General features: G+C 58.9%; 45 protein-coding genes and 1 tRNA gene. 27 read left to right on the forward strand and 19 right to left on the reverse strand.

What is annotated here, in order from left to right; all coding sequences use genetic code 11:
* Positions 1-248: 248 nt before the first annotated feature.
* Together AB9K37_RS02350 and AB9K37_RS02355 are read right to left on the reverse strand one after the other, a co-directional pair.
* Entirely contained in the window at positions 249-1,760 is a 1,512-nt protein-coding gene (locus tag AB9K37_RS02350; RefSeq protein ID WP_369835369.1) for a relaxase/mobilization nuclease domain-containing protein, read from the reverse strand.
* A gap of 1,081 nt (positions 1,761-2,841) precedes the next feature.
* Positions 2,842-2,931, reverse strand: a tRNA-Ser gene (locus tag AB9K37_RS02355).
* A 155-nt stretch (positions 2,932-3,086) separates the two neighbouring features.
* On the opposite strand from AB9K37_RS02355, the gene AB9K37_RS02360 reads away from it, so the two are divergent.
* From AB9K37_RS02360 to AB9K37_RS02390, 7 genes are all read left to right on the forward strand, one after another.
* Complete coding sequence (locus AB9K37_RS02360) at positions 3,087-3,911, forward strand: DUF2059 domain-containing protein (RefSeq protein ID WP_369835370.1); 825 nt, start codon at positions 3,087-3,089, stop codon at positions 3,909-3,911.
* Between the two features lie 163 nt (positions 3,912-4,074).
* Positions 4,075-4,680, forward strand: a complete 606-nt coding sequence (locus AB9K37_RS02365; RefSeq protein WP_369835371.1) for a 50S ribosomal protein L21 — start codon at positions 4,075-4,077, stop codon at positions 4,678-4,680.
* Positions 4,681-4,702: 22 nt separating this feature from the next.
* Positions 4,703-4,972: a 50S ribosomal protein L27 gene (rpmA, locus tag AB9K37_RS02370; protein ID WP_072706753.1), complete on the forward strand. Its 270-nt coding sequence runs from the start codon at positions 4,703-4,705 to the stop codon at positions 4,970-4,972.
* Between the two features lie 150 nt (positions 4,973-5,122).
* Positions 5,123-5,662: a GNAT family N-acetyltransferase gene (locus tag AB9K37_RS02375; protein ID WP_369835372.1), complete on the forward strand. Its 540-nt coding sequence runs from the start codon at positions 5,123-5,125 to the stop codon at positions 5,660-5,662.
* 53 nt (positions 5,663-5,715) lie between these two features.
* On the forward strand, positions 5,716-6,768 hold the full coding sequence (obgE, locus tag AB9K37_RS02380; protein WP_369835373.1) for a GTPase ObgE: 1,053 nt from the start codon (positions 5,716-5,718) through the stop codon (positions 6,766-6,768).
* Complete coding sequence (gene proB, locus AB9K37_RS02385) at positions 6,756-7,862, forward strand: glutamate 5-kinase (RefSeq protein WP_369835374.1); 1,107 nt, start codon at positions 6,756-6,758, stop codon at positions 7,860-7,862. Before obgE ends, proB begins: the two co-directional genes overlap by 13 nt.
* A gap of 12 nt (positions 7,863-7,874) precedes the next feature.
* Complete coding sequence (locus AB9K37_RS02390) at positions 7,875-9,140, forward strand: glutamate-5-semialdehyde dehydrogenase (RefSeq protein ID WP_369835375.1); 1,266 nt, start codon at positions 7,875-7,877, stop codon at positions 9,138-9,140.
* A gap of 38 nt (positions 9,141-9,178) precedes the next feature.
* Here AB9K37_RS02390 and AB9K37_RS02395 read toward each other — a convergent pair whose 3' ends face one another.
* The gene (locus AB9K37_RS02395) at positions 9,179-9,778 is read right to left on the reverse strand and encodes a histidine phosphotransferase family protein (RefSeq protein WP_369835376.1); all 600 of its coding nucleotides are present in this window, start codon (positions 9,776-9,778) and stop codon (positions 9,179-9,181) included.
* 26 nt (positions 9,779-9,804) lie between these two features.
* Here AB9K37_RS02395 and AB9K37_RS02400 point away from each other — a divergent pair, with 26 nt between their 5' ends.
* The 3 genes from AB9K37_RS02400 (at position 9,805) to AB9K37_RS02410 (ending at position 11,694) form a co-directional block, all read left to right on the forward strand.
* A complete protein-coding gene (locus AB9K37_RS02400) occupies positions 9,805-9,990 on the forward strand; it encodes a DUF3553 domain-containing protein (protein WP_072706747.1) in 186 nt (61 codons plus the stop codon).
* 121 nt (positions 9,991-10,111) lie between these two features.
* Positions 10,112-10,885, forward strand: coding sequence for a GNAT family N-acetyltransferase (locus AB9K37_RS02405; protein WP_369835377.1), 774 nt, complete (start codon positions 10,112-10,114; stop codon positions 10,883-10,885).
* On the forward strand, positions 10,882-11,694 hold the full coding sequence (locus AB9K37_RS02410) for a lysophospholipid acyltransferase family protein (protein WP_369835378.1): 813 nt from the start codon (positions 10,882-10,884) through the stop codon (positions 11,692-11,694). The genes AB9K37_RS02405 and AB9K37_RS02410 overlap by 4 nt, the downstream gene beginning before the upstream one ends.
* A 1-nt stretch (position 11,695) precedes the next feature.
* On the opposite strand, the gene AB9K37_RS02415 is transcribed toward AB9K37_RS02410, so the two are convergent.
* Positions 11,696-12,316 carry a thiamine phosphate synthase gene (locus AB9K37_RS02415; RefSeq protein WP_369835379.1) on the reverse strand — a complete coding sequence of 207 codons (621 nt, stop codon included), beginning with the start codon at positions 12,314-12,316 and terminating at the stop codon, positions 11,696-11,698.
* A gap of 129 nt (positions 12,317-12,445) precedes the next feature.
* On the opposite strand from AB9K37_RS02415, the gene AB9K37_RS02420 reads away from it, so the two are divergent.
* Positions 12,446-13,189, forward strand: a complete 744-nt coding sequence (locus AB9K37_RS02420) for an RNA methyltransferase (RefSeq protein ID WP_369835380.1) — start codon at positions 12,446-12,448, stop codon at positions 13,187-13,189.
* A 92-nt stretch (positions 13,190-13,281) separates the two neighbouring features.
* Here AB9K37_RS02420 and AB9K37_RS02425 read toward each other — a convergent pair whose 3' ends face one another.
* The 5 genes from AB9K37_RS02425 to AB9K37_RS02445 form a co-directional block, all read right to left on the reverse strand.
* The gene (locus AB9K37_RS02425) at positions 13,282-14,121 is read right to left on the reverse strand and encodes an inositol monophosphatase (protein WP_369835381.1); all 840 of its coding nucleotides are present in this window, start codon (positions 14,119-14,121) and stop codon (positions 13,282-13,284) included.
* 187 nt (positions 14,122-14,308) lie between these two features.
* Positions 14,309-16,639: a Tex family protein gene (locus AB9K37_RS02430; protein ID WP_369835382.1), complete on the reverse strand. Its 2,331-nt coding sequence runs from the start codon at positions 16,637-16,639 to the stop codon at positions 14,309-14,311.
* 182 nt (positions 16,640-16,821) lie between these two features.
* Positions 16,822-17,799 (reverse strand): glucokinase, encoded by a 978-nt coding sequence (locus AB9K37_RS02435; RefSeq protein ID WP_369835383.1) that lies wholly within the window; start codon positions 17,797-17,799, stop codon positions 16,822-16,824.
* Positions 17,800-17,818: 19 nt separating this feature from the next.
* Positions 17,819-19,144, reverse strand: coding sequence for a GH1 family beta-glucosidase (locus tag AB9K37_RS02440; RefSeq protein ID WP_369835384.1), 1,326 nt, complete (start codon positions 19,142-19,144; stop codon positions 17,819-17,821).
* Between the two features lie 6 nt (positions 19,145-19,150).
* The gene (locus AB9K37_RS02445; RefSeq protein ID WP_369835407.1) at positions 19,151-20,179 is read right to left on the reverse strand and encodes a LacI family DNA-binding transcriptional regulator; all 1,029 of its coding nucleotides are present in this window, start codon (positions 20,177-20,179) and stop codon (positions 19,151-19,153) included.
* 258 nt (positions 20,180-20,437) lie between these two features.
* On the opposite strand from AB9K37_RS02445, the gene AB9K37_RS02450 reads away from it, so the two are divergent.
* The 5 genes from AB9K37_RS02450 to AB9K37_RS02470 all read left to right on the forward strand — a co-directional run bounded on the left by AB9K37_RS02450 (position 20,438) and on the right by AB9K37_RS02470 (position 26,808).
* On the forward strand, positions 20,438-21,790 hold the full coding sequence (locus AB9K37_RS02450; protein ID WP_369835385.1) for an ABC transporter substrate-binding protein: 1,353 nt from the start codon (positions 20,438-20,440) through the stop codon (positions 21,788-21,790).
* Between the two features lie 93 nt (positions 21,791-21,883).
* Entirely contained in the window at positions 21,884-22,864 is a 981-nt protein-coding gene (locus AB9K37_RS02455) for a carbohydrate ABC transporter permease (RefSeq protein WP_369835386.1), read from the forward strand.
* 10 nt (positions 22,865-22,874) lie between these two features.
* A complete protein-coding gene (locus AB9K37_RS02460) occupies positions 22,875-24,005 on the forward strand; it encodes a carbohydrate ABC transporter permease (RefSeq protein ID WP_369835387.1) in 1,131 nt (376 codons plus the stop codon).
* Between the two features lie 45 nt (positions 24,006-24,050).
* Positions 24,051-25,691, forward strand: a complete 1,641-nt coding sequence (locus tag AB9K37_RS02465) for an alpha-amylase family glycosyl hydrolase (RefSeq protein ID WP_369835388.1) — start codon at positions 24,051-24,053, stop codon at positions 25,689-25,691.
* 22 nt (positions 25,692-25,713) lie between these two features.
* Complete coding sequence (locus tag AB9K37_RS02470) at positions 25,714-26,808, forward strand: ABC transporter ATP-binding protein (protein ID WP_369835389.1); 1,095 nt, start codon at positions 25,714-25,716, stop codon at positions 26,806-26,808.
* Between the two features lie 72 nt (positions 26,809-26,880).
* On the opposite strand, the gene AB9K37_RS02475 is transcribed toward AB9K37_RS02470, so the two are convergent.
* Genes AB9K37_RS02475 through AB9K37_RS02485 form a run of 3 tightly spaced genes read right to left on the reverse strand, consistent with a single transcriptional unit; the run spans position 26,881 to position 29,111 of the window.
* Entirely contained in the window at positions 26,881-27,846 is a 966-nt protein-coding gene (locus AB9K37_RS02475; RefSeq protein WP_369835390.1) for a methyltetrahydrofolate cobalamin methyltransferase, read from the reverse strand.
* 9 nt (positions 27,847-27,855) lie between these two features.
* On the reverse strand, positions 27,856-28,785 hold the full coding sequence (locus AB9K37_RS02480) for a methylenetetrahydrofolate reductase (RefSeq protein WP_369835408.1): 930 nt from the start codon (positions 28,783-28,785) through the stop codon (positions 27,856-27,858).
* 29 nt (positions 28,786-28,814) lie between these two features.
* Positions 28,815-29,111 carry a virulence factor gene (locus AB9K37_RS02485; protein WP_072706733.1) on the reverse strand — a complete coding sequence of 99 codons (297 nt, stop codon included), beginning with the start codon at positions 29,109-29,111 and terminating at the stop codon, positions 28,815-28,817.
* A gap of 282 nt (positions 29,112-29,393) precedes the next feature.
* On the opposite strand from AB9K37_RS02485, the gene AB9K37_RS02490 reads away from it, so the two are divergent.
* Genes AB9K37_RS02490 through AB9K37_RS02500 form a run of 3 tightly spaced genes read left to right on the forward strand, consistent with a single transcriptional unit; the run spans position 29,394 to position 31,811 of the window.
* Positions 29,394-30,509, forward strand: coding sequence for a Ppx/GppA phosphatase family protein (locus AB9K37_RS02490; protein WP_293709115.1), 1,116 nt, complete (start codon positions 29,394-29,396; stop codon positions 30,507-30,509).
* Positions 30,509-31,255: an RlmE family RNA methyltransferase gene (locus tag AB9K37_RS02495; protein ID WP_369835391.1), complete on the forward strand. Its 747-nt coding sequence runs from the start codon at positions 30,509-30,511 to the stop codon at positions 31,253-31,255. Before AB9K37_RS02490 ends, AB9K37_RS02495 begins: the two co-directional genes overlap by 1 nt.
* Positions 31,242-31,811, forward strand: a complete 570-nt coding sequence (locus AB9K37_RS02500; RefSeq protein WP_369835392.1) for a pyridoxamine 5'-phosphate oxidase family protein — start codon at positions 31,242-31,244, stop codon at positions 31,809-31,811. The genes AB9K37_RS02495 and AB9K37_RS02500 overlap by 14 nt, the downstream gene beginning before the upstream one ends.
* 4 nt (positions 31,812-31,815) lie before the next feature.
* On the opposite strand, the gene AB9K37_RS02505 is transcribed toward AB9K37_RS02500, so the two are convergent.
* From AB9K37_RS02505 to AB9K37_RS02515, 3 genes are all read right to left on the reverse strand, one after another.
* A complete protein-coding gene (locus tag AB9K37_RS02505) occupies positions 31,816-32,037 on the reverse strand; it encodes a hypothetical protein (protein WP_369835393.1) in 222 nt (73 codons plus the stop codon).
* The gene (locus AB9K37_RS02510; RefSeq protein WP_369835394.1) at positions 32,038-32,601 is read right to left on the reverse strand and encodes an RNA polymerase sigma factor; all 564 of its coding nucleotides are present in this window, start codon (positions 32,599-32,601) and stop codon (positions 32,038-32,040) included. It abuts the gene before it with no gap.
* Between the two features lie 112 nt (positions 32,602-32,713).
* The gene (locus AB9K37_RS02515; protein ID WP_369835395.1) at positions 32,714-34,333 is read right to left on the reverse strand and encodes a GMC family oxidoreductase; all 1,620 of its coding nucleotides are present in this window, start codon (positions 34,331-34,333) and stop codon (positions 32,714-32,716) included.
* A gap of 111 nt (positions 34,334-34,444) precedes the next feature.
* Between AB9K37_RS02515 and AB9K37_RS02520 the strand changes: the two genes are divergently transcribed.
* Positions 34,445-35,338, forward strand: coding sequence for a LysR family transcriptional regulator (locus tag AB9K37_RS02520; protein ID WP_369835396.1), 894 nt, complete (start codon positions 34,445-34,447; stop codon positions 35,336-35,338).
* Between the two features lie 57 nt (positions 35,339-35,395).
* Here AB9K37_RS02520 and AB9K37_RS02525 read toward each other — a convergent pair whose 3' ends face one another.
* Positions 35,396-37,189 carry a beta strand repeat-containing protein gene (locus AB9K37_RS02525; RefSeq protein ID WP_369835397.1) on the reverse strand — a complete coding sequence of 598 codons (1,794 nt, stop codon included), beginning with the start codon at positions 37,187-37,189 and terminating at the stop codon, positions 35,396-35,398.
* Between the two features lie 397 nt (positions 37,190-37,586).
* Here AB9K37_RS02525 and AB9K37_RS02530 point away from each other — a divergent pair, with 397 nt between their 5' ends.
* From AB9K37_RS02530 to AB9K37_RS02550, 5 genes are all read left to right on the forward strand, one after another.
* Positions 37,587-38,042, forward strand: coding sequence for a curli assembly protein CsgF (locus AB9K37_RS02530; RefSeq protein ID WP_369835398.1), 456 nt, complete (start codon positions 37,587-37,589; stop codon positions 38,040-38,042).
* Positions 38,043-38,053: 11 nt separating this feature from the next.
* On the forward strand, positions 38,054-39,082 hold the full coding sequence (locus AB9K37_RS02535; RefSeq protein ID WP_369835399.1) for a CsgG/HfaB family protein: 1,029 nt from the start codon (positions 38,054-38,056) through the stop codon (positions 39,080-39,082).
* A gap of 132 nt (positions 39,083-39,214) precedes the next feature.
* A complete protein-coding gene (locus AB9K37_RS02540; RefSeq protein ID WP_369835401.1) occupies positions 39,215-39,556 on the forward strand; it encodes a hypothetical protein in 342 nt (113 codons plus the stop codon).
* 33 nt (positions 39,557-39,589) lie between these two features.
* On the forward strand, positions 39,590-40,330 hold the full coding sequence (locus AB9K37_RS02545) for a hypothetical protein (protein ID WP_369835402.1): 741 nt from the start codon (positions 39,590-39,592) through the stop codon (positions 40,328-40,330).
* Positions 40,327-41,082 carry an SH3 domain-containing protein gene (locus tag AB9K37_RS02550; protein ID WP_369835403.1) on the forward strand — a complete coding sequence of 252 codons (756 nt, stop codon included), beginning with the start codon at positions 40,327-40,329 and terminating at the stop codon, positions 41,080-41,082. The genes AB9K37_RS02545 and AB9K37_RS02550 overlap by 4 nt, the downstream gene beginning before the upstream one ends.
* Here AB9K37_RS02550 and nadC read toward each other — a convergent pair.
* Genes nadC through nadA form a run of 3 tightly spaced genes read right to left on the reverse strand, consistent with a single transcriptional unit; the run spans position 41,065 to position 44,524 of the window.
* A complete protein-coding gene (gene nadC, locus AB9K37_RS02555; RefSeq protein WP_369835404.1) occupies positions 41,065-41,910 on the reverse strand; it encodes a carboxylating nicotinate-nucleotide diphosphorylase in 846 nt (281 codons plus the stop codon). The two genes, AB9K37_RS02550 and nadC, sit on opposite strands and share 18 nt — an antisense overlap.
* Before the next feature lie 3 nt (positions 41,911-41,913).
* Positions 41,914-43,473 (reverse strand): L-aspartate oxidase, encoded by a 1,560-nt coding sequence (locus AB9K37_RS02560; RefSeq protein ID WP_369835405.1) that lies wholly within the window; start codon positions 43,471-43,473, stop codon positions 41,914-41,916.
* A gap of 7 nt (positions 43,474-43,480) precedes the next feature.
* Complete coding sequence (gene nadA, locus AB9K37_RS02565) at positions 43,481-44,524, reverse strand: quinolinate synthase NadA (protein WP_369835409.1); 1,044 nt, start codon at positions 44,522-44,524, stop codon at positions 43,481-43,483.
* A 249-nt stretch (positions 44,525-44,773) separates the two neighbouring features.
* Between nadA and AB9K37_RS02570 the strand changes: the two genes are divergently transcribed.
* Together AB9K37_RS02570 and AB9K37_RS02575 are read left to right on the forward strand one after the other, a co-directional pair.
* The gene (locus tag AB9K37_RS02570) at positions 44,774-45,142 is read left to right on the forward strand and encodes a WGR domain-containing protein (protein ID WP_369835410.1); all 369 of its coding nucleotides are present in this window, start codon (positions 44,774-44,776) and stop codon (positions 45,140-45,142) included.
* A gap of 188 nt (positions 45,143-45,330) precedes the next feature.
* A complete protein-coding gene (locus AB9K37_RS02575; protein WP_369835406.1) occupies positions 45,331-47,529 on the forward strand; it encodes an NADP-dependent isocitrate dehydrogenase in 2,199 nt (732 codons plus the stop codon).
* Positions 47,530-48,180 lie beyond the last annotated feature (651 nt).

Genomic DNA, 48,180 nt, shown 5'->3' on the forward strand with positions numbered 1-48,180 from the left:
ATGTTGGTTTTGGTCATCGGGGTCTCCGTGTGGTTCGTGGTTGAAGCGGTCAAACTCCACCTCGACCATACACCTCGATGGCCACCCGGGATTACACCGTTGGCGGTGCGGAAATTACACCACGTGCTCGGACACTAACTCGCGGGGAAAGCGATGGTGTTTGAACGGCGGCTTGCGGGGCATCAGAAACCTCAAAAGCCCAAACTTGGCCAAGTCCCTCGATTAATGCAACAGTCCCCAGTTTATCTCTACTTACTTAAGCCTTTCTTCTTGCCCAAGAGCGCCCTTAGTTCTGACAGGTCAGGGCGCTCCCAAACGTATTTCGACTTTTCCTTCTTTGCTTCGGATCGCTGATGTACCTCGGGGAACTCAGTCATTGGCTGCCAAGGTTTTTCTGACTGCAAGAAGAGGGACGCGTTCTCTGCGGCGTCTTTGCTGCCCAAAAACGCCGGCTGTCTGTTCTGCATTTTTGATGGGTTCTCAAGCGTCAGTGGCTCCGCTTCATTGAGGTTTTTGCGGGCGGATTTTGCGTCGACTTTCCTGTCGATCTTCTTGCTGGCGTTGTCTTCGATTTTGTCGGAAGGCCTGTGACCGCCGACATCACTGTGTTTAAGCGGTGCTTCAAGGACCCGATTAGTCCAATCTGAACCTTGGGAGGCAGCAGCTTTTCGATTTGACGTTGGCGCGTAATCGCTCGGCGCTCTGCTTCTGCCTGGCGTTTGTAGATAATTTTCAAACCTGCTCTCTGCTGCCGCAACTCCTTCTGTATCTCCGTGTTTGACATTCTGATCTGCCTGTTCTCTTCGATCAAGGCTTCGATGGCAATGATCAGCGGCTGTTGGTCTGCCTGGATATGGGTGTAGAGTGCCCCAAGCCCTTTCTGCAGATCTTGGTTCGCTTGTGTGTTCTCGGTCAGGGCGGTCAATAGTGGGACTTGCGAAGCTTCTGCCCCTTGCTGCGCTAAGCGCCCGAAAGTCTCTTTCTTTGACATATGAAAATCCTCTTTGCTCTAAATGTCTGATGGAAAAACAGCGCCCCAAACTTGAGGCTGAAAAAACGCGGCCCTCGAGGCCGAATGAAAATCCCAATAGGGTATCGCCCGTGCCATCTAAATGAGGGCGTACATCCACCCCGCATCCCTCAAGCACCGCCACGAAATCTGTGGCTGTGATGGGCTTGCTGGTCAGGGTCGCCAATTGGCTTTGGAGATGGCCTTTTGCGGAAAGAACGCCTCTCTGCGCCATCTCCAGCTCTGCCTGCGTCGGAGCCGCCACGTGATGTGCGGCATTGTTCGGCTGGAGCAAATGAGACGGTTCGGTTGGCATCAGTCCGAACTGTATTTCTATGCGCCGGATCAGGGTCTCACTACGGCGGAAGTCATGGCTGTCGCAAACCACGCAGCCATCCAGATTGATCCGACTGGCTGCGATGTGAATGTGATCGCCATGGCAGACAATCGTATAAGCCTCGAACCCCATGCCCTGTGCCCAGAGGTCACCAATTCTAGCAAAGGTGTCATCACTGATGGCTGCGTCCTCAGGTGCGAGGGCGATCGATCCATGCAGCACGTTCTTCTTCAGATTTGGTCTCAGCCTGCGTAGGGAGGCAAACTGCTCATTGATCATCTCAGGATCAAACCCGAGTGTGCCACCGACAATCTCTGCGCGGGGACGAGGGGTGCCAAGATTATCGAGCGGGCCAAGCAGGTAATCCATCAGGCCGGAGGCCTTGCTGCCTTTGCTGATCTTACCGATGGCCATGACGACCTCCGATCAACAGGGTGCGGATTTCTGCCACCTCACGCATTAAGGTCTGAAGTACAGATCGCAATGCCTCGTCTGATCCAGACTGCTTGCCTCTCAATATCCGATTGAGATTTGCTGTCGTCTCAGCGTGCTGAAGCCAGATCATCCGATTGACTTCGGGGATGCACTTGGGGGCTGCTGATCCCAGCAATCGGTGCCGAACGAATGTTGAGATGCAAGCATTCGCGGCTAGATTGCGGAGCTTTTCGTATTCAGCCTCGGTCAGTTTGACCGAGATTTGCTTGCTTCGTTTGTTTGTCTTAGGTGGATGCCCACCTGCCTGAATTTTCCTCATATTTTTGTCCACGATATGCAGAGCAAACCCTGCCGCGCACAGGAGGCACAGAAAGGAAGCTCGCATACCTAAATTTAGGAAAAGCCAGTTAAAGTTTGGTTAAATTCAGATTGTATTATTTATTATCAATGCTTTATATGATTTCCGTGGGGTTGCCATGGCATCTTAGTCACTTTGTCTGCTTTAGCTTTAGGGAACGACCACCTGCAAATCCAAGCCTAAGATCCAACGCCCGCGAGTTTTGGTATGACAAAAACATGGCTTGCTGGCTGGCTGGCTGGAGCCAAATGGGACCCATGCGCAAATAGCGATGCGGGTGATCAGCCAGAGACTTCGCGGCACAGCCTTTAGGAGCCTCAGACGCAGATTTTCTCCTGACTGCGGTCTCAATAACTTAGCAGAGATACTATCTAAGCCAAACCAGTACATTCGACAGCGATAGGCTAAACGCCGCGATGACCAAGCCAAGCAGTTATCATAGCCCCTATGGCCTCACACGTCTTTAGCCGAAATTGGGGTATGGCTCGGTCTCTGTTGAGCGGGATGCCTCGAGATCAATCAGCGTGGAGCTGATGGAGTCGCTGAAGAACAAAAAAATTCAGCGGCAGTTCCACAGTTTTTTGTCTCACGAGTGCTCTTGAGGAGTCACAAAAGCTTAAGAAAACTGTGGGGCTCAGCGTGGGTCTGAGTTTCCAGGGTAGGTCTTAAAATCTTGATTTGTATCGCATTTCCAAAAGGAAATGGCGGAGAGACAGGGATTCGAACCCTGGGTGGGCTTGCACCCACAACGGTTTTCGAGACCGCCCCGTTCGACCACTCCGGCACCTCTCCGCGGGGGTCTGTGGAGGCGGTGTCTAATGTTATCCTCTGGGGGCTGCAACCCCTTTTCGCACGATTTTTTGACTTTGTTTCAGGCCCCCTGATTTCGAGTTCTCTTGGCAGAGAGGGCAGAGCGCCCTATCCCATAGGGAAAGATCGGAGGCTTCATGCGCCAATTTGTTACCACGGCCCTTTTGGGGCTGGCTTTTGCCGTTCCTGTGCAGGCCGCAAGCGAAGATGATGTGGCACGGTTGTTCGATGCCATGCGCGTTTCGGACGTGATCGAGATTATGCGCGAAGAGGGGCTTGGCTACTCTGAAACCTTGGCCGAAGAAATGTTGCCCAATGGCGCGACGCAAACCTGGCAGGACAGCGTGAGCCGCATCTACAACACCGAGGCGATGGAAGCAGGGCTGACAGCCGAGTTTTCTGAGGCCGTAAAAGATGAGGATCTGGACAGCGTCATCGCGTTCTTCGAATCCGAGCTGGGGCGCCGGATCGTTGATCTGGAGATTTCGGCGCGCGAGGCGCTGCTTGATCCCGCGGTCGAAGAAGCCAGCCACGACAACTTTGAACAGCACTTGCAAGACGCCGATCCGCGGCTTGATTTGGTGACGGCCTATATAGAGGCGAATGACTTGGTCGATGCGAATGTGGTCGGCGCGCTGAACTCGAACTTTGCCTTCCTACGCGGTCTGGCCGAGGCAGGCCAGAATGGGGCCGCCATGACCGAAAGCGAAATGCTGGCCTCTGTTTGGTCTCAGGAAGAAGACGTCCGCTCTGAAACTCGGATGTGGCTCTACTCTTATCTCCTGATGGCGTACGCGCCCTTGGAGGATGACGAACTGGAAGCTTATATAGAGATGTCCGAGTCGGATGCGGGCAGGGCGATGAACAGAGGGCTGTTCGAGGGCTTTGATCCGATGTTCACGGGAATTTCAGCGGCTCTGGGGGCAGAGATCGCGGAAATCGGCTCGGGAGAAGAGCTATAACGCTTGACTCATATACCTATCCCGAACATAAGCGCGGCTCGGGCCGTATCTTTGCGGCCAGAGTTGATTCAATATAGCCCTTACGGGCTCGCAGTTTTAGGTGGCTTCGGCCGGAAACCCCGCATGGGTCCGAAAGACGCGACAAACGGAAAAGGAAACGGCAATGTTTGCTGTCCTCAAAACCGGTGGCAAGCAGTACAAAGTCCAGTCGGGCGATGTACTCCGCATCGAAAAGCTTGCAGCTGACGCAGGTGAAACTGTTCAGTTCAACGACGTTCTGATGGTTGGCGGTGACAACACTGTCATCGGCGCACCCTTTGTTGATGGTGCTGCTGTTCAGGCCGAAGTTCTGGACCTGATCAAAGACGAAAAGAAAATCACTTTCGTCAAGCGTCGCCGTAAGCACAGCTCGCAGCGTACCCGTGGCCACCGTCAGCAACTGACCGTTGTCCGCATCACCGACATCCTGACCGCAGGCGCAGACGCGACCGGCGTAAAGGCTGCTCTGGGTGCACGCAGCGTCGCAGCTCCTGCAACCGCTTCGGCAGCTTCTGCTGCAGCAGCACCCGCTGGCGCAGACGACCTGAAGAAACTGTCGGGCGTTGGCCCCGCTCTCGAGAAGAAGCTTCTCGAAGCTGGTATCACCACTTTCGCACAAATCGCAGCATGGACCGAAGCGGACATTGCTGAGATGGACGAGAAACTGTCGTTCAAAGGCCGTATCCAGCGTGAAGGCTGGGTCGAGCAGGCCAAAGAACTGGCAAACTAAGCCGAAGTAAGGAGACCAACCCATGGCACACAAAAAAGCTGGCGGTTCATCCCGTAACGGTCGCGACAGTGCTGGTCGCCGTCTTGGCGTCAAACTGTTTGGCGGTCAGGCCGCAATCCCTGGCAACATCATCGTGCGTCAGCGCGGCAACAAATGGTGGCCGGGCGACAACGTCGGTCAGGGCAAAGATCACACCCTGTTTGCGACCGCAGAAGGCAAAGTGACCTTCACCAAAGGCCTCAAGGGCCGCACCTTTGTTTCGGTTGTTCCTGTAGCCGAGGCTGCAGAATAAACCGAACCCGAAGGGTGCAAGATTTCAGGGGATCGGTACTGCCGGTCCCCTAATTTTTTGCGATTTTTTACCGTTTACAAGTAGTTGGACAGTTGTGCGGGGAGGGTACAGCCCCATCTACTAATCATCCGAGTTGCCGGAGGAGGGCACATGGTGGAAGAGGTATTGGAAGCGCCGCAAGTGATTGATGCGGGAAGTTTTGTTTTGCGGCCACTGCGCAAGTCGGACGAGGGCATGATCTCGTTTTATGCGGGGGATAAACGGGTTGCGCGGATGACGCGCTCGGTTCCGCATCCGCTGCCGCCCGGTGCGGTCGAGCAATACGTGAAGCGCGCGATGGAGCCAGAGACCGGGGAAGTCATCTGGGCCATGGACGCCACACAAAACGGCGGTCCCGAGGTCATGGGGGTCATCAGCCTTCTGCCGATGGATCGCAATCAGGCACAGGTCGGCTACTGGGTCGGACCGAGCCACTGGAACACAGGTGTCGCATCCGCAGCTGTACGCGCGCTGGTCGAAGCGAACCCGATGAAGAACGCGACGTTCTTTGCCGAGGTGTTCCAAGAAAATCTGGCATCCGCGCGGGTGTTGACCAATTGCGGCTTCGAATACCTCGGAGACGCGGAAACGTTTTCGGTCGCACGCAATTCGCGGGTACCGACTTGGACATATACACGCCGGCTGGATTGATCCCGTCGGTCGCTCGCTGTAACAGGCGTGCAAACTGCCAGAATGGGTGACGCATGAAATTCCTAGACCTTGCCAGAATCGAAATCCGTTCGGGGAACGGCGGGTCGGGGTGCGTCAGCTTCCGGCGGGAAAAGTTCATCGAATACGGCGGCCCCAACGGCGGGGACGGCGGCTGTGGTGGCGACGTCATTGTTGAGGTCGTCGATGGCCTGAACACCCTGATCGACTTCCGCTACCAGCAGCACTTCTTTGCGGGCAACGGACAGCCGGGCAAGGGTCAGCAGCGCACCGGTGCGGACGGCAAGGATATTGTCCTGCGCGTTCCTTCGGGCACCGAAATTCTGGACGAAGACGAAGAGACCGTTCTGTTCGACCTGACCGAAGTGGGCGACCGCATCGTGCTGGCCAAAGGCGGCAACGGGGGCTGGGGCAACCTGCGCTTCAAATCCGCAACCAATCAGGCGCCCCGCCACGCGAACCCCGGACAAGAGGGCATCACCCGCACCGTCTGGCTGCGTCTGAAGCTGATCGCGGACGCGGGCCTGCTAGGCCTGCCCAACGCGGGCAAATCGACTTTCCTGTCGGCCTGTTCGAACGCGCGTCCCAAGATCGCGGACTACCCGTTCACCACGCTGCACCCGAACCTTGGCGTCGTTGGTATCGACAACGCCGAATTCGTCATGGCGGACATTCCCGGTCTGATCGAAGGTGCGTCCGAAGGGCGGGGGATCGGCGACCGCTTCCTTGGTCACGTCGAACGCTGCGCAGTTCTGCTGCACCTCGTGGATGGGACCTCGGATGATGTGGCGCACGACTACAACGTCATCATTGGCGAGCTCGAGGCCTATGGCGGCGCACTGGCAGAAAAGCCTCGCGTCACCGCGTTGAACAAGATCGACGCGCTTGACGATGAAGAGCGTGAAGAAAAGCGTGCCGCGCTGGAAGAGGCTGTGGGTGGCCCCGTTATGATGCTGTCCAGCGTCAGCCGCGAAGGTCTGCCCGAAGTGCTTCGCGCAGTCCGTGCCCAGATCGAGGACGACCGCCTGCGCATCAAGAAAGAAGAAGCCAAAGAGGACGAGCAGGAGAACGGAACATGGCAACCCTAAGCGCTACAAAGCGCGTTGTCATCAAGATCGGCTCGGCCCTTCTGGTCGATAAGAAAACCGGTGAATTGCGCGCTGACTGGCTGGTCGGCCTCGCCGAAGATGTAAAGATGCTCCGCGATCGTGGGGCAGATGTGATCCTTGTGTCTTCTGGGTCTATTGCGCTGGGGCGCGGTGTGTTGGGGCTGCCCTACACCGAACTGCCGCTTGAACAATCGCAGGCCGCCGCGGCTGTGGGTCAAATCCGCCTCGCGCGCGCCTATGAGGAGGTGTTGGCCCCGCATGGCATCAAAACCGGTCAGGTGCTGGTCACGCTCGAGGATAGCGCGGACCGCCGCCGCTATCTGAACAGCCGCGCGACTTTGGCGACTCTGATCGGCTTTGGCGTGGTCCCGATCGTGAATGAAAACGACACCGTCGCCACCGACGAAATCCGCTATGGTGATAACGACCGCATGGCCGCACAGATCGCTGTGACGGTTGGCGCGGATCAGTTGATCCTGCTGTCCGATGTGGACGGGTTCTATTCCGCCAATCCGCAGGTCGATCCCAGTGCCAAACGCTACGACACCATTTCCGAGATCACACCAGAGATTGAGGCGATGGCGGGGGATGCAGGGTCTGGCCTGTCCAAAGGCGGCATGAAGACCAAGGTGATGGCGGCGAAAACTGCAACTGCGGCGGGTTGTGCCATGGCAATCACCGAAGGGTCTGTGACCCGCCCGCTGGCTGCCTTGGAAAACGGCGCGAATTGCACGTGGTTTCTGGCGCAAACCGACCCCAAAGCCGCGCGCAAGGGTTGGATTTCGGCGATGAAGCCGCAGGGCGTTCTGATGCTGGACGCCGGCGCTGCGGACGCGCTGAAACGCGGCAAGAGCTTGCTGCCCGCAGGGGTCACCAGCGTGATCGGCAGCTTTGGGCGCGGTGATCCGGTCGAGTTGCGCAGCCCCGAGGGGCACGCGCTCGGCATGGGGCTGTCCCGTTACACAGCGGACGAGGCGCGGGTGATCCGCGGCCACCGCAGTGATGATATCGAGGCGCTTTTGGGCTATCCTGGACGCGCTGCATTGATCCATAGAGATGACATGGCAATTTAAGGAGCTAAGGCGATGAAGGACGTGGAAGACATTTCCTCGATGATGGCGGAACTGGGCCAGCGCGCACGCGCAGCCGCAAAGGTTCTGTCGACCGCCCCAGCCGAGGCCAAAACCCGCGCGCTGAACGCCGCAGCCGACGCGCTTTGGGCCTCCCGCGCCGAGGTGATTGCCGCTAACGCCAATGATATGGAATTCGGCCGGAACAAGGGGCTGACGGACGCCATGATGGACCGTCTGATGCTGGACGATGCCCGCATTCAAGGGATCTGCGATGGCCTCCGCTCGGTCGCGGGGCAAGATGATCCCGTTGGCGCGGTGCTGGCGGAATGGGATCGACCCACAGGCCTGCACATCCAACGCGTTCGCACCCCTTTGGGAGTGATCGGCGTGATTTACGAAAGCCGTCCGAATGTGACCGCTGACGCAGGGGCTCTGTGTCTGAAGGCTGGCAATGCTGTGATCCTGCGTGGCGGGTCCGAGAGTTTTCATTCGTCGCGCGCAATTCACGCCGCGCTGGCCGCTGGTCTGCGCGAAGCGGGTCTGCCCGAGGACGCGGTTCAACTGGTCCCGACCCGTGACCGTGCGGCGGTCAGCGAAATGCTGACCATGACCGACTACATCGACGTGATTGTGCCCCGTGGCGGCAAAGGTCTGGTTGGCCTTGTGCAGCGCGAGGCCCGTGTGCCGGTCTTCGCTCACCTCGAAGGGATCGTGCACGTTTACGTGGACGCCGCTGCCGATGCGGACAAAGCGATGAATGTCGTGATGAACGCCAAAACGCGCCGGACAGGTATCTGCGGAGCGGCAGAGTGTCTGCTGATCCACCGTGATCAACTGGCGGGCATCGGGGGCGAAATCGTCAAAGCCCTGATTGCCGCTGGTGTCGAAGTGCGCGGTGACGCGGCCATTCAAGGCATCGAGGGTGTTGTGCCCGCGACTGACGCGGATTGGGGCACAGAGTTCCTAGATAGCATTATCGCGGCGCGTGTTGTCGACGATCTGGACGACGCGATCCAGTACATCTCGGATCATCACTCGCAGCACACGGACTGCATTATCACCGAAGATGACGGCGCGGCGGCAGAGTTCTTTGCCCGCCTCGACAGCGCGATCCTGATGCGCAATGCCTCGACCCAGTTTGCTGATGGCGGTGAATTCGGGATGGGCGCGGAGATCGGCATCGCCACCGGCAAAATGCACGCCCGTGGGCCGGTTGGGGCCGAGCAGCTGACCAGCTTCAAGTATCTGGTTGTAGGCGACGGCACCGTCCGGAGCTAAGACAAAAGAAAACCGGCTCTAGGGCCGGTTTTTTTGTTTTAAAAGCTCAGTTCAATGTGATCTTCGCTGTTGTTGCAGATGATCCGGCGGCTGCATTCCTGTAGGACATAGGGGATCAGGGCATAATGGACGCTGCTTGGCGTCAACTCCTCCGGCTCGGCTCCGGAGCATATGCCATCCCAGAGGGCCTGATCCCTGATGTTGATACGGCCATCCGCCTCAAGCCGCCAAAACATGCCGTTATGTGTGATCCGAACGTTGCCGCCATAGGGTAGGGCGTCCTCAATGCACTGGATCAGAAGAAAGGCTAGTTTGACCTCGGGGCGGGACATGGGCACTTTGACAGCCCAATCAACTTTGAGACGGGCGCCTTTGAAGACACCAGCCAGAATTCGGCGCACCTCGCTGTCATTCAGGGCTTGGTCATCAGAGGCCAATCCGTAAGCCACACGATAGAATTGAACGCGGAAATTCGCAGCTTCGATGCTGTCGGAAATCAAGGCAAGCTCCGGCTGCGTGCCCATCGGCCCCATCGCCAAGAGCTCAACGCCGTTGCACACCGCGCCGATCGGTGAAATGAGATCATGACAAAGGCGCGAACCCAAAAGGTCTGCTATCCGCTTCGGGCTGTGCCGCATAATGCTTCTCCAATTGCGAGGAAATGATGACCGATCTGAACGCCTTTCTCGAACCCGGAGCGATTGTCCGGCACCCGCAGCAACCCGATTGGGGACTGGGGCAGGTGCAGTCGAATATTCAAGGCCGCGTGACCGTGAATTTTCGCGAGCAAGGCAAAGTTGTCATCGACTCCTCCCGTGTTGCCCTTTTACCCGTATACGACGAATCTTAATTGATCATTACCAGTTTCAAGAACCTATACGTTTGAACCACTTAGCAGGTGGCGTTTGCATCACAGTGCCAGAGCGCCTACATCTGCGCTTGGAACAAACCCAGTGTGACAAGGCAGCGTGATGGCCGTTTCTACTCCTGAGTTTTCGGTGCGACTTGCAGCAGGCCCGGATGATTTGCGCGCCGCGCAGCGCCTGCGGTACGAGGTCTTTGTCGCCGAACTTGGTGCGGATGGTGCCCACGTGGATCACGATGCGCGTTTGGAAAAAGACGAGTTTGATCCCTATTTCGACCATCTTTTGCTAGAGGATATGTCTCGAGCCGAAGGGGACCGTGTGGTTGCTGTCTACAGACTGCTTCGGGATGATCAGATGCCGTCAATTGCGCGGTTTTATTCAGAGACTGAGTACGACTTGAGCGTTCTAAAGCAGAGTGGCCGCAAGCTGATGGAGTTGGGCCGCTCTTGTCTGCATCCAGACTACCGAGGCGGCGCCGCGATGCTGGTGATGTGGAACGGGCTGGCGGAATACGTCGCGGACTACGGAATCGAGGTGATGTTTGGAACCGCCAGTTTTCATGGGACGGACGTCGCTGCGCTTGCGCCGTCACTCTCTCTTTTGCATGAACGTCATCTGGCTCCGCCGGAGTTGCGTGTGCGGGCTGTGGCTGATCACTTTCAGCCTATGGACCTGATCCCTTATGATCAGATTGATCGCAAACCGGCGATGCTCGGCGTGCCTGCTCTGATCAAAGCCTACCTGCGTCTTGGGGGCTATGTCGGTGATGGAGCCTATGTCGATCACGCGTTCAACACCACGGATATCTGTTTGGTGATGGATGCACATCGTCTGAGTGCTACGCAGAAATCCATTTACTCCAAAGGCTTGAAGGCATGAGTTCAACTTGGGATAGCGGCGAGCGTCCAGACTTTCCACGCATTGACGCGATGGGTTGGTGCCATGTTCTGCTGCGGGGCATTCCGCTGGGGTTGCTCTGTGCCGTGGGTCTGATCCTGACACTTTTGCTGCGCCTGATCGAAGCACCGCTCTTTGGCCAAAGGCGCCCCGTAACGCCCTATATCACCCGTGCCGTGTGCACTTTGGCCTTTCCGTCCATGGGCATCCGCTTTCGCAGGATTGGCACACCGGAACACGGCAAACTCGCGGTCGTAGCGAACCATGCCAGCTGGCTCGATATCTTTGCCCTGAATGCGCGCCAGACGATCTACTTTGTGTCCAAGGCCGAGGTGGCCGGATGGGCTGGCATTGGCTGGCTGGCCCGCGCAACGGGCACGGTGTTCATAAAACGGGATCGCAAAGAAGCGCGCGCGCAGACCGAATTGTTTGAGCAGCGACTGAGCCACGGTCACCAATTGCTGTTCTTTCCCGAGGGGACCTCGACCGATAGCCTTCGCGTGTTACCTTTTAAGTCTACCCTTTTCGCGGCGTTTTTTCAGCCCGGTTTCCGAGAGGATCTGCGCATCCAGCCGGTCACGGTGCGCTACACCGCGCCCACAGGGCAGGACCCTCGGTTCTATGGGTGGTGGGGCGATATGGAGTTTGGCGAGCATCTACTCAAGGTGCTGTCCGCACGGCGTCAGGGGGAGGTCGAAGTGACCTATCACCCCTCTGTCGCGGTGGCCGATTTCGCCCACCGCAAGGATCTGACCAAGGCGCTCGAAGACACGGTCCGCAGCGCCCTGTAACTTAGCTCATAGCCGCGACGAGCGTTTTGAGCTGCGCGGCAGGATCTTCGCTGCCCCAGATTTCGGAGCCGATGCCAAAAAAGTCAGTTACAGGCGTCAGGGTGCGGATCAAGTCTTCGGTCAATGCGCCTTCGGCGACGACGGGCAGTTCGATCATCTGGGTCCACCAGCCGAACAGATCGGCATCTGCGTGCGTGCCATCGCCCAACACAGTCCCGCCTACTGGACCAAAGGACACATAGTCCGCGCCGGACTCACCTGCGTTCATACCGTCGTGGCGCGACGCCGCGCAGAAGCTGCCCACGATCGCATCATCGCCAAGCTGCTTGCGGGTTGCCCGCACAGACCGCGCGCCATCTGTCAGGTGCACCCCATCCAGCCCCAGACGCTCTGCCAAGAGCACGTGGCGCTCTATCACCAGCGCGATGTCGCGGTCATGGGTGATTTCGCGCAGGGCGTCCGCGCTGCGCAAAATACGATCCTCGTCCGTGGTTGCCAGCGCCAGACGCACGCACGCGACCTCGGTCGCATCCAGAACCCGTGCCATGTCCTCGGGGAACTCGAGGAAATCGAAGTCGGGGGGCGTGATCAAATAGATCTGCGGCAGTTCTAGCTCGGACATGAAGAGACTCCTCATTCGGTGTTCCGGCTCCTTTAGCGTGGTTTTTCGCCTTTGACCATCGGTCTGCTTGCGGGTTTTCGCATGTCGGACTATCAGACCCCGCAAACCCGACGCCGAAAGGAATACCCCATGCCCACTGACACGCCTCAGCCTTCATTCGTGCTGGTCCGCCCCCAAATGGGCGAGAATATCGGCGCCGCGGCACGGGCCATGTGGAACTTTGGCCTCGACCGGATGCGTGTCGTGGACCCACGTGACGGCTGGCCAAACCAGCGCGCTGTCGCGATGGCGAGCGGGGCAGGCCGTCTTTTGGACGAAGCCATGCTGACGCCTGATCTGCCCACCGCGCTTGATGATTGCAGCTTTGTTTTCGCGACCACCGCGCGGCCCCGTGGCCTCACCAAGCCGGTCTACACTCCTGAGCAAGCGATGAAAGAGGCAAACGCCCGCGTCAAAGCAGGTGAGAAAGTCGCTGTCATGTTTGGGCCGGAACGCGCTGGTCTCGAGAACGAGGATATCGCGCGTGCCAACGCCATCATCTCGGTGCCCGTGAATCCAGAGTTTGCCTCGCTCAACCTTGGCCAGTGTGTCCTGCTCTGCGCCTATGAATGGAGCCGCCAAACCATTTCGGCTGAGCCTATGAACTACGAGCTCGCCGGCACAGAATGGGCCAGCGCGATCGAAGTCGAAAAACTTGCGAACCACTACGAAGAGCGCCTCAATGACGCGGGTTTCTTCTTCCCCGAAACCAAGGCAGACAACATGAAAACCAACCTGCGCAATTTCTGGAGCCGGATGCCTCTGACCCGTGCGGACGCGCAAATCCTGCACGGCGTCCTGCGCCAGATGGTCCGCTGGAAAGAGCGCGGGTAGGTCAAGCTAAAACGTCAAGAGCAGGGCACGGCACCCTGCTTTCTTTTTGCTTCAAATACTCACGTTAGAACACCCGCCAGAAGCGCGGCCTCTCAGTCCCCAAAAACCGCCATTCGCAAGGGGTCGGCCAGCGCCATCCAACTGTCGCGATCCGGCGCCACCAACAGGCTCCCGTCGGTCAGGGTCGGGGCATAGGCCTCTCCGTTCAGCATTTTGACGTAGCCACCGGCCTCGCGCGCGATCAACGCGCCTGCAGCGTGGTCCCATGGATTCAGATTGCCAGTCAGCAAGAAGTCCGCACCGCCCTGCGAGAACAGTCGGTACTCATGGCAGGCGCAGCGCAAGCTGCCCAACCGGTCAATCCCCTTGGCAAAATCATATAGCCGTGCGCGCGCCTCGGCGTTGAACAGGGTGGGCGGCCAATAGCCCGTCATCTCGTTGACCTGTCGCGGGGCGCGGGCCTTGGCTGCGCGCCTCGTGCCATCAGCGTGGGCAAAGACCGCGCCGCCGCCGCGTTCTGCCATCACCCAGTCGTCGCCCATCGGATCATAGAGCAATCCAAAGACCGTCTCCCCGTTCTCGACCACAGCGAGAATGACGCCAAAAGTATTGAGGCCATTGGCATAATTCCACGTCCCATCAATCGGGTCGATGATTAGTGCCTGCTCCGCACCCTTGAGAGCGTCTAGAGAAACGGACCCGTCCGAGACAGCCTCTTCGCCAACTACCACAGCGCCGGGCAGGATCTCTGCGGCCAGAGCCGTCAGCGCGCGTTCGCTTGCCTTGTCTGCTTTGGTCACCAGATCCTGAGCGTGGGCTTTGGTGTCGATCTCGCTGTCGTCCAGACGCCGATACCACGGGAGGATTTCGGTCTTCGCCGTCTGGCGCGTCGCAGAGATCAACTGTTCAATCTGGGTGGTGGTCAAAGTCACTTGGGCTCGTCCTGTCTTCTAAATTCAATCGCGGCACAAAAGCGGAGGGCCACGGACCTCAGCATGCACGACCTGCGCCCTCTGTCCAAGTAGCCAGAACCTGACCGGCACCGGATGGAACGCCAGTCAGCAAAATGAAAAGGCGCCGTTACCAGCGCCCTGTCTCTATTCCGGAATTGTGACGGTTTTACGTGCGCTTGAACGCTGCCGCCAAGGCCGATGCCATCGCGCCGCCCGACTCTTGCGGCGCATTGCGGGGCTTACCACCACCGCCACGTGGGCCGCCCTTGGGCCCTTTGCCACCGCGCTGCTGACCATCCTTGCGATCGGCGCGGCCACCACGTTCTGGCCGGTTTTGCGCATCGGGGCTTTTCATGGACAGGCCGATCCTGTTGCGTGGGACATCCACCTCGGTCACCCGAACGCGCACGACATCACCGGCTTTGACAACCTCGTGCGGGTCTTTGACAAACTCGTCCGAAAGTTGGCTCACATGAACGAGTCCGTCCTGATGAACACCAATATCCACAAACGCACCAAAGGCCGCCACGTTGGTCACGGTACCCTCCAGCTGCATGCCCGCCTTCAGGTCCTTGATCGAGTCGATGCCCTCGGCAAAGGTCGCGGTCTTGAAGTCCGGACGCGGGTCACGACCCGGCTTTTCAAGCTCGGCAAAGATGTCCCGAACTGTCGGCAGGCCAAAGCTTTCAGTAACAAACTGCTGGGGCTGCAGGGCCCGCAGCGGGGCAGGGTCTTTCATCAGGTCACGTAGGTCGCGCCCGCAAGCTTTGACGATCTTGCGCGCGACTGCATAAGCCTCGGGGTGGACCGACGACGCATCCAGCGGCTCATCACCCCCCGAAATCCGCAGAAAGCCCGCGCATTGTTCGAACGTTCTAGCCCCAAGGCGCGGTACATCCTTCAGTGCCTTGCGGCTCGCAAAAGCCCCGTTCGCATCACGGTGCAGAACGATTGCCTCGGCCAATCCGGGCCCAAGGCCGGACACACGCGCCAAGAGCGGCGCAGAGGCGGTGTTCAGGTCCACGCCAACGGCGTTCACGGCATCCTCGACCACACCATCCAGCGCGCGTGCCAGACGGTGTTGATCGACGTCATGCTGGTACTGGCCCACGCCGATAGATTTCGGCTCAATCTTCACCAGTTCGGCCAATGGGTCCTGCAAGCGCCGCGCAATCGACACCGCTCCGCGGAGCGACACATCCAGATCGGGAAATTCCCGCGCGGCCAAAGCGCTGGCGGAATAGACAGAAGCCCCAGCCTCAGAGACGATCACCTTGGTCGGTTTGGGCGCTGGCATGTCCTTGAGCAGGTCCCCGACCATCTTCTCGGTCTCACGGCTGGCGGTCCCGTTGCCAATGGCGATCAAGGTCGCGCCATGTTTGCGGATCAAGGCGCCCAAGGTCGCCTGTGCCCCGCGCAGATCATTTTTGGGCTGGAACGGGTAGAGCGTCGCGGTATCCAGCACCTTGCCTGTCGCATCTACGACGGCCAGCTTCACGCCTGTCCGGATGCCCGGGTCCAAACCGATGGTTGTTTTGTGCCCTGCAGGCGCCGCCAAAAGCAGGTCTTTCAGATTCCGCGCAAAGACATTGATCGCCTCTTCTTCGGCCCGCTTGCGCAGATCGGTCATCAAGTCGATGGTGATCGACAGCTTTAGCTTCACGCGCCAGCACCATCCCGTCACATCAGACAGGAACTTGTCTCCGGGCTGCTGCCCGCCAATCTCGAGCGCCGCGCGCAGAACACGCAGGGGCGCATCGGCATCCGCGTCCTCGGGCAGCTCTAGATCGGTGGTCAAGACACCTTCGTTCACGCCGCGCATCATTGCGAGCGCACGGTGCGAAGGCACCCCGCGATAGGGCTCTGAGTGGGCGAAGTAGTCCGCAAACTTGGCGCCGTCCTTCTCTTTTCCGTCCACCACGCGCGACACCAAATGAGCGTTACCCGCCATCATTTCGCGTAGACGGCCAAGGATTTCGGCGCGCTCTGCCAATTCTTCGGTCAGGATATCGCGCGCACCGTTCAGCGCGGCCTTCACATCGGCAACTTCGGCAGTCACATACCCCTCGGCCAATGCCGACGGCTCTGCCGCGCGGTTCTCCTGAATGGCACGGGCCAAAGGCTCCAATCCATTTTCCCGCGCGATCATCGCACGGGTGCGGCGTTTGGGTTTGTAGGGCAGATAGATGTCTTCGAGCGTCGCCTTCGTGTCCGCCTGAAGGATACTGCGGGTCAGATCGTCGGTCAGCTTGCCTTGATCCTGAATGCTCTTCAGCACTGTCTCGCGCCGCGCTTCCAACTCGCGCAAATACACCATGCGCTCGGATAGATCGCGCAGCTGGGTGTCATCAAGCCCGCCCGTGACCTCCTTGCGGTATCGGGCGACGAATGGGACTGTTGCCCCTCCATCCAGCAGCTCGATCGCGGCGGCGACCTGCGCAGGGCTGGCGTTGATTTCCTTGGCGATGCGGGCGGGAATCTTGGCTTTGAGGTCCATCTTGATCCGTCTTGACTGCTTGGCTCTTTGGCATACGCCAGCCCCGAACCGCTGCCAAGCCCATTCCCGATCCCCCGTTGATCACAAACACAAACGGGAGCAGCCATCGCCGCGCACTGTCTTTCTGCTTTGTCTAAATACTCACGTCTCGACCATCGCCCGAGGGCCAAGGTCCAACCGCATCAGTGCGGCCGTTGCAACAAGTCCTGCAGGTGCGATGCGCACCCCGTCAGAGCCGCGAAATCGTCCTCGACCAGCCAAATCCCGAACTGGTCCACGAAATCGCCAAACCGGCCCAAATCACGGAAGCTTTCCTCAAACCCCATCTGGTCCAACAGGGGGGCAAAGGCTCGCGACACGCCGCCAATCAAGTAGATCCCACCAAATGGCAGAAGGGTCAGCGCCAGATTGCCACACACGCTGCCCATGATCTGGACAAAGTGACGGGCGGTTTCGGTGGCGATGGGATCGCTGCCATCCTCGACTCGCTTCATGATTTCGGCGGGCTCCAGAACCTGCATCTCACCCGCTTCCGAGGACAGCCATTCGTAGATACGCGCGACGCCGCGACCGGACATGACTTCCTCGACCGAAGGGAAGCCGTGGTGCTTTTCGATGTACTGGCAGAGGCGTAGATTGTCGTCGTTGCGCACGGCCAGAAGGGGGTGGCCTGCCTCGGCCGGCGGCACCAGAGTGCCCGACGCGCTGTGGTAAACGGGCGCGATGTTCATGCCTGTGCCGATGCCCACGATCAGCATCGCGGCCTGCGGGCTGGCCTCTGCGCCTTTGCGCAAGTTGGTCAGGGCTTCGGGCTTCAAATATGGCAGGGCGTGGCCTTGGGCCTGCATGTCGTTCAGGGTTGCAATGACCGACGCACCGGTGGCTGCCGCCAGATCATCCTTGTCAAAGGTCCAAGACAGATTGGTCATCTCGACACGGCCATCGCGCACGGGACCCGCCGCCGCCACGCAGCACGCCTCTGGTTTCGCATCGGGGTGCTTGGCCAAGAAGCGCTCTAGCAGGGGCGGGAAATTTGGCTCACCCGCGTTTTTGTAACGGGTGATGGTGTCGTGTAGGATCTCTGTCCCCCGCGCAAGCGCGATGCGGGTGTTCGTTCCGCCGATATCGGCAACGATGCTCAGGGGGGCGGTCTGGTCCATTCTGACGTCCTCGGGATGCTTACTGTGATAGCGCTAACCTGAGGGCGTCATAAGACGCTTTGGGTGTCCGCTTCAAGCTTTCAAAATCCACATGCACCAACCCGAACCGCTTTTCATAGCCCAAGGACCATTCGTAGTTATCAAGGAGCGACCAGCAGAAGTACCCGCGTACGGGGACGCCCTCGTCGATGGCTTCGCGGACAGAGGCCAGATGGTCATCTAGGTAAGCGATGCGGTTGGTATCGTTCACCTCTCCGCCAACCACGTGATCGTTGTTCGCCATGCCGTTCTCGGTGATATAAATCGGCAGATCGCCAGTGTATTCGCGGTGCATTCGGCGCACGAAATCCCCTAGACCCTGCGGATAAATCTCCCAGCCCATTTGCGTGCGGGGCAGGCCCCCGACGTGTTCCGATAGGTGGGGCCAAGGGGTGTCCGGTGCAGCAGCAATGCGTTTGCAGGTGTAGTAGTTCAGGCCGACCCAATCGATCGGCTGCGCGATCAGGTCAAAGTCATCCTGCCAGCGTTGGGGTAGGTGAGGCTCCAGCCCTTCAAGCACGGTGTCGGGGTAACGGCGGTTAAAGATGCCTTCGACGAAAAACCGGTTGTAGATGCCGTCATAGGTTTGCGCGGCGCGGTAATCCTCTTCGGAGCCGGACTGGGGGATCGGCCATTCCATGTTGAAGACCCCACCCAGGTTTTCCATCCCCAGCCCGCGCATGACCTGAATGGCCGTACCATGCGCGGTCAGAACGTGATGCATAGCGCGGGCCGTGGCGCGGATGTCGCGCAAGCCGGGCGCGTGGGCGCCGACGAAATGGCTCAGCCAGCCCACACACCACGGCTCGTTGATCGGCGCGACCGAGTGCATCCGGTCCCCAATGCGGCCCATAATGACTTCGGTGAAATCGCCAAACCACTTGGCAATGTCCGCATTCCGCCAGCCGCCCATGTCTGCCAGCGCCGAAGGCAACTCCCAGTGATACAGCGTTGCGCAGGGCTTCAGGCCGCGCTCCAGCATGGCGTCGGTCAGGCGGTCGTAGAAATCCAGCCCCTCGGGATTCGGGGTGCCGCGCCCTTCGGGCATGACCCGTGCCCAAGACGTAGAGAAGCGATAGGCGTCAAAACCCGCCGCCTTCATCAGGTCCAGATCCTCTTCGAAGCGGTGGTAGTGGTCGCAGGCAATCGCGCCATGTTCGGCCCGCACCACGTTGCCCGGCGTCGCGGCAAAGCTGTCCCAATGGGTCGGACCTGCGCCGCCAAAGCTGTGGCCTTCGATCTGGTAGCTCGAGGTCGCCGCGCCAAACATGAAGTCGTAGGGAAAATCGCTGCGTTTGAATTTCATAAACACCTACTCCTGAGGGACGGGCCCTGTGGAATTTCCAATAATCAGATCGGCTTCGAGCAGTTTGTGCTCTGGCGCAGCCGTCGGGTTTTCAATGTGGGAAATCAGTAGATCTGCCGAGAGCCGACCCGCCTGTCGCACGGACGAGCGTGTGGCGGTAAAGATCGGAATGCTGTCCCCGTTGCGCAGGTAGGACAGGTCATCGTCAAAGGTAATCACAGAGACGTCACGCGCCATCCGCAGACCCGCCTCGTCCAAGGCGCGGCGCACCCCGAGGGCGGCAATGAAACTGGCGACCACAACCGCAGTGGGCGGCGTGTCGAGGGCCAGCATGGCCTTCATCGCGTTATGGCCGTTGATCTCGGTCATCTCGCCCGCATGCAAGTAGTCGGGGTTCGGAGTGACTCCCGCTGCCTCTAGGGCCGCGACCAGACCCGCACGGCGACGGTGGGCAAAGTCCATATGCTCTAGCCCGTTGATCAACCCGATCCGGCGGTGTCCCAGAGATATCAGAAATTCACCGGCCCTCTGGAACGCGCTGGCATTGTTGACGTCGACCCAGCAATAGGGCATCTCGATATCGCTGGCGCGGCCATGGACCACGAAGGGCAGGTCAAGCTCTTGCAGTAGCGGAATGCGCGGGTCGTTCATCAAAGGGCCGTGCACGATGATGCCATCAACGCTGCCGCGACTTTTAAGATCGCGATAGATGTCCTCTTCGTTCTGGTCGTCCACGATGGTCAGCTTCATGTCATACCCGCAGGCTGAATAGCGTTCGCCTGCGCCGGCGATGAAGTCCGCGAAGACCGGGTTCACCATTTCATGCTGCGTGGACAGAGGGATGACATGGCCGATGGTCATTGACCGACCGCGCGCCAAACGCTGTGCGCCGATGTTGGGTTGGTAATTGTGCTTTTGCGCGGCGTGCTGAACCCGCAGGCGAGTGCGCTCTGCAACCTCGGGGTAGCCGTTCAGCGCACGGCTGACGGTTGTTTGGGACAGGCCCAGAATCTCCGAGAGTTGTTTTAGGTTCATGGCGTTAGACCCAGCCAAAGCGATTTGGATGTGCGGACAATACGGGCCTTTGTAGGTTTGGTCAAAGTCCATTCCGCGCTGCACCTGCATTGCTGCGGCGCAGATGAAAACATCATTGAATTATTATAGAACTGCGCCACCATGCGAATTGTGGGTGTTGACAGAAAGTACAAGTTGAAGCACCGTCGCGCCATTCAAAGCGCTTTGGATCTGTTTGGAGAGGATTCGAATTTGCGCCGTGGACCTTGGGAGGAAAACATGAAGAAGGTACTTTTCGCGGGAGTTGCTGCCTCTGCGATGATTGCAGGAAACGCTTACGCGCAGGACCTGATGTTCGCACCCGGTGAGGGTGATTTTCACTGGGACAGCTATCAGGCCTTTGCCGATGCAAATGATCTGGCGGGACAGACTGTTACGATCACCGGACCGTGGACAGGCAACGAAAAAGAGCGCGTGGAAAAGGTGTTCGATTACTTCGAAGCCGCGACCGGCGCGACCGTGGAATACTCGGGCTCTGACAGCTTTGAGCAGGACATCGTAATCTCGGCCGAAGCAGGTTCTGCACCGAACCTCGCCGTGTTCCCACAGCCTGGTCTGGCGGCAGATATGGCCAAGCGCGGCCTGCTGACTCCGCTGCCCGAGGGCACCGCAGACTGGGTGGCAGAGAATTTTGCAGCCGGTCAGTCTTGGGTCGATCTGGGCACCTATCCGGATCAGGACGGCAACGACCAGCTGTATGGTCTGTTCTACCGCGCCGACCTGAAATCGCTGGTATGGTACGTGCCCGAAGCCTTTGAAGAGATGGGCTACGAGATCCCCGAAAGCATGGAAGATCTGAAGGCGTTGACCCAGCAGATTGTCGATGACGGCGGCACCCCGTGGTGCATCGGTCTGGGCTCTGGTGCGGCGACCGGCTGGCCCGCAACCGACTGGGTCGAGGACCTGATGCTGCGCACCCAGCCCGCGTCGGTGTATGACCAGTGGGTCACCAACGAACTGCCTTTCAACGATCCAGCGGTCATCGGCGCGATCAATGAATTCGGTTGGTTCGCCCGCACCGAAGGTTATGCTGACGGCGGGGCAGAGGCTGTGGCCTCGACCGATTTCCGTGACAGCCCCACCGGTCTGTTTGAACTTCCGCCCAAATGCTACATGCACCGTCAGGCGTCGTTCATCCCCGCATTCTTCCCCGAAGATGTCGAAGTGGGCACCGACGCGGACTTCTTCTACTTCCCGAGCTACGCGGAAAAGGATCTGGGCAACCCTGTGCTGGGCGCAGGCACCTTGTTCGGCATCACCAGCCCGTCGGACGCGACAAACGTGTTCCTCGAGTTCATGAAGCTGCCGATCGCACACGAAGCATGGATGGCACAGGGTGGCTTCCTGACCGCTCATGCGGGTGTGAACACCGGTCTGTATAACACCGACAGCGAGCGCGCGATGGGCGAGATCCTGCAGGGCGCGACCACCTTCCGCTTTGACGGCTCGGACCTGATGCCCGGCGAGATCGGCGCAGGCGCGTTCTGGACCGGCATGGTCGACTACACCACCGGCGCCAGCGCAGAGGATGTGACCGCTGCGATCCAGTCCCGCTGGGACGAAATTAAGTAAGGTCATATGATCATGGCCTTCCCGCGCACCGCTGTGGGAGGGCTACTCCGGCGTTATTTGCGCCCCAAATTCTGATCCAGAAGGAACGAAGCCATGGGCCCGCTCATGCAAGGCGTGTTGACGATCCTGATCGGGGTCTTCGGCTGCATCGGATATTTCTACGCATCGAATTTGATCCTCGACCGGTTGATCTTTCCCGCCCGCAACGATGACGCAGGGCGCAACATCAACCGCGCCAATGCGGTGCGCCCTTGGCTCTTTCTGTTTCCGGCGCTTTTCGCGCTGACGCTCTATCTCGTCTATCCCGTGGTCGGCAGTTTTATCCGGTCGATGTATGATCGGACGGGCGACACGTTCATCGGGTTCCAGAACTACCAGAACTTGGCGGCTGACCCCGAATTCCGCAGCGCCGTGTTCAACAACCTGCTTTGGGTGCTTGTGGTGCCCGCGGCGGCGACGTTCCTTGGGCTGGTGATCGCGCAGTTGACCGACCGACTGAAGTGGGGCGGGATCGCGAAGTCGCTGATCTTTATGCCCATGGCGATCAGCTTCGTCGGCGCCTCGCTGATCTGGAAGTTCGTCTACGCCAACGACGCCAGCATCGGGATGCTGAACGCGGTGCGCCTGTTCTTTGGCGCGGACGGGCCCATTGACCCGCTGCAGGTGCCGTTCTGGAACAACTTCTTCTTGATGGTCATTCTGGTGTGGATCCAGACCGGCTTTGCCATGGTGATCCTGTCGGCGGCCCTGCGCGGTATCCCCGAAGAAACCATCGAGGCCGCCATTCTGGACGGGGCGAACCCCTTTCAGATTTTCTTCAAAATTCAGGTGCCACAGATCATGGGCACCATATTGGTGGTGTGGACCACGATCACCATCCTCGTGCTCAAGGTGTTCGACATTGTCTACACCATGACTGGGGGCAATTTCGGCACACAAATCCTGCCGAGTTATATGATGGAATACATGTTCCGCGATGACGGCCGCGCGACGGCGGTGGCGCTGGTGATCATGGTGCTCGTCTTGCCCGTGATGATCTGGAACATCCGCCAAGCCCGCAAAGAAATGCGCTGAGGAGGGGACCATGGAAAATATCGCTGGACACAAACCGGCCCTGACTTGGGTCACCCGCATCTGCGTATTGGTTCTGGTCATCCTTTGGCTGGTTCCGACAGTCGGTCTGTTCGTCTCGTCCTTTCGCGACCGCGACGACATCTCCGCCAGCCCGTGGTGGCAAGCGCCATTCCCGACCGAGCAAACCTCGGCCACGCGGATCAGCGGGGAGCCCGCGCTGGTCGACGGCGTCTACGTTCTGACAGGCAACCTGAAGGACACCGAAGAAGGCATTGGCAACATTACCGCTTTTGGTGTCAGTCGTTCCGCCCCAACCGGTGTCACAGCGGGCGAGGAAACTGAACTGCGCGGTGGCGGGACGCTGACTGTAAACGCAGATGGCAGCTATGAGTTGCGCACCCCCGAAGCGCCAAGTGACCGCGGCCAGCGTGTGTATTACGCCGCCGAAGTGCCCCCCGAATTCACCACCGACAATTACGAGCGGGTGCTCTATTCGAACGGCATGGCGCAGGCCTTTATCAACACGTTTACCGTGACCATTCCGGCGACGGTGATCCCCATCCTGATCGCGGCCTTTGCAGCCTATGCGCTGGCGTGGATGCAGTTCCCGGGGCGCGGCCTGCTGATTGCGGGGGTCGTGGGCCTGCTGGTGGTGCCGCTACAGCTGGCTCTGGTCCCGCTGCTCAGACTGCACAACGACATCGGCATCGGACAAAGCTTTGTCGGCATCTGGCTGGCGCACACGGGCTTTGGCCTGCCGCTGGCGATTTACCTGCTGCGCAACTACATGGTCGGCTTGCCCAAGGACATCATCGAAGGGGCCAAGGTCGATGGCGCCACCGACTTCCAGATTTTCACCCGCATCGTACTGCCCCTCAGCTTTCCGGCGTTGGCGTCCTTTGCGATCTTCCAGTTCCTGTGGACATGGAACGATCTGCTGGTCGCCAAGGTTTTCCTACCGTCCGACAGCGGCAGCTGGGTGATGACACGCAAGATCGCTGACGACCTATTGGGGTCGCGCGGGGGCGATTGGGGCATTCTGGCGACGGCGGCCTTTGTGTCGATCGCTGTGCCGATCGCCGTGTTTTTCCTGATGCAACGCTATCTGGTCCGCGGCCTCTTGGCCGGTTCTGTGAAATAACGCGGTCCCCTCCGGCCGCATTCAAGACAATAGAAAGTACTCCCTATGGTTCCTAAACTGAGCAAAGCCGAAAACCCCGACTGGTGGCGCGGCGCTGTCATCTATCAGATCTATCCGCGCAGCTATCAGGACAGCAACGGCGACGGGATCGGCGACCTCTTGGGCATTGTGCAGCGTTTGCCCTACATCGCCTCGCTCGGGGTGGATGCGATCTGGATTTCGCCGTTTTTCACCAGCCCGATGAAGGATTTCGGCTACGACGTCAGCGACTATTGCGACGTGGACCCGATGTTCGGCTCGCTCGCGGATTTTGACGCGGTGATCGAGACGGCCCATTTCTACGGCATCAAGGTGATGATCGATCTGGTGATGTCGCACACCTCGGACCAGCACCCATGGTTCATCGAAAGCCGCGAGACCCGCGATAACCCCAAGGCCGATTGGTACGTGTGGTCGGACCCCAAGGATGACGGCACGCCGCCCAACAACTGGCTGTCGATCTTTGGCGGGCCAGCGTGGCAGTGGGATGCAGGCCGCGAACAGTATTACCTGCACAACTTCCTTGTGTCCCAGCCCGACCTGAACTTCCACAATCCCGATGTGCAGGACGCGGTCCTGAGCGCCGCGCGGTTCTGGCTGGAGCGGGGGGTAGATGGCTTCCGTCTGGACACGATCAACTTCTACTTCCACGACGCCGAATTGCGGTCCAACCCGGCCCTGCCAAAGGAAGAGCGCAAGGACACCATCGCGCCGTCGGTGAACCCCTATAACCACCAGCGCCACATCTATTCCAAGAACCGCCCCGAGAACCTCGCGTTCCTCAAGAAGTTCCGCGAGCTTTTGGATGAATTCCCCGGTGCCGCGACCGTGGGCGAAGTCGGCGACGCGCAGCGGGGGCTCGAGATCATGGGCGAGTACACGCGCAAGGGCGAGGGCGTGCACATGTGCTATGCCTTTGAGTTCCTTGAGAACGAATTGCTGACGCCGGAAAAAGTCGTGCGCGTTATGAACCAAGTGGATGACGTGGCTGCCGAGGGTTGGGCGTGTTGGGCATTTTCCAACCACGACGTCATGCGTCATGCCAGCCGCTGGAACCTGCCGCCTGCGGCGCAGCGCCTGTATATCTCGCTGATGATCAGCCTGCGTGGCTCCGTCTGCCTCTATCAGGGCGAGGAACTGGGGCTCCACGAAGCGGATGTCGCCTTTGAGGATCTGCAGGACCCGTATGGCATTCAGTTCTGGCCGGAGTTCAAAGGCCGAGATGGCTGCCGGACGCCTATGGTTTGGGACATTAACGAGCATAACGCGGGCTTCTCGAATGCGGCGCGGCCTTGGCTGCCCGTGTCGGGGGATCACGCCAACAAAGCTGTGGCCGAACAAGAGAAAGACCCCTCTGCGCTGCTTCATCACTACCGCCGCGTCATCGGGATGCGCCACGCGCATCAGTCTCTGGTGACAGGCGATCACGCTGACCTCAGGGCCGAGGGCACCGTGCTGTCCTTCCGCCGTGTGTGCGAAGATGAAGAGCTGTTCTGTGCGTTCAATATGTCGGACCAGCCGGCAACCATCGAAGGGCCAGTGGGCAATTGGCACACCGTCAACACCGAGATGGGCAGCTGCGGCGTGGCCGAGGATGGGAAAATCCATCTGGGGCCGTGGCAGCCCAGCTTCTTGGTAAAGATGTAAGCGCGATCGGGAGGGGGACACTATGGCCGATCTGAAACTGACCGATGTGGCGAAAAGCTACGGTCCGGTCGACGTTCTGAAGCACATTGATCTGGAGATCGAGAAGGGCGAGCTGATCGTCTTTGTTGGGCCGTCGGGCTGCGGGAAGTCGACCTTGCTGCGGATGATCGCCGGTCTGGAAAAGATCACCGGCGGTGAGTTGCAGATCGACGGGCAGGTGGTCAATAACGTGCCTCCTGCGCAGCGCGGGATCGCCATGGTGTTCCAATCCTATGCTCTGTATCCGCATATGACCGTGCGCGAGAACATGTCCTTCGCGCTGAAGATCGCGGGGAAGTCGAAGTCCGAGATTGAAGCGGCCGTGAACCGCGCCGCCAAGATTTTGCAGTTGGAGCCTTATTTGGACCGTCTGCCCAAAGCGTTGTCCGGCGGTCAGCGTCAGCGTGTGGCAATCGGGCGGTCGATCGTGCGCGACCCCAAGGTCTATCTGTTCGACGAGCCGCTCTCGAACCTTGACGCTGCGCTGCGCGTGGCGACGCGGATCGAGATTGCGCAACTCAAAGAGCAGATGCCCGACAGCACCATGATCTATGTGACCCACGATCAGGTCGAGGCGATGACCCTCGCCAGCCGGATCGTCGTTCTAGCAGGAGGCGGGATTGCTCAGGTTGGCACACCTCTGGAACTGTACGAGCGCCCCGAGAATACCTTTGTCGCGCAGTTCATCGGCTCGCCGCAGATGAACTTGCTGGGGGGGCGCATTGTCGGGACGGGACAGCAGACCCGCGTGGAACTGCCAGAGGGGCAGGGATCGATCCTGTCAAACTACCCGACCAAAGAAAGCGACATGGGGCTGGAGGTCGAGGTCGGTATCCGTCCCGAGGATATGATCGCGACGGATGGGCCTGACTACGCATATGAGGGCGAAGTAGAGATCAAGGAAGCCTTGGGCGAGGTTACGCTGCTCTACTTCAAAAAGCAGAAGCCAGAACATGAGCCGGTGATTGCCAAGCTGCCCGGCATCCATACGGACGTCAGGGGCAAGCGGATGCGGATGACAGCGGAACCCGAAAAGGTGCACCTGTTCAACAACGGTCAATCCCTGCTCTACCGCTGACGCGCTAGAGTGTTGTGAAAATGAAAAAGGCTGGTCGATGGACCAGCCTTTTGCTTGTTTATTTGGTCTGGCTTAGCCGCGACGGCGACCACCACGGCGACCGCCGCGTCCACCGCCTGCTGCCATCGACGCTTTGGCGGCGTCAGCAAAGGTAGCACCTTCTTTGGTGGCTTCGAGGACTTTGGAGAACTCGATCCATGCACCGCCATTCGGGTCGTGGTTCATCAGCATGTTGGCCGCTTTGATGGCTTCCATTTCCACCTGACGGACAGGGTTCATGATCGCCGAGGTCATGCCTGCGCCGATGGCCATGGGCAGGAAGGCCGCGTTGATGCCGTGACGGTTGGGCAGGCCAAAGCTGATGTTCGACGCGCCGCAAGTGGTGTTCACACCCAACTCGTCGCGCAGACGGCGGACCAGAGCAAACACCTGCTGGCCTGCAGTCGCCATGGCGCCAACGGGCATGACCAACGGGTCAACGACGATGTCATGGGCGGGGATGCCAAAGTCAGCGGCACGCTCGACGATTTTCTTGGCGACGGCAAAGCGGACATCGGGGTCTTCGGAGATGCCGGTGTCGTCGTTCGAGATCGCTACAACGGGAACGTTGTACTTTTTGACCAGCGGCAGAACCAGCTCCAGACGGTCTTCTTCGCCGGTCACCGAGTTCAGCAGGGGGCGGCCGTTTGCTGCTGCCAGACCTGCTTCGAGCGCGGCAGGTACAGAGCTGTCAATGCAGAGCGGCGTGTCTGTCAGACCCTGAACCAGTTTGATCATCTTGGTCATGAGCGGCGGCTCAGTCTCGTTCGGGTTGGGGTTCGAGTTGTAGACAACACCCGCGTTGATATCGAGCACCATGGCGCCGCACGCGACCTGTTCCAGCGCGTCTTTCTCGACGGTGCTGAAATCGCCTGCTTCGAGTTCGGCCGCCAGTTTCTTGCGGCCGGTGGGGTTGATGCGTTCGCCGATGACGCAGAAGGGCTCGTCAAAGCCGATGGTGACAGTCTTGGTTTGCGACTCGATGACAGTGCGGGTCATTGGCGTTCCTTAGTCTTGGTTTGCGGGGACAGCAGAGCGTCCGCCGTTGTCGATGGCCCACTGCGCGTTAGTCTTGATGCCGCCGAGCGGGAAGAAATGGACATTGGTGATGTTGAAATCAGGGTTGGCGGCCTTATGTGCGGCCAGTTCTGCGACGACCTCGTTGGGCTCGAAGGGCAGCATCAGCTTGGTCACGTCTTTGGCGCGCTTCTGCAGAACCTTGAGCGAGGGGCCGACGCCGCAAGCAACCGCGAACTTGATCATGGTCTGCAGCTTCGCAGGGCCCGCAATACCGATGTGGATCGGGATATCGACGCCAGCAGCCATGATGCTGTCGGCCCACTCGATGATCGGCTTTGCTTCGAAGCAGAACTGGGTCGCCAGAGCCATTTCGGCATCCGTGCGTTCGTTGAACGACGTCTTCCAGCGCAGAGCGTCCATGACGTTCTGATCGCCGCCCTTGGGGTCGATATCCTTGTTGCCCTCGGGGTGGCCCGCGACGTGGAGGCGGGTGAAGCCCGCGCGGTCAAAAAGGCCGGTTTCCATCAGCTGCATGGAGCTGTGGAATTCGCCGTGGGGCTGCGCAACGCCGCCAGCCAGAAGCAGCGCCTGTTTGACGCCTGCTTCACCTTGATAGCGGTTGATCCAGTCCTCGAGGGTCGCGGCGTCTTTGATGATGCGCGCGGGAAAGTGGGGCATGACCTGAAAGCCGTCATCTGCCAGACGGGCTGCGGTTTCGACCATGTCCTCGATCGGGGTGCCCTCGATGTGGGCGATGTAGACGCGTGTGCCCTCGGGCAGCAGGTCGCGGAAGTTTTCGACCTTCGACGCAGTGCGCGGCATGACTTCGATCGAGTAATCCTGAAGGAAAGCCTCGACTTGGGGGTTCACTGTGGGTGCAGCCACGTCTTCGCGCTTGCGGAAATTCAACAAAGCCATCGCGGCCTCCCAGATCTGCCGGGGTGTGCTCATGCACGCCCACCGTTTTCAATCAGCGCCTTCACTTTGGCCTGATCATACTCCTCAGTCAGCCGTGCGGCTTCCGCCTCGGCAAGGGTCTGGGGGTCACCATCCCGCGTGTCGATCACGTCTTTGCGCCATTCGGCCAGATAATCGTCAGTCTGATCGGCGCCGGATTTCATGGCGGCGCGGTCGATGGCTTGTTCAAAACGCTCTGGCAGCTGGATTTTCGCTGCTTTGCGTCCTTTGCCGACGATGACCTGAGCCGGAATATCGCGCCAGTAAACGATGGTGATCTCGGGCATGATGCGATTCCCTGTTCCCTATGCAGTCTGTTGTAGAGCGCGCGTTTGCGTCGCCTTGTGCAAATTTCGACACTGTAAAACGTGTGTGCGACCTGAGCATAATCTTGGGCACCGTTCGTGGCCATGCTGCAGGACGTGAAAGTTCCGCATGATGATCATCTGTCTGATATGGGAAGCGGGCGGGCGGGGCGCAACAACATCTGCATATGTGCATAACCGGTCCTTGCGCATTCGGGGCGGAGTGACTACCCTATTGGGTAACAATGAATGGAGGGCGTGGACATGACGCCCAGGCGTCCCGATTGCGCGGGCGCACTCCCGAAAACGGTCGAGAGCGCTCATCGCGCATCGCCCGATCCAAACGAGCTGTATGCCGCCTTGGATTTGGGCACGAACAGCTGCCGTATGCTGATTGCCAGACCGAATGGCGCTCAGTTCACGGTGGTCGATAGCTTTTCCAAGTCCGTCCAGTTGGGCGAGGGCTTGGAAAGCACTGGCAACCTAAGCCGCGCAGCCATGAACCGGACTGTGCAGGCACTAAAGGTGTGCCAGCAGAAGCTTCAGCGGCATCGCGTGACGCATATGCGTCTCGTGGCAACCGAAGCGTGCCGAAGGGCTAAGAACTCTCGTAAGTTCCTGCAACAGGTGCGTCGCGAGACGGGCTTGTCGCTAGAGATTATTCCGCCAGAGGAAGAGGCCCGCTTGGCCGTGGTGTCCTGTGCGCCGCTGGTCAGCCCGCGCACGCAGCAGTTGCTCGTGGTTGATATCGGCGGTGGGTCGACGGAATTGGTCTGGATTGATCTGGCCCAAGTCCCGCGCCGCGAGCGGGCGAAATCCATCATGCGCCTGCATCAGGGGTTCAAAGCCCGTGGCCCGCGCCTGAACCACCCACCGGCTAAGGTGGTGGACTGGATCAGCGTGCCCTATGGCGTGGCAACCCTACGCGAGCAATTCTCGGATGTGGAGGATGACGCAGCGCGGTTTGCCCTAATGAGCTGGTTCTTTGAAGAGAACTTGGCCGAGTTCGCGCCCTATGCCCGCGAGCAGCAGCGCCAAGGGTTTCAGATTGTCGGCACCAGCGGCACGGTGACAACCGTTGCGGCCTCGCACCTTGGGCTCAAGCGCTACGACCGGACCAAGGTTGACGGGTTGCGCATGAACTCTGACCAGATCAACAAAGTGATCGACGGCTATCTCAAGCTTGGCCCCGAGGGCCGCCGCCGCGATCCCCGCATTGGAAATGATCGCCAGACCCTGATCATGTCAGGCTCTGCGATCCTGCAAGCGCTCTTGCGCTGTTGGCCTACGGACCGCCTTTCGGTGGCGGATCGTGGTCTGCGCGAGGGGCTTTTGTACGCACAGATGAGCGTCGATGGCGTTCTGAAGGACATCGAATAATGGCGAAAAAACCAACCAAAAACACGTCGGGTCGCGGTCAACGTGATCTGACCGTCAAAGTCAAAACCGCCCGTGGGCGCACAACCAGCCAGCAGCGCTGGTTGCAGCGTCAGCTGAACGACCCCTATGTCAAACGTGCCAAGGAAGAAGGGTATCGCGGTCGCGCGGCCTTCAAGATTTTGGAGCTCGACGAAAAGTATCGTTTCCTCGTACCCGGTGCGCGCGTCGTGGATCTGGGGTGTGCTCCTGGCGGGTGGTGTCAGGTGGCGGTCAAACGCGTGAATGCCTTGGGAGAGAAAAAGGGCAAGGCGATCGGCACTGTGCTTGGCGTGGACCTACAAGAAGTCGAAGCCATCGCAGGCGCTGAAATCCATCAGTTGGACTTTTTGGCCGATGACGCCGACTTGCAGGTCAAAGAATGGCTTGGCGGCAGCGCCACTGTCGTTATGTCGGACATGGCGGCTGCGTCCAGCGGTCACAAGCAGACGGACCACTTGCGCATCATCGCCCTGTGCGAGGCGGCTGCCTACTTCGCGTTCGACGTGCTGGAGCCCGAGGGAACGTTTGTTGCCAAAGTTCTGGCTGGCGGGGCCGAGGGCAGCCTGCAGCAACTTTTGAAGCAGCGCTTCAAGAAAGTGGTCAACGTAAAACCCCCGTCGAGCCGCGCCGACAGCTCTGAAAAATTTGTGGTCGCCACAGGCTTCCGCGGGGAAGAGACGTCCGAAGACGAGGATGACGATGTCTGAGGGGGCCGTGCCTTCGCTCTCTGAATTTCTTTCGCTCGGGTGGGCGCGTCTGATTGCAGGCGCCACTTCACCGGAGGCTGCGGCGCGTCATCCAACACTCGGAACATTTGGTCTGAGCGGTTGGCCAGAGATGCGCAGCGTGGTGCTGCGTCGCGCCGATCCCGATGCTGCTATTTTGGAAGTCCACACCGATGTCGCGTCGGAGAAGGTGTCGGAGTTGCGCGAGAATGGACATGCCGGCTTGCATGTCTGGGATCCTGCCGAAGCGCTCCAGATCCGGCTACGTGGCCGTATGCAAGAAATCCCGCGCAAGGACCTGCCTGATATCTGGGAAAAGGTCCCTGCACATGCACGCAAGGTGTATGGGGGGCATCCCTATCCGGGTTACGCGATCCACAGCCCGAATGATTATACCGACGACCCGCAGATCGACCGTTTCGCCGTACTGCGCCTATCGGTCGAAGAAATTGAGTTACTGCTGATAGATCCGGAAAAACACAAACGCGCCGTGTTCCGGCGCGTCGACGGTTTCGCAGGACAGTGGATCGCGCCGTAACGGGTCAGATTTGACCGAACACGACTGCTTCGACTTCGTCCCAACTGACCGGGTTTTCAAATACTTCTTCAACGGGCGGCGGCAAAAGCGGAGCCAGATGCCTGCGCCAGTAGCTTACGCGCTCTCTCATTTTGTCGCTTCGACCGATCTCGTCGGCGACATCGCCGGCAGCAGACTCGTCAAGGCTGCCTAGTACAAAGGCGAAAGCACGCTCGTCCAGTGTCATCTAACAGGGTACTCCGAGTAGTTGGGTGCGGAGCGCAGATCCTGCGTCCCTTACCATACTACCAACGGCTTGAACTGGCCGATTATAGAGCGACCCTAGATCATCTAAGGTGAGGTTATAGACCAATTTGGCCACAAGCATCTCTGCGGCCTCTACCGGAAGTGACCGAATGGCGAGGTTGATCCGACCAACTTGATGGTGCCGAAGCTCTTGTTCCTGTTGGCTCAGATCGCGATCAGGCTCCCATGCAATGTTGCGCCCAAAGAACGGCTGGTCGCCGGATTGCTCTTTCAGTCGCGCAATGGCCAGATAGCGCGTCCGGCGGATAAGCCAGTCCAGCGCGTCCTCTGATCCCGGCTCAAAGTTAGCTGCTTCGCGCCAGATGCGCGGCATCAGCTCGAGATAGGCAAGTTTTGCTTGGGAACGGTCCTCAAGCAGGCGGACAAGCTCTGTGTAGAGCTTGTTGCCGTGCATCTCGTGCAGCTCACGCAACCCGTTTTTGTCGCGACCTGCGATCCTTTTTAGGACTTCTGTGGTCGCACACTCCAGAACTTGATTTTCCACTTTGAAACACTCCGTTCACACACACTCTGAGTAGGAGAACGGACCAAAGGGGTGGCATGTTAGGGTCTAAGGGATATTTTTATATCCCTTGGGGTATAATTATATCCTTGGGTCAGGTGTAGGCAGGGTGTTTGGCGTCTGCCTTGATCAAGTCGCTGGCCTTCTCTGCGATCATGATGGTCGGAGAATTTGTATTGCCAGATGTGATCGCGGGCATCACCGATGCATCCACAACGCGGAGGCCGTCAATCCCGCGCACGCGGCACCGTTCGTCAACCACGGCCATTGGATCAGTCCCCATGCGGGCCGTGCCGACGGGGTGGAAAATGGTAGAAGCGATGTTTCCCGCACCTTCGGCCAATTCGGCATCGGTCTGGTATTGTGGGCCGGGTTTGAACTCTTCGGGGCTAAATTGCGCCATGGCGGGTTGGGCCATGATCTGGCGGGTCAGCTTGATGGCGTTGGCGGCGACGATGCGGTCGCCTTCGGTGGACAGGTAGTTCGGCTGGATTTCCGGCGGGGTCATAGCGTCTGGGCTGGTGATGTGGACGTGACCGCGACTCTCGGGGCGCAGGTGGCAGACGCTGGCGGTGATGGCGTCGAAATCGTGGGGCGCTTGACCAAAGGCTTCCAGCGTGACGGGCTGTACGTGGTATTCCAGATCGGGCGTCGCCACGTCGGGGCTGGAATAAGCAAAGGCCGCGAGCTGGCTAGGCGCCATCGACATCGGCCCCGACCGTTTCAGAAGGTACTCAAGGCCGATCATCCCCTTGCCCCACAGGCTGTTGGCCATGGTATTCAGGGTCTTTGCGCCTTGCACCTTGTAGGCGCAGCGGATTTGCAGGTGGTCTTGCAGATTGCCACCCACATCAGGGGCGTCGAGTCGGACATCGATCCCATGTTCTTGCAGCAGCGCACCGGGCCCAATGCCGGACAGTTGCAGCAGTTGGGGAGAGTTGATGGCACCCGCGCTCAGGATGACTTCGCCGCGAGCGGCGGCGCGGGCAGGGGCGCCTTGGACACGGAGTTGCACCCCGCTGGCGCGCATTCCGTCAAAGGTCAGTTTTTCGGCCTGCGCATGAGTCACGACCCGCAAATTGGGCCTGTTCGCAGCAGGTTTCAGGAAGCCTTTCGACGTATTCCAGCGCCATCCGGCCTTCTGGTTCACCTTGAAGTATCCGACCCCAAAGTTGTCGCCGGTATTGAAGTCGGGGGTCTCGGGGATGCCAGCCTCGACAGCGGCGTGTTTCCACGATTCCAGCACATCCCATTTCAGGCGCTGTTCCTCGACGCGCCATTCGCCGCCCGCACCGTGGTGCTCATTCGCACCGCCATAATAGTCTTCGGACTTGATGAAGTAGGGTAGGACATCATCCCAGCCCCAACCAGTCAGTCCCATCTGGCGCCAGCCATCATAATCTGCCGCCTGACCGCGCAGGTACAGCATTCCGTTGATCGAAGAGCAGCCTCCCAGAACCTTGCCGCGCGGATAGAGAAGCTCACGGTTGTTCAGGCCCTTGCACGCGGCGGTCTTGTAACCCCAGTCCGTACGCGGGTTGCCAATGCAATAGAGATAGCCGACAGGGATGTGAATCCAGTGATATTTGTCATGGCCGCCAGCCTCCAGCAGCAGCACCGATTTCGTGGGGTCTTCACTTAGCCTGTTGGCTAGAACGCAGCCCGCCGAGCCTGCTCCGACGATGACATAATCATAGGTTCCCAATTCCAACATGGCGCGTCCTCCCTGAAACCATCCATCCCTGTGGCAACTATCGCTGTTTCGGGCTGGACGGGGAATGAACGGTTTCGCACAATGTATGTCGAAAACCGTGCAGGGGCGCTCATGCAGTTCGACTGGGAAGACATCCGCTATTTTCTAGAGACCGAGAGGGCGGGGCGCATGGCCTTGGCCGCGCGGCGGCTCGGGGTCAGTCATACCACTGTCGCCCGCCATATCGAGCGTCTGGAACGCGCCATTGGCACCGCTGTCTTCGAGCGTAGCGACGAAGGGATGCTCTTGACCGAGACTGGTGAGCGCATCCTGTCCCACGCCCGCGATATGGAGCGGAACGCGCTTGCCTTGGGGGATCGCCTGAGCGGAAGCGCCGAAGAGTTGTCGGGGGTCGTGCGCGTTGGGGCGCCCGACGGCTTTGGAAATGCGGTGCTTTCTCATATCTTGCCGAAGATCTTGCAGAAGAACCCCGGATTGCGCGTCGAATTGGTGCCGGTCCCGCGGACCCACAAACTGTGGAAGCGGGATGTGGACATCGCGATCAGCCTTGATCGGCCGCAAACCGGTCGTCTGATCATGCGAAAACTGGTGGACTATGACTTGCGCCTGTACGGTGCGCCCGCGCTGCTGACGGATCTACCGCGTTCGATCGAAGCGCTGACCGGCTATCCCTTTGTTGGGTATATCGACGATCTGCTTTATTCAGGCGAGTTGGACTTTAACCGGCTCATCCACCCGCAGCTTCAGACTGTTTACAAAGCCGCGACCGTCAAGGCGCAACTGGACGCCGTACGGGCAGGGGCAGGGCTGGGGGTTCTACCGTGCTTTATGGCGCAACAAACCGATTTGTTGCCCATCCTGCCCGAAGAGGTCCAGTTCAACCGCCGCTATTGGCTGCTTTATCCCGAAGAGTTCCGTGACCTAACGCGGATCCGTTGGGTGGCTGATTTCATTGTTGATGCGGTGCGGTCATCCAGTGTGCCATTTACCTATCCCCAAACATAGAAACGCCGCCCTCGAACGCGGGGCGGCGTTTCCTGTCAAGCACGGGGCGGAGGTCCCTTACTGCTTGATTTTGACTTTGTTTCTTTTGCCTTTCTGGTTGAGCTTGGCGATGTTGTAGTTGCCATCCTGATTGATGGTCACATCATGCGATTCGTTGCCGGTTCCTTGGACTTTGCCAATCAGGATGTTGCCGGTACCGTTTTGGGTCAGGTAGTAGGCGCCGTTGCTGTCGTTGATCTTCAGGTCCATCAAGTTGCTTGTGCCAATCTGGGTGGTCATGAACATGTTGCTGGAACCAGTGATTTCCGCGTCCAGTTTGTTGGCATTGCCGGTCTGGATGCTGACCACGTCGTTTGATGCACCTGTAATGATGATCTCATACTGGTTTTTGCCCAGTGTTTGGTCTTCGGCGGCCATTTGCGACAGAGCCAGTTTGTTGGAGCTGCCAGCCAGAGTGATGGTTGCTTCGTTTTCGTCGCCGGACTGAGAGGTTTTGAACAAGTTGCTGTCGCCATCGACCGCAAGGGTCAGCTTGTTGTCCTCCCCAGCTTGAAACAGCGCGTTGTCATCGTTGGTCGTGGTACCGTCGTAATCGGTGCTGTTGCTCTGGCCGACAATGTCCACGATGATGCTGTTGCCGTCCGCTCCTGCAACACCTTGCTGCGCGCGCAGTGTGTTCGAGGCGCCTTCAACATCGAAATCCATGGCGTTCGCGTTACCGATCTGGATCAACTGAAGCGCGTTCGAGTCGCCGTTCAGGGTGCCGACAGTGATATTGTTGGTGTTGCCCGTCTGGCTTGCACCGAGATCGATGTTGTCGTTCATGATCGAGACAGCTGCGATTGTGTTCGCATCACCGTTCTGGACAAAGGCCGTCTCATTGTTGTCACCAGTGATCGATGTCAAACCAGCCACGTTGCCCGCGCCGTTTTGCAGGATGCCGAACTGGTTGTTGTTGCCGGTGGCATTCCACCAAGCTTCGTTCTGATCTCCTGTCTGCGAGATGATGCTGCTGGTTGCGCCAACTCCGGATGCGAAGCGCGCGGTCAAACCACCATTGCCATTGCCGTCACCCGACATAGTGATCGAAAGGGTGTTGTTGTTGCCGCTCTGTGCAAGACCTGCTGTGTTTCCGTCCACCGCGCCTGTCGAACCAGAGTTGTTTTGCGTGATCGTGGCAGAGTTTCCGGTGCCGCCGCCTTGGGTCACGGTTGTGATCAGGTTTGCCATGCCGGTCTGGGTCAGCGATATGGTGTTCGCAGAGCCCTCTTGGGTGATGACTTCGCCCTCTTGGCCAATGCGGTTGGCGCTTGCGATGCCGGACACTGTGCCACCATCTTGCCGGCTTTGGTTGATTGTGATCGAGTTGGCAGCGCCACTCAGGGTGTTGCTCTGCTGGATCGAGGTCACAATGTTTGCGGACTCATTGGGCGTGGTGTTGTTGGCCGAGCCCTGAGTGATGGAAATCGTGTTCTGGCTTGCATTCGACCCGCTCACGCCGGTCTGTTTGATCGACTGCACGACGTTGTTGTTCTGGTTCTGCGTAATGGTGGTCGCGCTGCGGTCGCCAATTTGCTGAAAACCAGTTCCGATGGTGCCCACGCTGTTGCTGTTGCCGCCCTGCGTCACAGTCAGCGTGTTCAGGGTGCCATTTTGGATCGCGTAGATTGCGTTCTCATCTTCATCAGCATCCAAGCCTACCGTGTTCAGGCTGCCTTCTTGCGTGATGGTGGCTGTGTTGTCATCGCCGTTTTGATCGAGCAGCGCGACATTATCAACTTCCTGCGCGGCCACTGCTGATGAGATTACAGCAAAGGAGACGGAATTGATAAGAAGTGTTTTAACTTTCATTTTCGTGGTCCGATCTTGGTCCTGCATTTCACTTTTGCTCGAAAGCATCTGAGCCCATTACTCCCTGCGCCGAGATAAAGTTTCGGAGCCATCCCTAAGATAAATAATATCTTTTTGACGTAGACTCTTGGGTTCGTAATGCTCTTGCCTGCTGCGATGCTTTAGGACGTTATCGAACTATAGGAGTAGATTTGATACTCGGAAATGTTGGTTGGGGTAACCAATATGGCTTTTCTGTTACACCCGATCGGATAGAAATTAATACGAAAGTGCGGGAAATGAAAAATAGGTCAGGATGAATTCCACTAGAGAATGTAATTAATTTATGGGTGCAACTTGTTAAAATATCTGTAAATACTATTTGCAAAACAATCGCTCCTAAAATGGAGGCAGGCATATGGCAGGTCGAATCACTCTGGTACTTGGTACAGCGTTGTCGCTTGCGGCGGGGCAGGTGGCGTCGCAGGACTTGGTTTATCAGCCGGTGAATCCGAGTTTTGGGGGCAGCCCTCTAAATTCCGGTCATCTCCTTTCGATCGCGAGCGCGCAGCGCAACGCGACAGCATCCGACTACGAGGAGCCGCAGTCCTCCAGTTCCTTCAGTAGTTCCTCGACTGGGCTCTCGCAGGCAGAGCTCTTTGCCCGACAGCTTCAGAGTCGCCTTTTGTCGTCCCTGTCCAGCGAAGTCGTTGAGGCCATTTTCGGGGATGACCCGCAGGAAAGCGGCAAGGTGGTGTTCGGGACCACAGAGATCACCTTTGATCGCGGGATCGACTCGATCGACCTGACGCTCACGGATACGGTCGAGGGGACTGTCACCGAGATTTCGGTGCCTCAGCTGGTCGTGAACTAATGGCGTGGGTGGTGAGAACCGCAGTAGCTGGTGTCGCCGCGTTGGGCCTGTCTGCGTGCGACGCGAACCTTCCGGGGCTCTATCGTGATCTGGACAATGCGAAATTCGAGGCTGAGCAGCCTCAAACGACGGACCAGTCGCAGGCGCTTTTGAATGTGCCCCCGCCAGCGCAGAAGATGACAGTTTCTGTGTTTGAAATGCCAGATCTGAGCGGACAGTACAAAGAGACATCCACAGGCCAGAACCTGTCCCGTGCGGTCACGCAGGGCGCGGCCGACATCTTGATTAAATCGCTGGTCGAAGCCGGCGGTCGTCGTTGGTTCAGTGTGCTGGATCGCGCGGCATTGGATAGCCTTCTCAAAGAACGTCAGATCGTTACGGAAATGCGCCGCATCTACCGTGGCGAGACAGAGGTCGACCCCGCTGCGCTGGGGCCGATGGACCACGCTGGAATTATGATCCAAGGCGCGATCGTGGGCTACGACTCGAATATCGTGTCTGGTGGCATCGGAGCGCAGTATCTTGGGATCGGTGCGAACCGCCGATACAAACTGGACGTCGTGACGGTCAGCTTGCGTGCAGTCTCCACAGGCTCTGGCGAGGTTCTTGCCGCAGTCATGATACGCAAGCCGATCGCGTCGATTTCGACGCAGGGGAATGTGTTCCGCTACGTGGCCTTGGACGAAATTCTGGAAAGCGAGCTGGGTGTCGCCATGAACGAACCCAAACAGGTCGCGATCGAGGCGGCGGTTCAAAAGGCTGTGCTAACCCTGATCGCAGAAGGCGTGGATGTAGGGCTCTGGGCCTTCGCTGACCCGGATGGCGGTAAAGCCTTCCTCGATGCCTATCGCCGCGAGAAGTACGGGCAGGGCACCACGTCGGTCGAGCCGGTTTCCTCTCGGACCAAGCGTCGCCTGTTCATCCCGCGGACCGTCCCAGCGAAACCTGAACCCGAAGCGGTATCCGCTCCGATCATCACACCTCAAAACGAAGGGGTGGCCCCTCCTGTCGATCCGTCTTCGGACGAAGTTCTGGGATAGGCTATCAAACGGTGCCTCCCTTCAGGTTTGAAGAAGGCGAAAGACACATGCAATTCACGGAAAGGAGGCCTGTTACCCCACGTCACATCATGGCATCTCAAGGAAACAACTGATCATTTCCTTGCTTGAGCCATGCGTCACTTCCTGAAACATCTCTGTCTGATCGCTCTTGCCATTGGTGTCCCGCTGAGGGCGGCCGATGCAGGCACGAACAGGGTCGAAATCAGTCAGGTGCAAACCGGTCTATCGCTTGATGACCCGTCGCTTTTTGTCCGCCCGCTTATCTCCGATGTTTCGGTCGATGGGATGCACAATGACATTCAGTTGCATCAGATCGGGTCTGGCCACGAGGCACATCTGACGGTTGTTGGTTCGGATTGCCATGTTTTGATCGAGCAGACGTCGGTCGGCGCATTTGCCAGCGTTCACCAGGCCGGAACCGGCAATTCGCTGGTGTTGTTTCAGGGGCATTGAAACCTTTTCACCTCGGAGATCGTCATGAGGTGCATGAAACACACAACACTTCTGCTAACTGGTCTTCTGTGCGCGCCTCTGTCTGCTTATGCCGACGGGAACAAGCTGTACCTGCTTCAGAATACACCAACCCAAGGAAGCGCCGAGGGGAACCAGATCGAGGTGGACCAGTCCAACTCGTTGTATTCCGAGTTGGGCAGAGAAGACGCGCCTTTGGTGCAAGAGGGCTTTGCAAACGCCGCCCAAATCATGGTGGAAGGGGCGGGGTCGCAAGTCGCGCTATCGCAAGAGACGCAGAATACTGTTGGAAACCAAGGGGTTATTCTGGCCTATAACGGCGCAAACGCTCGGTTAGAGCAGACAGGCACCCAAAATAGCGGCACAATCGGACTAAGCGGGGTTAACCTCGAAGGCACTCTGATCCAAGAAGGAAGCCAGCTCACTGGAACCCTTATTGCCGTAGGAGACAACGCAACCGCGTCGCTCACGCAAACCGGTACGGATCTGAACGGTCGGCTCGAAGTCGAAGCCTACAACAGTTATGTGCGCTATAAAATGGAGGGGAATGGGCTGTATAATCCAGGCTTACCCTTGCGCATCTACACATTTAATCGCGATATTTCGGTCACCCAGCGTAACTTTTGGGGCAACGGGAACGGCAACGGAAATATTGGCAATGGCAACGGGAACGGAAACAACGGAAACGGCAACGGGAACAACGGCAACACCGGCGGCAACAATGGCAACGGGAACGGGAACGGAAACGGGTCATGAAGGGGTTTCGCACTGCGGCACTGGCCGCCGCTCTGACAGTTTGCAGCAGTTTTGCGCAGGGGCAGACACTTAGCGATCTGATTTCGGCTTTTTCCGGCGAGTGGTTTTCTTTTGACCGAGTGCGCTCTCAGAGCGGTGGTGTCTGTGAAATAGACCTGACGACTGAGACGCTTGGAAATGTGTTTGTTGCCCGCTCTAAAAGTTGCGGCGCTGGCTTGGATTTGCTTGGGGCTTGGGGGATTGCCGACGGGCAGATCGTTCTCTTGACCGAAGATCAGCGCACTCTTGGTGTGCTGGGGGGCAACCAAACCCGCATGACTGGCGACGACCTTGCTTCGGGCCGCAGTTTGATCCTAGAGCGTCGCCAGCCCAGCGGTTTCGTCATCACGCTCCAACAGGCCATCCGCAACCAGAGCTGTCTCTATGTCGGCTACACCGCTGATTGTTCTGAGAAAACCGATGTGGCCACGCTCTTGGCAGCGAAGTCTGACGCAGCTATCCAACTGGAGACAGCAGCACGGCTGAACCTGCGCAACCAGCCCAGACGGGATGCGCCGGTCGCTCTTGTTCTGGATCGACTGACACAGGTGTCTGCGTTGGAGTGTCTGACAGCCAGCGATGGCATTTGGTGCAAGGTCGATGTGGACGGCACGGTGGGCTGGTTGGCCCGCAACGGGTTGCGGCAACAGAAATGGGCCGTAACAACGTTCGAACTGGCGACCAAAGGGCCGGTCTTAGAAGTCCAGCCCTAGGTCGAGTGTTTTCGCCGAATGGGTCAGGGCGCCCGAGCTGATGTAATGAACGCCCGTTGCCGCGACCTCTGCCACGCGGGGCAACGTCATGTTGCCCGACGCTTCCAGCACCAGCTTGCCCGCGTTCATGGCGACCGCTTTGGCCAAGGTCGGCGTGTCCATGTTGTCTAGCAGCACGACATCCGCGCCGCCAATCTCCAGCACCTGTTCCAGCTGCTCCAGCGTATCGACCTCAATCTCGACCCGCATCATATGGCTGGCCTGAGCCTTAACAGCCTCAAGTACAGGCGCAATGCCGCCCGCTGCCGCGATGTGGTTGTCCTTGATCAGGATGGCGTCGGACAGGCTGAAGCGGTGGTTGAACCCGCCGCCGTGAAGAACTGCTTGCTTCTCTACTAGACGCAGACCTGGGGTGGTCTTGCGTGTGCAGGTGATGCGGCAGTCGGTGCCTTTGGTCTCGGCCACATAGCTCGCAGTCATGGTCGCGATGCCAGTCAGACGGCCCGAAAAGTTCAGCGCCACCCGTTCGCCCGACAGAATGGACGCCGCGCTGCCTTCGATGGTCATCAGAACGTCACCCTTGGCGCAGGGCTGGCCATCGGCAATCAGGGTTTCGATTTTCAGCGTAGGGTCCACCAGATGGAACGCAATCCGCGCGATCTGCATGCCGGAGACGACGCCAGCCTCGCGCGCGTTCAGCCGTGCGGTATAGGTCACATCCGAGGGGATCACCGTACGAGTGGTGATGTCGCCATAGGTGCCAAGGTCCTCGGCCAGCGCGTTGCGGATGACGGGTTCCAGAACCAGATCGGGCAGGGGGGAATTCATCGCTTACTCCTTGGCGTAGCGGGCGCGGATATCCATGGCGTCGGCCAGTGTCATCACGGACCTCTCGCCGGTCGGGTTGGTCTGCGGGAAGTCAGAGCGGAAATGCGCTCCACGGCTTTCCTTGCGTGTCAAAGCGGCGGCGGCAATCAGTGTTGCGGTCGCAGTCATGTTTTTCAGGGCGTCGCAGTTCGGCTGGCTGAACTCGATCAGATAGATGCGGGCCAGCGCGTCCTTCAGGTCCGCGCCATTGCGGACAACCCCGACCTTGTCGGTCATGATTTGGCGCAGGTCCGCCACAAGATCCTCGCGTGGGGCGGCGATAGAACCTTGGGTTTCCACCAGCACTTCGGGTGCCGGAGCCGCGTCGCCAAGACCTGCCATGATCGATGTGGCCGCACGGCGCGCGTAAACCAAGGCCTCAAGCAGGCCATTTGACGCCAGACGGTTCGCACCATGCAATCCGGTCGAGGCACATTCGCCGCAGCACCAGAGCCCGTCCAAGGACGCTCGCCCTTCGTCATCTACCTTGATCCCGCCCATGTGGTAGTGGGCGGCGGCGGCGACTGGGATCGGCTGGGTGACAGGATCAATGCCGGACCGCAAACATGCTTCGGCCACGGCGGGGTACTGGGTCATGATCTCGGGGCCGATGGCCTCGCGGGTGTCCAAGGCAGGCTCATAGCCCGCTTGGGTCTGCGCATAGATGCCACGAGCTACGATGTCGCGGGGGGCGAGTTCGGCGTCGGGGTGCAGGCGCTCCATAAACCGTTTGCCCTGCTTGTTGATCAGGATCGCCCCTTCGCCGCGCAGGGCTTCGGTGGCCAAGGGGGCAGGGTCCTCGCCGCACGCAATCGCAGTCGGGTGGAATTGGACGAACTCCGCATCGGCAATCTCGGCACCCGCGCGGGCGGCCATACCGATCACCTGACCGCGAATGCGGGGCGGGTTCGTGGTCAGTTTGTACAGACCGCCAGAGCCGCCACCCGCCAACAGATGCGCCGCGCCCTGCACTAGCACCGGAGCTGCACGCTCGTCACCGGATTGGGACACCCAGACGCCAGTCACGCGGCCATCCACGACTTCCAGCCCTGTCGCTAGGTGCCCTTCGAGCACCTGCACCGAGGGGGTCTCCCGAACCGTGGCAATCAAAGCCTTCATGATTTCGGCACCCGCTTGGTCGCCGCGTACGCGCACAACGCGGGCAAAGCTGTGGGCGGCCTCGCGGCTCATGACATACCCGCCATCGTCGGTCCGGTCGAACGGCGTGCCAAGGGTGGTCAGGTTCAGGATGTGCTCGCGCGCCTCGTCGCAGACAGCGGTCGCGACGTGGGCATCGACGGTGCCTGCGCCCGCCAATACGGTATCACGGGCGTGGTCTTCGGGGGTGTCCCGGTCGTCCATCGCCGCCGCCACGCCGCCTTGAGCCCACGCGGAACTGGCTCCTTCGCCCAAAATCTCGGGCGAGATCATCAGCACGGGGTAGGGCGCGAGGGTCAGCGCCGCATAGAGCGCGCCGAGGCCGGCCCCGACGATCACCACCCTTTCGGTGGTCACACTGGTCATGATAGGATCAGAGCCCCAGTTTCTTGGACATATCGATCATGCGTTGGACAGCGACGCGCGCCCCTTCGGCCACCGCAGGATCAACTTCGATCTGTGTGGTCATGGTGTGCAGGCTCCAGAGGACTTTCTCCAGAGTGATCATCTTCATGTAGGGGCACATGTTGCAGGGGCCGACGAAGTCGACCTCGGGCAACGAATCCGCGATGTTCGACGCCATCGAACATTCAGTCACCAGCATCGCCTTTTCTGGCTTGTTGTCAGTGACGTACTTGATGATCCCACTGGTCGAACCACTAAAGTCCGATGCCTCGACCACCGAAGGCGGGCATTCGGGGTGGGCGATGACCACAGTGCCGGGGTTCCATTCGCGGAATTCGTTGATGTCCTGCGCGGTGTACTGCTCGTGGACGATGCACGAGCCCTCCCACCAGACGATGCGCTTGTTCTTGACCTTTTGGGCCACGTTCTGCGCCAGATACTGATCGGGGGTCATGATGACGGTGTCCGCCTCCAGCGCCTCGACGATCTGGATCGCGTTCGAGCTGGTGCAGCAGATGTCCGATGCAGCCTTCACCTCGGCGGTGGTGTTCACATAGGTGACCACGGGCGCGCCGGGGAACTGCTTGCGCATCTCTTCGATGCCCGCAGGGGTGATGCTTTCGGCCAGCGAGCAGCCAGCCTCCATGTCGGGCATCAGCACGGTTTTCTGGGGCGACAGAATTTTCGAGGTTTCGGCCATGAAGTGCACGCCGCCTTGAACGATCACGTCGGCTTCGACCTTCGCGGCCTCGATCGCCAGCTGCAGGCTGTCGCCGACAACGTCCGAGATTCCGTGGAAAATGTCCGGCGTCATGTAGTTGTGCGCCAGAATGACCGCATTGCGCTCGCGCTTCAGGTCGTTGATCGCCTTGATATAGGGAGCGGCCTGTAGGAAGTCCGGCGGTGTGACCACGCGGTCCATCTTCTTGTAGATGTCCGATAGGCTCTCTGCCAACTCGGTCGAGGGACGCAGGTCGTAGATCTCGGACAACTCCGAGCGGACGGTGTTCATATCGAGCACTTTAGGATCCTCCTAGTGCGCGTGACCCGGGGCCAGTCGTTCTGTCTGGCGGATGCGGGCCGGCGCCATTCCTTTACCGGCAGGCGAGATAAAACGAGGCCTTCTTCTACAGGTGTTTCCTGCGGGGTCAATGTCGGCGGTGCCTGTTTCCCCGCCCATTACCACGAATTATGTAGGAATTATGACGCAGAATACCACCCATGATTGTGCTCCGACCTTGACCGGCTCCGCCCAACGGTGATGCAAATCCGCCAAGTCCACATCGGAATTCGCAAAAGTGAACAAAGAATATCTAGGCAAATCAACCGGACGGGGGCATACAGATCGTCACCCGTCCCACCCATTTGGTACAGTGCCGTGCACATTCGTCTTGAAAAGGTCAATCATATCCGCCGCCAGCGCCGGTATTGCGTGATTTCCTCGGGGCAGACGCTCTTTGGAGAATGGTTTGTGCAACGCGAGACGGGACGCATCGGGTCGCAAGGCGCGCAGCAAAGCGTTGAATATGTCAGCAGCTGGCAAGAGGCCTATGAGGCGATCGAACAAATGAAGCGTGAAACCTGCCGCAAGGGCTACGCGCCGATCCCCGTGCAATTGCATCTATTCTGAAATCATCCGCGACTTCCTGCCGCTGTTGCCTGTTAAATTGGGGGCAAACGGTGAATTTTTGGCGTTTTTCGTTTCGGTATACAATGGCACACATTGACTTGATGCCGCGTCCGATCTAAGGCAGAGGCGACTAAGCGGCGCGCATACTGCCCGTCGCCCACGGCGTCAGATTTCGGAGAAACGAAGCCATGACAAAAAGCGATACCCCCGACATCATTTATACCATCGTTGACGAAGCGCCCGAGCTGGCCAGCGCATCGCTGCTGCCGATCATCCGCTCGTTTGCGGGCAAGGCCGACATTAGCGTCGAAACTCGGAATATCTCGGTGGCGGGCCGTATTCTGGCCGTGTTCCCCGAATACCTGACCGAAGAGCAGAAGATCGCCGACGATCTGGCTGGTCTGGGTGAACTGGTAAAGACCCCAGATGCCAACGTCATCAAGCTACCGAACATCTCGGCCTCGATGCCGCAGCTGAACGCCGCGATCAAAGAATTGCAGGACAAGGGCTACGCTGTTCCCAGCTACCCCTACGATCCCCAAACCGACGAAGAGAAAGAGATCCAGAAGCGCTATGACGGGATCAAAGGCTCTGCCGTGAACCCCGTTCTGCGCGAGGGTAACTCTGACCGTCGTTCGGCCAAAGCGGTCAAAGAATACGCCAAAGCCAACCCCCACCGCATGGGCGACTGGTCGGCAGACAGCAAAACCACTGTCGCATCCATGGACGGCAACGATTTCTACGCCAACGAAAAGGCGACCACCATCACGGCTGATCAGGCCGGTGGCGCAAAGATCGTCTTTACTGGCGAAGATGGCAGCACGAAAGTTCTGAAAGACGGCCTGTCCTACGAAGAGGGCACCATCGTTGATGCGACTTTCCTGTCGGCGTCCGCTCTGAGCGCCTTCGTCAAACAGGAAATCGCGTCGATGGAACCTGGCGTTCTGTTCTCGGTGCACCTGAAAGCGACCATGATGAAGGTCTCGGACCCCATCATCTTTGGCCACTTCGTCAAAGGCTATCTGGAAGACTTCATCGCCAAGCATGGCGACAAACTGAAAGAACTGGGCTTCAACCCGAACCAAGGTCTGGGTGATCTGGAAGCCAAGATCGCAGGCAATGCAGAACTGGAAGCGGACTACAAAGCTGCCATGGCCGCCAAGCCCGACATGTACATGGTGAACTCGGACAAGGGCATCACCAACCTGCACGTGTCCTCGGACGTGATCATTGACGCCTCCATGCCTGCAGTGATCCGCGCAGGCGGCATCGGCTGGGGCCCCGACGGTGAACCTGCACCGACCAAGTGCTGCATCCCCGACAACTGCTACGCCGGCGTTTATGACGAGACCATCGAGTTCTTTAAACAGAACGGCAAGCTGGACGTCACCACCTGTGGCGCTGTGTCGAACTGCGGTCTGATGGCTCAGAAAGCCGAAGAGTACGGCTCGCACCCCACTACCTTTGAAATGGACGCCCCCGGCACGGTTCAGATCGTTCTGGACAGCGGCGAGGTCATCCTCGAGCACAAGGTGGAAACCGGCGACATCTGGCGTTCGTGCACCGCGAAGAAGCTGCCGATCCTCGACTGGATCAAACTGGGCATCAACCGTACCAAAGCGACCGGTCTGGCAGCCTTCTGGCTGGACGCAAACCGCGCCCACGATGCAGAGCTGATCAAATACGTCGAGCCCGCGCTGAAAGAAGCCGGTATCGAGATCCCGATCATGGCACCCCGTGAAGCAACCCGCTTCACGCTGGAGAACATGGTTCAGGGCAAAGACGTGGTCACCATCACCGGTAACGTTCTGCGCGACTACCTGACCGACCTGTTCCCCATTCTGGAACTGGGCACCTCGGCCAAGATGCTGTCGATCGTCTCGCTGATGCAGGGCGGTGGTCTTTTCGAAACAGGTGCCGGCGGTACCGCACCCAAGCACGTTCAGCAGGTCATCGAAGAGAGCCACCTGCGTTGGGACAGCCTTGGCGAGTTCTGCGCTCTGGGTGAATCGTTCAAGTTCCTCGCAGGCAAGGGCGATGCGAAAGCCGGCGTTCTGGGGGATGCTGTTGAAGTCGCAACCCAGAAGGTTCTGGAAAACGACAAATCGCCCAAGGGCCGCGTTGGTCAACTCGACAACCGTGGCAGCCACTACTACTTCGCCAAGTACTGGGCAGAGGCTCTGGCCGCTCAGACCGACGATGCAGAGCTGGCAGCAGCGTTCGCTCCGATCGCCAAGGACCTCGCCGACAAAGAAGAGGCCATCTTGGCCGAGATCGGAGAAGTCGACGGCAAGGCAGGCGACTTGGGTGGCTACTACCTGCTGGATGCCGACAAGGTCGCTGCGATCATGCGCCCGAGTGCTAGCCTAAACGCCATCATCGGCTAATTTAGCTATCCATACGATTTTAAATAAGCGGGCCTCTGGTCCGCTTATTTGTTTTTTATCAGATAGTTGTCGGTTAAAATTGATGCGAGTTTTGGTCTTCGGCGTTCCACATGGCCTCGCCCTCTGATCCATGCATTATTGCATGAATGGCTAGTGCATTCGGAAATGTTGCGGTTTTTGATCTATGCACCTGCCATTTCTAGCGGGTTCATTGGCAGTCACGGGGCTGCTTTTCGAATGTCCAAATACAACGCACCATTTCGGGGCGCAGTGCCCATCAGAGGCTTTCGTTGAAGTGCGCATCTGCGCAACATCCAAAGGTTAGGTGCGCCCATTTCTGCTTGAGCTTGGCTTCAGACGTGCATGGTCTTTCTGGCTGGCGGAGCCCGTCTCGGTGCGATCACATCTTGTTCTTGGTATGAGTTACGCTTCGCTGCCTTCGCGGGGCGGGCTACGTAAATGGTAAATACTGATTTCATGAATGGATGAGCACTTTTTGTGCACGCCTCTGAGGTCACGTCCGTCAAGGTGGTGTAATTTGTCGGGTGGCCTGAGGTCATGATCAGGCGGCTTTTATGCTGAGAATTGGGTCTGTCTCCTCGTTGTCGATCTGAGCGAATGCCTCGACCATCATGTAGCGGCTGGCGGTTT

Origin of the sequence: Donghicola sp. XS_ASV15 (genome assembly GCF_041224595.1) — a bacterium.
In the GTDB taxonomy this organism is placed as follows: domain Bacteria; phylum Pseudomonadota; class Alphaproteobacteria; order Rhodobacterales; family Rhodobacteraceae; genus Donghicola.

Coding starts and splice junctions, on each gene's coding strand:
- AB9K37_RS02390 (WP_369835375.1), top strand. CDS start 7,875: ATGAAGGACGTGGAAGACATTTCCTCGATGATGGCGGAACTGGGCCAG.
- AB9K37_RS02500 (WP_369835392.1), top strand. CDS start 31,242: ATGACGATGTCTGAGGGGGCCGTGCCTTCGCTCTCTGAATTTCTTTCG.
- AB9K37_RS02475 (WP_369835390.1), bottom strand. CDS start 27,846: ATGACCCGCACTGTCATCGAGTCGCAAACCAAGACTGTCACCATCGGC.
- AB9K37_RS02540 (WP_369835401.1), top strand. CDS start 39,215: ATGCGTCACTTCCTGAAACATCTCTGTCTGATCGCTCTTGCCATTGGT.
- AB9K37_RS02460 (WP_369835387.1), top strand. CDS start 22,875: ATGGAAAATATCGCTGGACACAAACCGGCCCTGACTTGGGTCACCCGC.
- AB9K37_RS02400 (WP_072706747.1), top strand. CDS start 9,805: ATGACCGATCTGAACGCCTTTCTCGAACCCGGAGCGATTGTCCGGCAC.
- AB9K37_RS02545 (WP_369835402.1), top strand. CDS start 39,590: ATGAAACACACAACACTTCTGCTAACTGGTCTTCTGTGCGCGCCTCTG.
- AB9K37_RS02415 (WP_369835379.1), bottom strand. CDS start 12,316: ATGTCCGAGCTAGAACTGCCGCAGATCTATTTGATCACGCCCCCCGAC.
- AB9K37_RS02445 (WP_369835407.1), bottom strand. CDS start 20,179: ATGAACCTAAAACAACTCTCGGAGATTCTGGGCCTGTCCCAAACAACC.
- AB9K37_RS02495 (WP_369835391.1), top strand. CDS start 30,509: ATGGCGAAAAAACCAACCAAAAACACGTCGGGTCGCGGTCAACGTGAT.
- AB9K37_RS02420 (WP_369835380.1), top strand. CDS start 12,446: ATGCCCACTGACACGCCTCAGCCTTCATTCGTGCTGGTCCGCCCCCAA.
- AB9K37_RS02450 (WP_369835385.1), top strand. CDS start 20,438: ATGAAGAAGGTACTTTTCGCGGGAGTTGCTGCCTCTGCGATGATTGCA.
- AB9K37_RS02360 (WP_369835370.1), top strand. CDS start 3,087: ATGCGCCAATTTGTTACCACGGCCCTTTTGGGGCTGGCTTTTGCCGTT.
- obgE (WP_369835373.1), top strand. CDS start 5,716: ATGAAATTCCTAGACCTTGCCAGAATCGAAATCCGTTCGGGGAACGGC.
- AB9K37_RS02430 (WP_369835382.1), bottom strand. CDS start 16,639: ATGGACCTCAAAGCCAAGATTCCCGCCCGCATCGCCAAGGAAATCAAC.
- AB9K37_RS02405 (WP_369835377.1), top strand. CDS start 10,112: ATGGCCGTTTCTACTCCTGAGTTTTCGGTGCGACTTGCAGCAGGCCCG.
- AB9K37_RS02375 (WP_369835372.1), top strand. CDS start 5,123: ATGGTGGAAGAGGTATTGGAAGCGCCGCAAGTGATTGATGCGGGAAGT.
- AB9K37_RS02480 (WP_369835408.1), bottom strand. CDS start 28,785: ATGGCTTTGTTGAATTTCCGCAAGCGCGAAGACGTGGCTGCACCCACA.
- proB (WP_369835374.1), top strand. CDS start 6,756: ATGGCAACCCTAAGCGCTACAAAGCGCGTTGTCATCAAGATCGGCTCG.
- AB9K37_RS02520 (WP_369835396.1), top strand. CDS start 34,445: ATGCAGTTCGACTGGGAAGACATCCGCTATTTTCTAGAGACCGAGAGG.
- AB9K37_RS02485 (WP_072706733.1), bottom strand. CDS start 29,111: ATGCCCGAGATCACCATCGTTTACTGGCGCGATATTCCGGCTCAGGTC.
- AB9K37_RS02515 (WP_369835395.1), bottom strand. CDS start 34,333: ATGTTGGAATTGGGAACCTATGATTATGTCATCGTCGGAGCAGGCTCG.
- AB9K37_RS02575 (WP_369835406.1), top strand. CDS start 45,331: ATGACAAAAAGCGATACCCCCGACATCATTTATACCATCGTTGACGAA.
- AB9K37_RS02470 (WP_369835389.1), top strand. CDS start 25,714: ATGGCCGATCTGAAACTGACCGATGTGGCGAAAAGCTACGGTCCGGTC.
- AB9K37_RS02465 (WP_369835388.1), top strand. CDS start 24,051: ATGGTTCCTAAACTGAGCAAAGCCGAAAACCCCGACTGGTGGCGCGGC.
- AB9K37_RS02365 (WP_369835371.1), top strand. CDS start 4,075: ATGTTTGCTGTCCTCAAAACCGGTGGCAAGCAGTACAAAGTCCAGTCG.
- AB9K37_RS02410 (WP_369835378.1), top strand. CDS start 10,882: ATGAGTTCAACTTGGGATAGCGGCGAGCGTCCAGACTTTCCACGCATT.
- AB9K37_RS02560 (WP_369835405.1), bottom strand. CDS start 43,473: ATGACCAGTGTGACCACCGAAAGGGTGGTGATCGTCGGGGCCGGCCTC.
- AB9K37_RS02505 (WP_369835393.1), bottom strand. CDS start 32,037: ATGACACTGGACGAGCGTGCTTTCGCCTTTGTACTAGGCAGCCTTGAC.
- nadA (WP_369835409.1), bottom strand. CDS start 44,524: ATGAACACCGTCCGCTCGGAGTTGTCCGAGATCTACGACCTGCGTCCC.
- AB9K37_RS02440 (WP_369835384.1), bottom strand. CDS start 19,144: ATGAAATTCAAACGCAGCGATTTTCCCTACGACTTCATGTTTGGCGCG.
- AB9K37_RS02350 (WP_369835369.1), bottom strand. CDS start 1,760: ATGGCCATCGGTAAGATCAGCAAAGGCAGCAAGGCCTCCGGCCTGATG.
- AB9K37_RS02525 (WP_369835397.1), bottom strand. CDS start 37,189: ATGAAAGTTAAAACACTTCTTATCAATTCCGTCTCCTTTGCTGTAATC.
- AB9K37_RS02490 (WP_293709115.1), top strand. CDS start 29,394: ATGACGCCCAGGCGTCCCGATTGCGCGGGCGCACTCCCGAAAACGGTC.
- AB9K37_RS02570 (WP_369835410.1), top strand. CDS start 44,774: ATGCAAATCCGCCAAGTCCACATCGGAATTCGCAAAAGTGAACAAAGA.
- AB9K37_RS02435 (WP_369835383.1), bottom strand. CDS start 17,799: ATGGACCAGACCGCCCCCCTGAGCATCGTTGCCGATATCGGCGGAACG.
- AB9K37_RS02550 (WP_369835403.1), top strand. CDS start 40,327: ATGAAGGGGTTTCGCACTGCGGCACTGGCCGCCGCTCTGACAGTTTGC.
- AB9K37_RS02395 (WP_369835376.1), bottom strand. CDS start 9,778: ATGCGGCACAGCCCGAAGCGGATAGCAGACCTTTTGGGTTCGCGCCTT.
- rpmA (WP_072706753.1), top strand. CDS start 4,703: ATGGCACACAAAAAAGCTGGCGGTTCATCCCGTAACGGTCGCGACAGT.
- nadC (WP_369835404.1), bottom strand. CDS start 41,910: ATGAATTCCCCCCTGCCCGATCTGGTTCTGGAACCCGTCATCCGCAAC.
- AB9K37_RS02455 (WP_369835386.1), top strand. CDS start 21,884: ATGGGCCCGCTCATGCAAGGCGTGTTGACGATCCTGATCGGGGTCTTC.
- AB9K37_RS02530 (WP_369835398.1), top strand. CDS start 37,587: ATGGCAGGTCGAATCACTCTGGTACTTGGTACAGCGTTGTCGCTTGCG.